45 protein-coding genes, 1 tRNA gene and 1 riboswitch are annotated in these 57,671 nt (G+C 66.9%); of the genes, 26 read left to right on the forward strand and 20 right to left on the reverse strand.

Annotated features, from left to right (window positions below):
* Nucleotides 1-87: 87 nt before the first annotated feature.
* Both ACP69V_RS11825 and ACP69V_RS11830 read right to left on the reverse strand, forming a co-directional pair.
* Nucleotides 88-513, reverse strand: a complete 426-nt coding sequence (locus ACP69V_RS11825; RefSeq protein ID WP_426024064.1) for a CBS domain-containing protein — start codon at nt 511-513, stop codon at nt 88-90.
* Between the two features lie 94 nt (nt 514-607).
* Nucleotides 608-1,291 carry a rhomboid family intramembrane serine protease gene (locus ACP69V_RS11830; protein WP_426024065.1) on the reverse strand — a complete coding sequence of 228 codons (684 nt, stop codon included), beginning with the start codon at nt 1,289-1,291 and terminating at the stop codon, nt 608-610.
* A 119-nt stretch (nt 1,292-1,410) separates the two neighbouring features.
* Between ACP69V_RS11830 and hfaA the strand changes: the two genes are divergently transcribed.
* From hfaA to ACP69V_RS11850, 4 genes are all read left to right on the forward strand, one after another.
* A complete protein-coding gene (gene hfaA, locus ACP69V_RS11835; RefSeq protein ID WP_346497359.1) occupies nt 1,411-1,851 on the forward strand; it encodes a holdfast anchoring protein HfaA in 441 nt (146 codons plus the stop codon).
* Entirely contained in the window at nt 1,848-2,864 is a 1,017-nt protein-coding gene (gene hfaB / locus ACP69V_RS11840) for a holdfast anchoring protein HfaB (RefSeq protein ID WP_346497357.1), read from the forward strand. Before hfaA ends, hfaB begins: the two co-directional genes overlap by 4 nt.
* Nucleotides 2,791-4,050 carry a holdfast anchor protein HfaD gene (hfaD, locus tag ACP69V_RS11845; RefSeq protein WP_426024066.1) on the forward strand — a complete coding sequence of 420 codons (1,260 nt, stop codon included), beginning with the start codon at nt 2,791-2,793 and terminating at the stop codon, nt 4,048-4,050. The genes hfaB and hfaD overlap by 74 nt, the downstream gene beginning before the upstream one ends.
* Nucleotides 4,051-4,160: 110 nt before the next feature.
* A complete protein-coding gene (locus tag ACP69V_RS11850) occupies nt 4,161-7,064 on the forward strand; it encodes a M16 family metallopeptidase (protein ID WP_426024067.1) in 2,904 nt (967 codons plus the stop codon).
* Between the two features lie 129 nt (nt 7,065-7,193).
* On the opposite strand, the gene ACP69V_RS11855 is transcribed toward ACP69V_RS11850, so the two are convergent.
* A complete protein-coding gene (locus ACP69V_RS11855; RefSeq protein ID WP_426024068.1) occupies nt 7,194-8,096 on the reverse strand; it encodes a hypothetical protein in 903 nt (300 codons plus the stop codon).
* A gap of 306 nt (nt 8,097-8,402) precedes the next feature.
* Here ACP69V_RS11855 and ileS point away from each other — a divergent pair, with 306 nt between their 5' ends.
* The 5 genes from ileS to ACP69V_RS11880 all read left to right on the forward strand — a co-directional run bounded on the left by ileS (nt 8,403) and on the right by ACP69V_RS11880 (nt 14,620).
* Nucleotides 8,403-11,312 carry an isoleucine--tRNA ligase gene (gene ileS, locus ACP69V_RS11860; RefSeq protein WP_426024069.1) on the forward strand — a complete coding sequence of 970 codons (2,910 nt, stop codon included), beginning with the start codon at nt 8,403-8,405 and terminating at the stop codon, nt 11,310-11,312.
* A 367-nt stretch (nt 11,313-11,679) separates the two neighbouring features.
* Nucleotides 11,680-12,948 (forward strand): cation:proton antiporter, encoded by a 1,269-nt coding sequence (locus tag ACP69V_RS11865; protein WP_426024070.1) that lies wholly within the window; start codon nt 11,680-11,682, stop codon nt 12,946-12,948.
* Between the two features lie 43 nt (nt 12,949-12,991).
* Nucleotides 12,992-13,192: a DUF2093 domain-containing protein gene (locus tag ACP69V_RS11870; RefSeq protein ID WP_426024071.1), complete on the forward strand. Its 201-nt coding sequence runs from the start codon at nt 12,992-12,994 to the stop codon at nt 13,190-13,192.
* On the forward strand, nt 13,189-14,046 hold the full coding sequence (locus ACP69V_RS11875) for a M23 family metallopeptidase (protein WP_426024072.1): 858 nt from the start codon (nt 13,189-13,191) through the stop codon (nt 14,044-14,046). Before ACP69V_RS11870 ends, ACP69V_RS11875 begins: the two co-directional genes overlap by 4 nt.
* 67 nt (nt 14,047-14,113) lie before the next feature.
* A complete protein-coding gene (locus ACP69V_RS11880) occupies nt 14,114-14,620 on the forward strand; it encodes a response regulator (RefSeq protein ID WP_426024073.1) in 507 nt (168 codons plus the stop codon).
* Here ACP69V_RS11880 and ACP69V_RS11885 read toward each other — a convergent pair.
* Together ACP69V_RS11885 and ACP69V_RS11890 are read right to left on the reverse strand one after the other, a co-directional pair.
* Nucleotides 14,566-15,492 carry a lysophospholipid acyltransferase family protein gene (locus ACP69V_RS11885; RefSeq protein ID WP_426024074.1) on the reverse strand — a complete coding sequence of 309 codons (927 nt, stop codon included), beginning with the start codon at nt 15,490-15,492 and terminating at the stop codon, nt 14,566-14,568. The two genes, ACP69V_RS11880 and ACP69V_RS11885, sit on opposite strands and share 55 nt — an antisense overlap.
* Before the next feature lie 43 nt (nt 15,493-15,535).
* The gene (locus ACP69V_RS11890; RefSeq protein WP_426024075.1) at nt 15,536-16,306 is read right to left on the reverse strand and encodes an SDR family NAD(P)-dependent oxidoreductase; all 771 of its coding nucleotides are present in this window, start codon (nt 16,304-16,306) and stop codon (nt 15,536-15,538) included.
* 110 nt (nt 16,307-16,416) lie between these two features.
* Between ACP69V_RS11890 and ACP69V_RS11895 the strand changes: the two genes are divergently transcribed.
* The 4 genes from ACP69V_RS11895 (at nt 16,417) to ACP69V_RS11910 (ending at nt 20,179) form a co-directional block, all read left to right on the forward strand.
* Nucleotides 16,417-17,691, forward strand: a complete 1,275-nt coding sequence (locus ACP69V_RS11895) for an EAL domain-containing protein (protein WP_425984875.1) — start codon at nt 16,417-16,419, stop codon at nt 17,689-17,691.
* Between the two features lie 188 nt (nt 17,692-17,879).
* Nucleotides 17,880-18,749 (forward strand): TIGR01459 family HAD-type hydrolase, encoded by an 870-nt coding sequence (locus ACP69V_RS11900; protein WP_426024076.1) that lies wholly within the window; start codon nt 17,880-17,882, stop codon nt 18,747-18,749.
* Nucleotides 18,750-18,788: 39 nt separating this feature from the next.
* The gene (locus ACP69V_RS11905) at nt 18,789-19,250 is read left to right on the forward strand and encodes a MaoC family dehydratase (protein WP_426024077.1); all 462 of its coding nucleotides are present in this window, start codon (nt 18,789-18,791) and stop codon (nt 19,248-19,250) included.
* Nucleotides 19,250-20,179 (forward strand): bifunctional riboflavin kinase/FAD synthetase, encoded by a 930-nt coding sequence (locus ACP69V_RS11910; protein ID WP_426024078.1) that lies wholly within the window; start codon nt 19,250-19,252, stop codon nt 20,177-20,179. The genes ACP69V_RS11905 and ACP69V_RS11910 overlap by 1 nt, the downstream gene beginning before the upstream one ends.
* A 130-nt stretch (nt 20,180-20,309) precedes the next feature.
* Here ACP69V_RS11910 and ACP69V_RS11915 read toward each other — a convergent pair whose 3' ends face one another.
* Nucleotides 20,310-20,837, reverse strand: coding sequence for a gamma carbonic anhydrase family protein (locus ACP69V_RS11915; RefSeq protein ID WP_426024079.1), 528 nt, complete (start codon nt 20,835-20,837; stop codon nt 20,310-20,312).
* A 311-nt stretch (nt 20,838-21,148) separates the two neighbouring features.
* On the opposite strand from ACP69V_RS11915, the gene ACP69V_RS11920 reads away from it, so the two are divergent.
* From ACP69V_RS11920 to ACP69V_RS11940, 5 genes are all read left to right on the forward strand, one after another.
* The gene (locus ACP69V_RS11920; protein WP_426024700.1) at nt 21,149-21,940 is read left to right on the forward strand and encodes a PhoH family protein; all 792 of its coding nucleotides are present in this window, start codon (nt 21,149-21,151) and stop codon (nt 21,938-21,940) included.
* Between the two features lie 126 nt (nt 21,941-22,066).
* Nucleotides 22,067-23,389: a UDP-glucose dehydrogenase family protein gene (locus tag ACP69V_RS11925; RefSeq protein WP_426024080.1), complete on the forward strand. Its 1,323-nt coding sequence runs from the start codon at nt 22,067-22,069 to the stop codon at nt 23,387-23,389.
* The gene (locus ACP69V_RS11930) at nt 23,389-24,363 is read left to right on the forward strand and encodes an SDR family NAD(P)-dependent oxidoreductase (RefSeq protein WP_426024081.1); all 975 of its coding nucleotides are present in this window, start codon (nt 23,389-23,391) and stop codon (nt 24,361-24,363) included. Before ACP69V_RS11925 ends, ACP69V_RS11930 begins: the two co-directional genes overlap by 1 nt.
* A gap of 18 nt (nt 24,364-24,381) precedes the next feature.
* The gene (locus ACP69V_RS11935; protein ID WP_426024082.1) at nt 24,382-25,665 is read left to right on the forward strand and encodes an outer membrane beta-barrel protein; all 1,284 of its coding nucleotides are present in this window, start codon (nt 24,382-24,384) and stop codon (nt 25,663-25,665) included.
* Between the two features lie 71 nt (nt 25,666-25,736).
* Complete coding sequence (locus ACP69V_RS11940; protein ID WP_426024083.1) at nt 25,737-27,923, forward strand: GumC family protein; 2,187 nt, start codon at nt 25,737-25,739, stop codon at nt 27,921-27,923.
* Between the two features lie 49 nt (nt 27,924-27,972).
* Here ACP69V_RS11940 and ACP69V_RS11945 read toward each other — a convergent pair whose 3' ends face one another.
* Nucleotides 27,973-28,722 (reverse strand): helix-turn-helix transcriptional regulator, encoded by a 750-nt coding sequence (locus tag ACP69V_RS11945; protein ID WP_426024701.1) that lies wholly within the window; start codon nt 28,720-28,722, stop codon nt 27,973-27,975.
* A gap of 681 nt (nt 28,723-29,403) precedes the next feature.
* Here ACP69V_RS11945 and ACP69V_RS11950 point away from each other — a divergent pair.
* The 5 genes from ACP69V_RS11950 (at nt 29,404) to ACP69V_RS11970 (ending at nt 35,233) form a co-directional block, all read left to right on the forward strand.
* On the forward strand, nt 29,404-29,994 hold the full coding sequence (locus ACP69V_RS11950; protein WP_426024084.1) for a hypothetical protein: 591 nt from the start codon (nt 29,404-29,406) through the stop codon (nt 29,992-29,994).
* 68 nt (nt 29,995-30,062) lie between these two features.
* Nucleotides 30,063-30,800 (forward strand): hypothetical protein, encoded by a 738-nt coding sequence (locus ACP69V_RS11955; protein ID WP_426024085.1) that lies wholly within the window; start codon nt 30,063-30,065, stop codon nt 30,798-30,800.
* Nucleotides 30,801-30,809: 9 nt separating this feature from the next.
* Nucleotides 30,810-33,419, forward strand: coding sequence for a hypothetical protein (locus tag ACP69V_RS11960; protein WP_426024086.1), 2,610 nt, complete (start codon nt 30,810-30,812; stop codon nt 33,417-33,419).
* A complete protein-coding gene (locus tag ACP69V_RS11965; RefSeq protein WP_426024087.1) occupies nt 33,391-34,338 on the forward strand; it encodes a hypothetical protein in 948 nt (315 codons plus the stop codon). The genes ACP69V_RS11960 and ACP69V_RS11965 overlap by 29 nt, the downstream gene beginning before the upstream one ends.
* Before the next feature lie 220 nt (nt 34,339-34,558).
* Complete coding sequence (locus ACP69V_RS11970) at nt 34,559-35,233, forward strand: helix-turn-helix transcriptional regulator (protein WP_426024088.1); 675 nt, start codon at nt 34,559-34,561, stop codon at nt 35,231-35,233.
* A gap of 69 nt (nt 35,234-35,302) precedes the next feature.
* On the opposite strand, the gene ACP69V_RS11975 is transcribed toward ACP69V_RS11970, so the two are convergent.
* Nucleotides 35,303-37,540, reverse strand: coding sequence for a TonB-dependent receptor (locus ACP69V_RS11975; RefSeq protein ID WP_426024089.1), 2,238 nt, complete (start codon nt 37,538-37,540; stop codon nt 35,303-35,305).
* Between the two features lie 329 nt (nt 37,541-37,869).
* On the opposite strand from ACP69V_RS11975, the gene ACP69V_RS11980 reads away from it, so the two are divergent.
* Nucleotides 37,870-39,147: a metallophosphoesterase gene (locus ACP69V_RS11980; RefSeq protein WP_426024090.1), complete on the forward strand. Its 1,278-nt coding sequence runs from the start codon at nt 37,870-37,872 to the stop codon at nt 39,145-39,147.
* Nucleotides 39,148-39,477: 330 nt separating this feature from the next.
* On the opposite strand, the gene ACP69V_RS11985 is transcribed toward ACP69V_RS11980, so the two are convergent.
* From ACP69V_RS11985 to ACP69V_RS12000, 4 genes are all read right to left on the reverse strand, one after another.
* Nucleotides 39,478-40,473, reverse strand: coding sequence for an amidohydrolase family protein (locus tag ACP69V_RS11985; RefSeq protein WP_426024091.1), 996 nt, complete (start codon nt 40,471-40,473; stop codon nt 39,478-39,480).
* A 30-nt stretch (nt 40,474-40,503) separates the two neighbouring features.
* On the reverse strand, nt 40,504-42,444 hold the full coding sequence (locus tag ACP69V_RS11990; protein ID WP_426024092.1) for a S9 family peptidase: 1,941 nt from the start codon (nt 42,442-42,444) through the stop codon (nt 40,504-40,506).
* Nucleotides 42,445-42,533: 89 nt separating this feature from the next.
* Nucleotides 42,534-45,233 carry a TonB-dependent receptor domain-containing protein gene (locus ACP69V_RS11995; RefSeq protein WP_426024093.1) on the reverse strand — a complete coding sequence of 900 codons (2,700 nt, stop codon included), beginning with the start codon at nt 45,231-45,233 and terminating at the stop codon, nt 42,534-42,536.
* A gap of 174 nt (nt 45,234-45,407) precedes the next feature.
* Nucleotides 45,408-45,495, reverse strand: a riboswitch (glycine riboswitch).
* 207 nt (nt 45,496-45,702) lie between these two features.
* Nucleotides 45,703-46,785: an ABC transporter substrate-binding protein gene (locus ACP69V_RS12000; protein ID WP_426024094.1), complete on the reverse strand. Its 1,083-nt coding sequence runs from the start codon at nt 46,783-46,785 to the stop codon at nt 45,703-45,705.
* A gap of 77 nt (nt 46,786-46,862) precedes the next feature.
* On the opposite strand from ACP69V_RS12000, the gene ACP69V_RS12005 reads away from it, so the two are divergent.
* Nucleotides 46,863-47,525 carry a response regulator transcription factor gene (locus ACP69V_RS12005; protein ID WP_426024095.1) on the forward strand — a complete coding sequence of 221 codons (663 nt, stop codon included), beginning with the start codon at nt 46,863-46,865 and terminating at the stop codon, nt 47,523-47,525.
* On the forward strand, nt 47,522-48,898 hold the full coding sequence (locus ACP69V_RS12010; RefSeq protein WP_426024096.1) for a sensor histidine kinase N-terminal domain-containing protein: 1,377 nt from the start codon (nt 47,522-47,524) through the stop codon (nt 48,896-48,898). Before ACP69V_RS12005 ends, ACP69V_RS12010 begins: the two co-directional genes overlap by 4 nt.
* Nucleotides 48,899-49,105: 207 nt before the next feature.
* Here ACP69V_RS12010 and ACP69V_RS12015 read toward each other — a convergent pair whose 3' ends face one another.
* The 8 genes from ACP69V_RS12015 to ACP69V_RS12050 form a co-directional block, all read right to left on the reverse strand.
* Nucleotides 49,106-51,376: an alpha-amylase family glycosyl hydrolase gene (locus ACP69V_RS12015; protein ID WP_426024097.1), complete on the reverse strand. Its 2,271-nt coding sequence runs from the start codon at nt 51,374-51,376 to the stop codon at nt 49,106-49,108.
* A gap of 742 nt (nt 51,377-52,118) precedes the next feature.
* Nucleotides 52,119-52,205: transfer RNA gene (locus tag ACP69V_RS12020), tRNA-Leu, on the reverse strand.
* A gap of 47 nt (nt 52,206-52,252) precedes the next feature.
* Nucleotides 52,253-53,689, reverse strand: a complete 1,437-nt coding sequence (locus tag ACP69V_RS12025; protein WP_426024098.1) for a M20/M25/M40 family metallo-hydrolase — start codon at nt 53,687-53,689, stop codon at nt 52,253-52,255.
* A 43-nt stretch (nt 53,690-53,732) separates the two neighbouring features.
* Complete coding sequence (locus ACP69V_RS12030) at nt 53,733-53,972, reverse strand: DUF3297 family protein (RefSeq protein ID WP_045810378.1); 240 nt, start codon at nt 53,970-53,972, stop codon at nt 53,733-53,735.
* Nucleotides 53,973-54,286: 314 nt separating this feature from the next.
* A complete protein-coding gene (locus ACP69V_RS12035; protein ID WP_426024099.1) occupies nt 54,287-55,198 on the reverse strand; it encodes a MotE family protein in 912 nt (303 codons plus the stop codon).
* A 17-nt stretch (nt 55,199-55,215) separates the two neighbouring features.
* On the reverse strand, nt 55,216-55,800 hold the full coding sequence (locus tag ACP69V_RS12040; RefSeq protein ID WP_426024100.1) for a DUF6468 domain-containing protein: 585 nt from the start codon (nt 55,798-55,800) through the stop codon (nt 55,216-55,218).
* The gene (gene fliM / locus ACP69V_RS12045; protein WP_426024101.1) at nt 55,800-56,840 is read right to left on the reverse strand and encodes a flagellar motor switch protein FliM; all 1,041 of its coding nucleotides are present in this window, start codon (nt 56,838-56,840) and stop codon (nt 55,800-55,802) included. The genes ACP69V_RS12040 and fliM overlap by 1 nt, the downstream gene beginning before the upstream one ends.
* 3 nt (nt 56,841-56,843) lie before the next feature.
* Entirely contained in the window at nt 56,844-57,503 is a 660-nt protein-coding gene (locus ACP69V_RS12050; protein ID WP_426024102.1) for a flagellar basal body-associated FliL family protein, read from the reverse strand.
* Between the last annotated feature and the right edge of the window lie 168 nt (nt 57,504-57,671).

The raw sequence follows: 57,671 nt of genomic DNA on the forward strand, positions 1-57,671 counted from the left end.
GACCACCCGTTTTGTCAGCAAGCGGATTCTGACTGTTGGGGGAAAGTTTCTCAAAGACTCATGATCAACGAGCAACGGCAGCAGCCGTCAGCCCGCTATGTAGGTCCGCAAGCTCGCCGCTTCCTCGGCATGCTCGGCGATCTGGCATTTCACCACGTCGCCGATGGAGATGACGCCGACCAAGCGCTGGGCCTGCATAACCGGCAGATGTCGGATGCGCCGATCGGTCATGCGGGTCATCAGGGCGGACATCTCCTCCCCCGGCTCGGCGAAGATCACCTTGGCGGTCATATAGTCGGCGACCGGACGATCCAACGCCCCGGCGCCATCGGCGGCCAACGCCTTGACCACGTCCCGTTCGGAAAAGACGCCGACGACATGGTCGCCGTCACAGACGACCAGCGCCCCGACCCCTTTCTGCTCCAGCTCCCCGCACGCCTGCGTCACCGTCAGGTCGGGCGTGATGGAGAAGACGGCGTTTCCCTTGGTCTTGAGGATTTCGGCGACAAACATCGCGGCTCCTTCTCTCTATAGAAGAGACGACCGCAGGGCCGGAATGGCGACAGGGCCGCTCGGGAACCGATGATTGCTCAGCACACGCCAGGAATCAAACGCCGCCGATGGATTTCGACGCGACGCCTCTGCCGAACAGCCGGCCCAACGGCCCGATCGCCAGGAAGCCGACGACGAAGCCGACCGCGTGGGCTTCCCACGCGATACGCGCACCTTCCGCGCCGGGCGCATAGCCGATCAGGCCGGTCAGCGCATTGATCCCCATCCAGGCGACGGCGGCGCTGATGACTCGGCGATCGGTCATCGGCAGCACCCTGCCCTGCCCTCCAAGCAGCCGGGTCGCCGCCCCGATCAGGCCGAACACCGCGCCCGACGCCCCGACCATAGGCTCGGCCGAGCCCCAATGGATCAGCCCATAGCCCAGCGCGGCCAGCACGCCGCAGCCTATATAGAAGAGCAGGAAGACCGTCGGCCCGATCTTGTCCCCGAACAGTCGCGCGACCGGCGTTCCGAACGCCAGCGCCGCGACCGCATTCATGATGGCGTGGGTCCAGCCGCCGTGCAGCAGCATGGCCGTCAGCAGTCCGCCCCAGCGTCCCTGCTCCAGATCGGCAGGCGCAAAGGCCATGCTCATGCCCATGTCGGGCAGATCGCGCTGGAAGAAGAACAGCGTCGGCATCGACAGCACGATCAGCAGCACGACCAGCGGCGCGTTGAACGCGGGTTCTCTGACGGGCTGGCTGTTCTGCGGATCGAATCGACCGGGTGCGTCTGACATGGCGTCACAAATGCTCAGTGACCTGCGTCACATCAAGCGCTTCTTAATAACCTTAATGCAGGTTGGGGTGCGGATCTCCCCTGGGGTCCGCCGTTCGTTTGCGCGCGAGGAACCCTGTAATGCCCGCCAAGAGGCTGTTTCTATCCACCGCCGTCGTGGCCGTCGCCGCTGCGGCGAGCCTGCCGGCTGCGGCCCAGTCCACCGGATCCGGCAGCGCATCGCGCTTCCAGCAGGGGTACGGCGGCGCGCGCTCGGCCGCCAGCACGGCGACCACCGGCTATACCCGCGACGCCAACGGCAATCGTCTGATCGTCAACGGCATCATCCAGCCGGGCGCCTCGTCCTATTCCAGCCAGTCGGGCGGCGTCGCCTCGGCCTATGCCGGCGCGGGCTCGTCCAGCAACGGCGGCACGACCATCGGCGGCTCGACCGCCATCGGCAACCAGCTGAACGTGGTGGTCCAGGGCAGCCGAAACACCGTCATCGTCAACTCGACCCAGACCAACACCGGCGCGATCAACGCCGGCACGGCCCTGAACGGGAACATCAACCTGCCATGAGCCGCCCCCATCTCATTAAAGGGGGAGCCGCCGTGTCGGCCGTCGCCCTGCTGCTCGCCGGTTGCGTCAGCCCGGTCGCGGGTCCGTCGGGTCAATATGCGACCCCGATCGGCAATGCGCCGGTGACCGCCAACCCGACCCCCTATTCCGCCGCTCTCTATTGCCTGGCCGACTACGCCCGTCGCTACAACCTGCCCTCGCCGCGCATGGCCGTGGGCCGGATCAGCGACTACACCGGCACGGTCTCGTCGGACGGCGGACGCCAGATCACCGGCGGCGCCTCCCTGATGGCCAACTCGGCGCTGGCCAAGGCCGGCGCCCGCATCGTCGAACGCTACGACACCTCGGTGTCCGAACTGGAACTGCGCTACGCCAACAACAAGCTGATCGGCGACCAGGCTCCCGAAGCCCAAGGCCCCGAGGACACCCAGTACCGCCGCATCCTGGCGGGCCAAGTGCCCGGTTCCGACTTCTATGTCGTCGGCGGCATCACCGAGGTGAACTACAACATCCGCTCCGGCGGCTTCGACATCGCCGGCGGCGAGGTCGACAGCAATCGCCCTGGTTCGGGCATCGTCAACCACCGCGTCTATGTGATGAACATCGCCATGGACCTGCGCCTGGTCCAGACCACCACGCTCGAAGTCGTCGATGTCGTCTCCTATCAGAAGCAGATCATCGGCCGCGAAATTTCGGCCGGCGTATTCGACTTCCTGAACGGCAATGTCTTCGACATCTCGGCCGGCACAGGCGGGATGGAGCCGACGCAGTTAGCCGTCCGCGCCCTGGTCGAACGGGCCACGGTCGAGTTCATGGCCAACCTCTACGGCGCGCCCGGCCCCGAAATCTGTCTCAACCCCGCCAATGATCCGCTCGGCGGTTCCACCGTCGGTCCGACCGGCGGCTATTATCCGGCCTATCCCACTCAGGACACCAACAATGGCCAGACACGCGCCGATCCGTCTCGCTGGCATGATGGCCGCGACGGCGACGTTCGCCGCACTCGCAACTGAAGCGAGCGCGCAAGCGACCCCGGTCTGCGATCCGCAAGCCGGCGAAGCCTGTTCCAGCACCCAGGACCAGTCCGGCGACGTCACCGGCCTGGTGGACATCGACCTGTCCGTCGATCAGGTGACCGTCAGCACCAGCGCCCAGGGCAATGCGCTCGCGGGCGGGGTGACGGCTGCCTCCGCTGGCCTGGTTTCGCGCCAAACGATGACCGGCGCGACCGTGGCCCGCAGCAATGTGATCGTGAACGGCGAGGCCGACGGTCAGCTCAGCGTCGAAACCACCGCGCGCGGCAACTATCTGGGCGTCACGACCAACGGCGCGACCTTCGCCGTCGATGCGACCCAGTCCGCGACCGGCGAGCGCGTCCAAGCCGGAACCTATGTCCAGGCGCCGGGCGGCCGCGTGCTCCAGGGCGGCTTCGCGACCAGCGCTGCCGTCGCCAATACCGTCGCCATGGGCGGCCCCTCTTCCTCGCTGACCGGCGTGATCGACCAGACGGCCCAGACCACCGTCTTCGCCGAGACCGTCGCAGACGTGCAGTACATTCCCGCGCCCGCGACCTTTTCGTCTCAGGCCGTCGCCAATGCGGTCCAGACCAATACGACCGGCGCCTCACACCAGGACCTGGCCATCCGTCAGTCCAACGGCGCCTCGACGACCGAGGCTCGCACCGACGTCTATGTCGACAACGCCTGGGACCTGACGGTCGGCGCCAACGCCGGGGCCAACCAGGCCATCACGGCCAACGCCGGCGGCTCGATGCTGATCGCGACAGACCAGACCAACGCCGGCCGCGTCCGCGCCGACGCCCGCGTCCAGACCAATCTCCAGGGCCAGACGGTGCTGGCCGCCCGCAGCGTCGCCAACGAGACCGTCGCCGGCAACAACGACATCTATCTGAAGCTGGACAACACCCAACTGAACTCCGGCGGGGTTGAGGCCAACGCGACATACGTCGGCGTCAACGGCTATGACGCCTATGTCGGCGCCGACGCGGTCGGCAATGCGGTGACGGGCTACGCCTGTTCCCAGTGCGGCGGCGACGTCAACATCACCAACAACCAGACCAACAGCGGCAATGTGACGGCGACCACCAGCGCCACGGTCGCCTCCGGCCGCACCGCCGTCGTCGGCGCCAACGCTGTCGGCAACACCGCCAGCTTCTACATCAGCCGCCCGGGCGGCTGACCCAAACATGACAAGTCGGTAAGGTTCGTCGGTCCAGCTTGCTGGAAAGGCAAGCTCACTTTACACGTCCGGGATCGCGCCATCGGGGGTTGCGGTTTCGGAGTGATACCATGCGTTCTGCACGCCATCTGCTGCTCGTCGCCGTCTCGGGACTAGCCCTTACCACCGGGGCGTTCGCCGCCCCTGCTCTCGCTCAGACCGCAGCGCCCGCCGCTGCCTCGGCCGGCCAAGTCGCGCCGTCCGCCCCCTGGGCCCAGGCCGCCAGCGACATTCCCGCCGATCCCGCCGTCCGTTACGGCCTGCTGCCCAACGGCATGCGCTATGCCCTCCTGCACAATGCGACGCCTCCAGGCCAGGCCTCGTTCCGCCTGCGCATCGACGCCGGTTCGTTGATGGAGCGCGACGACCAGAAGGGCCTGGCCCACTTCATGGAGCACATGGCCTTCAACGGCACCAAGGAGGTGCCCGAGAACGAGATGCTGCGCATCCTGGAGCGCCTGGGCCTGGCCTTCGGCGCCGACACCAACGCCTTCACCAGCTTCGACCAGACCGCCTATATGCTGGAGCTGCCGAACACCAAGGACGAGACGGTCGATCCCAGCCTGCACATCCTGCGCGAGATGATGTCGGCGGCCCTGATGGCACCGGACGCCATCGATTCCGAGCGCGGCGTCATCGTCGGCGAGGAACGCACCCGCGACACCCCGCAACTGCGAGTGCTGAAGACCCAGCTGGGTCTGCTGGCGCCCGGCCAGCGCCTGTCGGAACGCCTGCCCATCGGCGACCTCGACATCATCCGCAACGCCCCGCGCCAACGGTTCGTCGACTTCTACGACGCCTATTATCGCCCCTCGCGCGCTACCTTCATCGCTGTTGGCGACTTCGACGTGGACGCCATGGAGGCCAAGGTCCGCGCGGCCTTCGCCGACTGGAAACCCACCGCCGCCGACGGCCCGGAACCCGACCTGGGAACCGTCGCCGCGCGTGAACCCCAGACCAGCATCCTGGTCGAACCGGGCATCCAGTCCTCGATCCAGCTGAACTGGATCAAGAACCCCGACCTGGAACCCGACACGGTCGCCGAACGCGCCGCCGACATCCGTCGCGGCCTGGGTCTGGCCGTGCTGAACCGTCGCCTGGGCGAGATCGCCCGCGCCGACAACCCGCCCTTCATCGGCGCCGGCGCCGGCTATCAGTCGCTGTTCGACAGCCTGGACGCGGGCACTCTTGCCGTCGCCTTCAATCCCGGCGGCTGGCAGCGCGCGCTTGAGACCGTCGAACAGGAAAGCCGTCGCTTGGCTGAATACGGCGTGACCGACGCCGAGCTTCAGCGCGAGATCGTCAACACCCGCACCGCACTTCAGAACGCCGTGGCCTCCGCCGCGACCCGTTCGACCCCCGCCCTGGCCACCGGCCTGCTGGGCGCCGTCAACGACGATCAGGTGTTCAGCGCGCCCCAGACCAATCTCGACATCTTCGACAAGGCCGTCGAGGGTCTCACGGTCGATCAGGTCAACCAGGCGACCAAGGCCGTGTTCGAAGGCCAGGGCCCGCTGGTGCTGTTCAGCTCACCCGTCCCGGTCGAGGGCGGCGAAGCGGCCGTCACCGCCGCGCTGGAGGCCTCGCGCAACACCCCGATCCAGGCCCGCGCCGTCGAGGCCGAGCTGAAATGGCCCTATGCTGACTTCGGCGCCCCCGCCGTCCCGGCCTCGCGCACCGAGGTCGCCGACCTGGGCGCCACCCTGGTCCGCTTCCCGAACGGCACATTGCTGAACATCAAGAAGACCGACTTCCGCGCCGAACAGATTCTGGTCAGCGCCCGGACCGGCATCGGCGAACTCGGCCTGCCGGCCGATACGCTGTCGCCTATGTCGATGGCCAGCACGGTCCTGACGCCCGGCGGCCTGGGCAAGCTCAGCCTGGACGAGATCAACCGCGTCCTCAGCGGCCGCACCTACAGCGCCTCGGTCAACCAGGCTGGCGACGCCTATGTCTTCTCGGGCGCGACCAAGCCGACCGACCTTCAGCTGGAGCTTCAGGTTCTGGCCGCCTATCTGACCGATCCCGGCCTGCGCGCCGCGCCGTTCGAACAGACCAAGGCCATGTTCCCGCAGATCCTGGCCCAGCTGGGCGCCACGCCGCGCGGCGTGTTCCAGCGTGACGCCTCGGGTCTGCTGGCCGGCGGCGATGCGCGTGAGGTGACCCCGACGGCCGAACAGGTCGCGGCGATCCAGATCGACGACGTCCGCAACGGCGTCCGCTCGGCCTTGGCCCAGGGTCCGGTCGAGATCACCGTCGTCGGCGACGTGGACATCGACGCCGTCATCGCCGCCGTCGGCTCGACCTTCGGCGCCCTGCCCTCGCGCGGCGCCGAACCGACCCCGCCCGCCGGCTCGACGCAGCGCAAATTCCCCGCACCCGTCGCCACGCCGGTCCAGCTGTATCACACCGGTCCGGCCGAGCAGGCGCTGGGCTTTGTCGCCTGGCCGACCACCGACCAGATCGCCGATCGCAAGACCGCGCGCCAGCTGTCGATCCTGTCGGACGTGCTGCAACTGCGCCTGAACGACGAGATCCGCGAAAAGCAGGGCCTGGCCTATTCGCCCAGCGCCAGCTCCAGCGCCTCGGACGTCTACCCCGGCTACGGCTTCATCTCGGTGACGGCGGAAACCCCGCCGGCCGCCCTGCCCAAGCTGTTCGAGACGGTGGACGCCATCGCCGCCGACCTGCGCGACAACCCGGTCAGCGACGATGAGCTGAACCGCGCCCGCCGCCCGGCCGTCGAACGTCTGCGCCGCAGCATGGCCGACAACGGCTACTGGATGACCCAACTGGCCGAGGCTCAGTCCAACCCCACCACGCTGGATCAGACCCGCAACCAGGTCGCCACCCTGGAAGCCGTCACCGCCGCCGACCTTCAGACCCTGGCCCGCCAGTATCTGAAGCCCGACGCCGCCTGGCGCGCCACCGTCACGGCCCAGGCCGCTGCAGCTCAGGCCGCCGCGGCTCAATAGGCGCCCAAGAAAAAGGCCCCGGCTCTTGCGAGCCGGGGCCAGTCGTCAGGATCGTCGACGGAGAGCCGACGGTCTTTTTATCTCACGCGCCCCATGATCGGCGGCTGAACGGGCGTGTTCGGCTCCGGTTCAGAACACCCGGCCGCCGACGCCGCCGTCCAGGGTGATGACCCCGGTCAGCACGGTCGCGCTCTCGACCTGTTCCTCGCGATACTCGGTGTATTCCTCTTCGCGATACATCGTCAGGATCTTCACCCCCGCGCCGTAGCGACGCAGCAGCGACCGCTCGTTGCAGTCGCGCTCGGGCTTCTCGGGACGGCATTCCAGCTTGCCGCCGGGGCCGTACCACAGCGCCTCGTGCTTGCGGCAGGTCAGGGTCGTGCCGTGGTCGAAGCTGATGTCGCCGTTGTAATCCGCGATGGTCGCCTGCAGCCATGTGCCCGACAGGCAGCGATAAAGCTCGCCCTCGAACCCGTCCGCGATCTCGCGATCCGGCCGCACCTGAGATGCGGGATGCGGCACCTGGCGGGCGTCGATGCACACGGCCTGGATGACAACCCGCTTCATCATGTTGCGGAAGGCGGTGTAGGGGGTGCGCACGGTCTGGGCGATCATGCCCTCGACGGCCAGGCCCTGGATCGTGGTCGGATAGGGCTGGTCGACGCTGACATAGGCCGCGCCGCCGCCCCCGCCGAAGCTGCCCGAAAACCCGCCGGCCCGTGCATTCACGAACGACCGCGCGCCCGAGTTGGCGTTTGCGCCCGCGTTCGCATTGGCGTTCGCGCCCAGGTTCACGTTCACATTGACGTTGGTGTTGATGTTGCCGTTCCAGTTTCCACCGCCGCCGCCGCCGGGACCGCAGTTACCACCCCCGCCGCAGGGCGGCGGCTCGGGCGGCGGGGGTGGCTCGCACGATGTGCAGGGCGGCGGCTCGCAGCCTCCGTTGCACTGCGCCAAAGCCGCCCCGGCACCCGCCGAGACAGCGAGACCGGCCGCCAGGCCCAGCATCCATTTCGTGATCCGCAGCCGCATCGGCGGGAACTCCCAAACGTAGATTTCGTGTCGACTGGGCAAGACGCCGGCCGATCCTGCATTCACCAAAACGACAAAAGCCTTTCGTTTCCGTTGATGACGCCTGCGCTTCGGGATGGCGCAATGCCGCATCCGTCTGCTAGACCGCCCGCATAATGACCGTCCGCGTCTCCATTCGCCTGATTTCGATTAGCCGCCCGGCGTAGCGCCTCTGGGCCTTCTGGCCCCGTGCACGCCGGGAAGACCGCCCAAGAGAATGGGCGAACGAAGACAGCGACCTAACCTTCACGACGCCGAGACTGCTCAATGGCTGACGCCCCCGAATCCAACGCCCGCGACTATCGCGACACCGTCTTCCTGCCCGAGACGCCCTTCCCCATGCGGGGCGGTCTGCCGCAGAAGGAGCCGGTGATCCTGGAGCAGTGGGGCGACCTGTACGGGACCCTGCGCGCCGAGCGCCAGGCCCATAAGGCCCCCCTCTATGTGCTGCACGACGGCCCGCCCTACGCGAACGGCGACATCCACATCGGCCATGCGCTGAACAAGACGCTGAAGGATTTCGTGGTCCGCAGCCGGTTCCTGCTGGGCTATGACGTCGACTATGTCCCCGGCTGGGACTGCCACGGCCTGCCGATCGAGTGGAAGATCGAGGAACAGTTCCGCGCCAAGGGCCGCCGCAAGGACGAGGTCTCCAAGGACGAGTTCCGCGCCGCCTGCCGCGAATACGCGGGCAAATACATCGACCTGCAACGCGACCAGTTCAAACGCCTGGGCATCACCGGCGACTTCGCCAACCGCTACGCCACCATGGACTTCGCGTCCGAGGCGGCCATCGTCGCCGAGTTCCATAAGTTCAAGAACTCGGGCCAGCTGTATCGCGGCTCCAAGCCCGTCATGTGGTCGCCGGTCGAGCGCACCGCCCTGGCCGACGCCGAAATCGAATACCACGACCATGTGTCGCCCACGATCTGGGTCAAGTTCCCGGTCACGGGCGCATCGGACGACCATCCCGACGACCTGCTGGCCTTCCGCACCAGCACCCCGTCCATCGTCATCTGGACCACCACGCCCTGGACCATCCCGGCCAACCGGGCCATCAGCTACGGCCCCGAGATCGCCTATGGCCTGTATGAGGTCACGGCCATGGAAGAGGGTCTGGAGTTCGCGCCCTGGGCCAAGCCGGGCGACCGACTGATCGTCGCCGACAAGCTGGCCGAGGATGTGTTCAAGGCCGCCAAGATCGCCGCCTGGAGCCGCATCTACGACATCAATCCGTCGGGCTTGGAATGCGCCCACCCCCTGGCGGCCCTCGACAGCGGCTACGGCTTCTCGGTGCCCCTGCTGGCCGGCGACCATGTCACCGACGACGCCGGCACCGGCTTCGTCCACACCGCCCCGGGCCACGGCGCCGACGACTTCGAGGTGTGGAAGGCCCACGGTCATCACGAGGTGCCGGACACGGTCGATCCGGACGGCGCCTATTACCCCGGCGTTCCCCTGTTCGCCGGCCTGAAGGTGCTGGAGACCGAGGGCAAGAAGACCGGCAAGTTCGGGCCCGCCAACGGCGCGGTGATGGAGAAGCTGATCGAGGCCGGCAATCTGCTGGCGCGCGGCCGGCTGGAACACTCCTACCCCCACTCGTGGCGGTCCAAGGCCCCGATCATCTTCAGAAACACCCCCCAGTGGTTCATCCGCATGGATCAGCCCCTGAAGTCGGGCGACACCCTGCGCGAAACGGCCCTGACCGCCATCGACGACACCGAATTCCACCCTGCCGCCGGCCGCAACCGCATCCGCTCGATGGTCGAGGGCCGCCCCGACTGGCTGGTCAGCCGTCAGCGCGCCTGGGGCACGCCCCTGGCCATGTTCATGGACAAACAGACCGGCCAGCCCCTGCACGACCCCGAGGTCGACGCCCGGATCGTCAAGGCCGTGGCCGAACACGGCGCCGACATCTGGTTCACCGCGCCGGACAGCGACTTCCTGGGCGCTCACGACCCGGCCCGGTATGAGAAGGTCGAGGACATTCTGGACGTCTGGTTCGACAGCGGCTCGACCCACGCCTTCACCCTGGACCCGCGCCTGCCCGAGCAAGGATATACGGGCGACCGCCCGGCGCACTGGCCCGCCGACCTCTATCTGGAAGGGTCGGACCAGCACCGCGGCTGGTTCCAGTCGTCGCTGCTGGAAGGTTGCGGCACCCGTGGCCGTGCGCCGTTCAAGGCGGTCCTGACCCACGGCTTCACCCTCGACGAGAAGGGGGAGAAGATGTCCAAGTCCAAGGGCAATACGACCGATCCCCTGACCATCATCAAGGAAAGCGGCGCCGACATCCTGCGTCTGTGGGTGTCGCTGGTCGACTATTCCGAGGACCAGCGGATCGGCAAACAGATCCTGCAGACCACGGTCGACGCCTATCGCAAGCTGAGGAACACCGTCCGCTATCTGCTGGGCGCCCTGGCCGACTTCGACGAAGCCGAACGCCTGCCGCTGGACCAGATGCCGCCGCTCGAAAAGTTCATCCTGCATCGCCTGCATGAACTCGACGCCCATGTGCGCCAGGCGTATGCCGAATACCGGTTCCAGGACGTGGTGCGCCCGGTGCTGGAGTTCTGCTCCAACGACCTGTCGGCCCTGTATTTCGACATCCGCAAGGACGCCCTCTACTGCGACCGGCCCGACAGCCTGCGCCGTCGCGCCGCCCGCACGGTGATGGACGAGGTCTTCATGCGCCTGACCGCCTGGCTGGCCCCGCTGACGCCCTTCACGATGGAAGAGGCCTGGACCACGCGCTTCCCGGATGCGGGGACCAACTGCGCCCGGGTGATCCCGGAGACGCCGGCGGAGTGGAACAACCCGGCCGAGGCCGAGCGTTGGGCGGCGATCAACACCGTCCTCGAAGTCGTCAATGAATCGTTGGAGGCCGCCCGCCGCGAGAAACTGATCGGCGGCGCCCTGGACGCCTGGCCCACGGTCACCGCCCCGGCCTCGGCCTTCGCCCCGTTCGAGGGCCTCGACGCCGCCGAGATCTTCCGCACCTCGGGCGCCGACCTTGTTGAAGGCGAGACCATCTCCGTCACGGTCGCCACCGCCGACCACCCCAAATGCGCCCGCTCCTGGCGCCGCGTCCCCGACGTCGGCTCCGACCCGGTCTACCCCGACCTATCGGCCCGCGACGCCGATGCGGTTCGGTATTGGGACCAGACGCACGGCTGAGTCCTCCTCCCATCAGGGCAGAGAGAACGCGCGCCATCGTCTCCTCCCCACATGGTGGGGAGGAGAACCGCGCAGCGGTGGAGGGGCTTGAAGTAGGAGCCTCTCCCTCCCCTTCATGGGGAGGGACGATCGCGCAGCGATCCGGGTGGGGCCGTAAGAGCGCGCGCAGCGCTTCACACGCCCCCGAGCGTGCAGGGCAACCAACAAGGCCCGGCGCTCCCCAGCCCTCCATAAACTTCGCAGCGAAAGCGCGAAGACAGAGCCAATTTCCACAGATCGCGACACTGCGTCATCTTGCCAATCGGCTCTGCGGTCACCAACTGCGACGCCTACCCAAAGCGACCCCCTTCTCCCGACAGGAGCCTCGATGACGCATGCCGACAGCCTGATTCTCACCCTGGTCGGAGGCTTCGTCCTCGCCTTCGTGTTCGGCATGTTGGCCAACCGTCTGAAACTGTCTCCGCTGGTCGGCTATCTGGTCGCCGGCGTCGTCGTCGGCCCCTATACGGCGGGGTTCGTCGCCGACACCCAACTGGCGCCGCAGTTGGCCGAGATCGGCGTGATCCTGCTGATGTTCGGTGTCGGGCTCCATTTCTCGCCCAAGGACCTGATGCAGGTGCGCAAGGTCGCCATCCCGGGCGCCTTGGTCCAGATCGCGGCCGCTACCATCCTGGGCTGGGCCCTGGGCCGGTTCGTGCTGGGGCTTGGCGACGTCGAGGCCCTGCTGATGGGCTTTGCGTTGTCCGTCGCCTCCACTGTGGTCCTGCTGCGGGCGCTGGAAGAGCGCAAGCAAGTCAAGGGCGAGATCGGGCGGATCGCCGTCGGCTGGCTGATCGTCGAGGACCTGGTCATCGTCATCGCCCTGGTCATGCTGCCCATGATGGTTGTCCCGGCCGGGACCCAGACCGACCTGGGCGCCTTGGGCCTCAACGTCGGCTGGACCCTGCTGAAGGTCGTGCTGTTCGTCGCCGGCATGCTGGTGGTGGGGGGCAAGGTGGTTCCGTGGCTGCTGATTCGCATCGCCCACACCAAGTCGCGCGAACTGTTCACGCTGGGCGTGCTGGCCATTGCCCTGGGCATCGCCTGGCTGGCCTATTACCTGTTCCACTCGTTCGCCCTGGGCGCCTTCCTGGCCGGTCTGGTGATGAACGCCTCGCCCCTGGGTCACAATGCGGCGGAACGGTCCCTACCGCTGCGCGACGCCTTCGCTGTGCTGTTCTTTGTCTCTGTGGGCATGCTGTTCGATCCGATGATCCTGGTGCGCCAGCCCTGGGCCGTTCTGGGCGTGCTGGGCATCATCATCGTGGGCAAGTCGGTCGCCGCCCTCGTGATCGCCCGGAGCTTCAAACTGGATCGCCCCACCGGCTTCACCGTCGCAGCCGCCCTGGCCCAGATCGGCGAGTTCTCCTTCATTCTGGCGGCCCTGGGCGTCAGCTTGGGCGCCATGAGCCGCGAGACCCACGATCTGATCCTGGCCGCCGCCCTGCTGTCGATCTCGCTGAACCCGTTCGTCTTCCTGTTCACCGACCGGATGGGCGGCAAGCCCAAGCCGCCGGTGCCCGGTTCGCGCGACGCCAAACAGGCGGCGGTCGATCTGGCGGCCGAGGAGAACGCGCCCAATCCGGCGACGGCGTAAGACAGCGCTTGGCCTTGCCCTCTGATCGTCGTTAACTGCGGCAATGGACGCGACGAAAGCCGTACTGGCGACCCTTCATTATGGCGACGGCGAATTCGCGGTGCTGAAGCCCGGCCGCTTCGTGCGCTGCGCCGTGACGGACAAGCCGATCCCGCTGGAAATCCTCCGCTACTGGAGCCCAACGCGCCAGCAGCCCTATTTCGGACCGGCGGAGTTCATCGCGGCGATGCAAGAGCCGCAATGATCCCGTCGCGCCGCGTCCTGCTGATCGGCGCCGGGGCCAGCCTGGTCGCCGCGCCGCTGGCGGCTCAAGACCGCAACACCCTGCCGCTGGCCCTGAACGGCGCCTGGCGTCAGGGCGGCTACGCCTTTGGCCGCACTGCGCCGCGCGCCCTGATCTTCGTCGATGGCGAGGCCCTGACCACCGCCTCGGCCGCCGGCCTCTTTGTGATCGGCTTCGACCGCGACGCCGCCGCCAGCGTCCAGATCGAGGCTCGCGCGGACGGCCGTTCGGCTCGACGCACGCTCGACATCGCCCCCTACACCTTTCCCTCGACCCGCGTGAACGGCCTGCCGCCCTCGACCGTCGAGCCCAGCGACCCCGCCCTCCTGGCCCGCATCCAGCGCGAGATCGCCCTCAAGACCGAGGGCTTCGCCAGCCGCATCGACGCCGACGACTTCAAGTCCGGCTTCATCTGGCCGCTGGAGACCTACCGTGTCTCCAGCGCCTGGGGCGCCCAGCGCATCCTGAACGGCACGCCCGCCCGCCCCCACTACGGCATCGATCTCGCCGCGCCCCAGGGCAGCGTCATCCGCGCCCCCGCCGACGGCCGCATCGCCTTCGTGCGACCCGACATGCATTTCGAGGGCGGCCTCACCCTGATCGACCACGGTCAGGGCCTGATCACCTGCTATCTGCACCAGTCGCGGCTGGACGTGCAGCAGGGCCAGCGCGTGCGGCGCGGCGATCCGCTGGGCCGCGTCGGCATGACCGGCCGCGCCACCGGCCCGCATCTGTGCTGGCGCATGAAATGGCGCGACCGCAATCTGGATCCGTCGCTGATGGTCGGCGCCTTCGCGCCGCAAACCCTGGCCTGATCAATGGCTACGCTTGCGGGACTAGGTACATACCCCTAAGCGTCCAAACGCCATTCGTCGGGGACCGATGTTTTCTCTTAGATCGCTGAACGTCCTGCTCGTGGACGACAATCAGAACATGCGCGCCATCGCCGCCGCAGTGCTGCACTCGGCCGATATCCGCAACGTCCATGAGGCGGCCGAGGGCGCGACCGCATTCGACCTGCTGCGCCACCACGCTATCGATCTGGCTATCGTCGATTTCAACATGTTCCCGCTGGACGGCGTCGAGTTCACGCGCCTGGTGCGCACCAGCCCAGACAGCCCCAACACCTTCCTGCCGATCATCATGATGACCGGCCATTCCGAACGCAGCCGCGTCTATGAGGCCCGCGACGCCGGCGTGACCGAGTTCATCGTCAAACCCATCACCGCCAAGGCCGTGCTGGACCGGATCAACGCCGTCATCATGCGGCCCCGGGCCTTCATCAAGACCGACGACTATGTGGGCCCCTGCCGCCGGCGCCGGGAGACGCCGGACTATGCCGGGCCGTTCCGCCGCGCGTCCGACGCCTCGCGCTCCAACGCCGCATAGACCTTGTCGGGCCAGCGCCTGTGGACCCAGAACCAGTCCACGGGACGCTCCCTCACCCGGTCCTCGACGAAACGGTTGGCCGCCTGGATCCCCGCCAGGGTATCGGCCGCCTTGTCCTCGCTCTGGCTGACAACGATCGGCTCATGCGCCGTCACCCGGAACCGCACGCCCGGCAGCCGCACCACCGACAGCGGCAGCATGACGGTGTCGAACTTCAGCGCCAGCCGCGCCGCACCGGGCGAGGCATTCACCGGCTGACCGAAGAACTCGACCTCCGGCCCCTGATTGTATTTCTGATCGACCAGCAGGGCGATGGAATCGCCGCGCTTCATCCCCGCCATCAGCTCGCGCGTCCCGTCGCCCTTGGGCGCGAACAGGCGGATGCCGTACCGTTCGCGGCTCTGGCGGATCAGGGCGTCGACATACGGATTGTTGGCGGCGCGATAGGTCACCTGGCACGGTACGCCCGACGCCATGATCACCGCCGCCATCACCTCGAAATTGGCCAGATGTCCCGAGATCAGCACCGCCGGCCGGCCGCTGTCGCGCAGGGCGTGCAGCCGCTCCATCCCGACCACCTCGACCCGACCGCCCTCGGGCGTCAGCCGGTCCATGACCGCCAGTTCGGCGAAGGTCCGCCCCGTCTGATCCCACTGGGCCAGCGCCAGCGCCTGACGCTCGTCGTCGGCCATGTCAGGAAAGGCGATCCGCAGGTTTCGCATCACCGTCTTCTGCGTCCCGGTCAGCGGCCCCAGCGTACGCAGCAGCCAGCCGCCCAGTCCCGACGCCCCCTCGACGCCCAGCAGACGCAGGAAACCGAACAGCGCCTGAAAGCCCAAGGCCTCCAGGCGCCAGATCAGATCCTGTTTCACACTCGCGGCGCTACCGCCCGTTGGGCGGCTTGAGCGCGTCTCTTCACCAGGCAATCGTCAATCCACCGTCCACCACAAGGGTCTGCCCGGTCACATAGGCCGACGCAGGACTGCACAGATAGACCGCCGTGCCCGCGATTTCATCGGGCTGGCCGATCCTTTTCAGCGGCGCGGGCTCGGTGACTGTTTTCAGCAGCTCGGGATTCTCCCACAGGTATTTGGCGAAGTCGGTCTGGACCAGACCGGGGGCGATACAGTTGACCCGTACGTTCGACGGACCCCACTCCACCGCCAGGTTCCGCACCAGCTGCATGTCCGCCGCCTTCGAGATATTGTAGGCGCCGATCAGGGCGTTGCCGCGCAAGCCCCCGATAGACGAGATCACAAGGATCGCGCCGTCTTTCCGCTCCACCATCTGCGGCGCGACCATCTGGATCAGCCAATGGTTCGAGATGACGTTATTCTGCAGGATCTTCTCGAACTGATCGTCGGCGATGCCCGCCATAGGCCCGGCATAGGGATTGGTCGCGGCGTTGCAGACCAGGATGTCGATCTGACCGAAGGCGGCGTTGGTTTCGTCCACCAGCCGCTGCAGGTCTTCCTTCGACGCGATGTTGGCCGGAACCGCGATGGCGCGGCCCTCGCCGTACTTGCCGTTGATCTGGGCGGCGACCTCGTCGCACGGCCCGGCCTTGCGCGACGAGATGACGACCTTGGCCCCGTGTTCGGCCAGCCGTTCGGCGATCGCCTTGCCGATTCCGCGCGACGATCCGGTGATGATTGCGACCTTGCCGGTCAGATCGAACAGTTCCATTGCGTTTCCCGTAGGTTTTGGCGGGGATATTTGTTTTCCCGCTCTAGCCGAATGACATTGATAGCCTGATACTCGGGCGATTCCATCCGGGAGTGGCCGACCGCCAGCCGATGCGCAACGTAACAACGGGCTTTCTGTATTTCGCCTACCTGTTCCTCGGCATGACCGTGGGCGCCTTCCTGTGGCGCGCCGGCCTCGGGATCGGCGCAGGCGTGGCCGGAACGCTCGGCGCGCTGGGCCTGCTGGGCGCCTTTCACGGCATCGTCACCGGCATCGCCGAGCGCCGCGTCCTGAAGAAGGAAATCGGCCAAGTCCGCGAGGCCCACCGCCTGCTGGCCGATGCGATGGAGTCGACCCAAGGCGCCCTGACCGAACTGGCCCACGCCATCGAAAGCGGCGTCCTGTCCGACACCGACGCCCTGACCGGCGAGGTCCGCATGCTGGAATCCTTGGTCCAGCAGATGAGCGAGAGCATCGACGAACGCCTGTCGGCCGCACCCCACATCGGCGTCGAGACCTTCGAGGGCCGTCGCGTGGCCCAGTCCAACGTCCTGCTGCGCACCATCCACGAGGCGCTCAGCGAGGGCCGCGTCGATCTGTATCTCCAGCCGGTCGTCTCCCTGCCCCAGCGCCGGACCATCTTCTACGAAAGCTTCACCCGTCTGCGGGACTCGACCGACCGCGTCATGATGCCGGCCGAATACCTGTCCCTGGCCGAGGGCGAAGGCCTGGTGCCGGCCATCGACAATCTGCTGCTGTTCCGCTGCGCCCAGATCGTGCGCCGCCTGGCGCGCCAGGACCGCAAGGTCGGCGTCTTCTGCAACGTGGCCCTGACCTCGCTGGGCGACGAGACCTTCTTCCCGCAGTTCCTGGATTTCCTCAGCGAGAATCGCGACCTGAACCAGGCCCTGATCTTCGAGCTGGGCCAGGCCACATTCGACGCCCGCGGCGCCGTCGAGGCCCGCAACATGGCCAAGCTGGCCGACCTCGGCTTCCGCTTCTCGTTGGACAAGGTTCAGACGCTGGACCTCGACTTCGCCGACCTTCAGCGTTCGGACGTCAAGTTCATCAAGGTCTCGGCTGACCTGATGATCGAACAACTGCTGGACCTGGACGGCGGCGCGCCCTTGCGCTCCATGCCTGATATCCAGGCCGCCGACTTCGCCGCCCTGACCCGCCGCTACGGCGTCGAGGTCATCGCCGAAAAGGTCGAAAACGAACGCCAGGTGGTCGACATCCTGGAGCTCGATGTCGCGATGGGCCAGGGCCACCTGTTCGGCGAACCCCGCGCCATCAAGGACGAGGTCCTGGCCGAAACCGACCCCCCGGCCGAGTTCCTCCGCTCCACCCTGCGCAGCGCCGAACAGCGCAGGCGTTTCAGCTAAACCCTTCCTGTCTCCTCCCCGCTCGCGGGGAGGTGGCGCGGCGCACCTTCGCGCCGTAACGGCGGGGTTCTTTCCACATCACAGGCGCCGAGCCCGCTTCAAGACCCCCTCCACCGCTTCGCGGTCCCCCTCCCCATTTCATGGGGAGGAGACTTCCGTCAGAGCGTCAAAACCCCTACGTGCCCCCCATGACCCTCCCCCACGCCCTGCCTCACCTCGGCGCCGTCGCCGGCGACTACGACATTCTGCTCTGCGACGTTTGGGGCGTGATCCATAACGGCCGCGAGAGCTGGGCCGCGCCGTGCGAGGCCCTGACGCGGTTCAATCGCGAGGGCGGTCACGTCGTCCTGATCTCCAACTCGCCCCGTCCTGCTTCGGACGTAATCGCCCAGCTCGACGGCCTGGGCGTCCCGCGCGAGGCGTGGAAGGCCTTCGTCACCTCCGGCGACGCGACCCGCGCCGAACTGGCCAAGCGCGCGCCCGGCCCGGCATGGATCGTCGGCCCTGAGCGCGACGCTCCCCTATACGCTGGTCTGGACCTGGCGCGCGCCGACAGCGCCCAGGATGCCGCCTTCATCTCCGTCACCGGCCCCTTCGACGACACGGTCGATACGCCCGAGGACTATCGCGAGCGGTTCGCCGTCGGCGCGGCGCGCGATATCGAACTGATCTGCGCCAACCCCGACCGCGTCGTGCAGCGGGGCGACCAGTTGATCTACTGCGGCGGATCGCTGGCCGATCTCTACGAATCCTTGGGCGGCCGCGTGGTTATGGCCGGCAAGCCCTTCGCCCCCATCTACGACCTGGCCCTCCACGAGGCGCAAACCCTGCTAGGTCGCCCGGTCGATCGCTCGCGCGTCCTGTGCATCGGCGACGGCGTCGTCACCGACGTCATGGGCTCCAACGCGCAAGCCTTGGACTGCCTGTTCATCGCCCAGGGCATCCACGGCGATCAGGCCAAGGGCGAGGACGGGGCGCTGGATCCCGCCCGCGCCGGCGATCTGCTGAAGGCGGAAACGACCTATGCGCGATACGCCGCGCTCGAACTCGCTTGGTAAGGCTCGCCATTTTGTCGCACCGCCGCTAAAGCCTGCATCATGGTCGAATTGGTACAGCAGCATCCGTCCGGTGGTTACATCCTGGACGAACTTCACGTCGGCATGGCCGCCGAGAAAATCGTGGTCGCGACGGAGGACCGCATCCGGCTGTTCGCCGAGGCGTCCGACGACTTCAATCCCGTCCACCTGGACGAGGCCTTCGCGTCCAAGACCGCCTATCGCGGCCGGATCGCCCACGGCCTGCTCAGCGCCTCGTTCGGCTCTGCAGTGGTCGGCACCATGCTGCCGGGCGCGGGATCGATCTACATCTCCCAGACCCTGGCCTTCCATCAGCCGGTGCGCATCGACGACGTGGTTCGCATCGTGATCACCGTGATCGAGGTCGAGGCCGAGAGCGCGCGGGTCAAGCTCAGTTGCGAAGGCTTCGTCGGCGAGACCATGATCATGGACGGTGTCGCCGTTGTCCGCGTGCCCCGCCGGCGCAAACCCTCCCAGCGCTGATGCAGATCGTCCGCGACTGGCGCGGCCTGTCCGAGGCCCTGAAGGGCGCGGCGGTCGCCGTCGGCGCCTTCGATGGCGTGCACCGGGGACACCAAGCCGTCATCGCCGGCGCGCGTGACGCCGCCGAAAGGCTGGGCGCGCCTTTAGGCGTCGTCAGCTTCGATCCCCATCCGCGCCGCTGGTTCCAGCCCGAGGCCGCCCCTTTCCGCCTGATGACCGCCGACCAGATGGCCGAGGCCCTGGCGCCGCTGGGCGTGGACATCCTGTATCTGCTGCCCTTCGACGGCGAGATGGCCGGCATGACCGACGCCGCCTTCGCCGGGCGGGTGCTGTCGGAAGGCCTGGGCATCCGTCACGCCGCCGTCGGTTTCGACTTCACCTTCGGCAAGGGCCGCTCCGGCTCGCCCGAGGCTTTGCGCGCCTATGGCGAGCGGCTGGGCTTCACCGTCTCGGTGGCCGAACGCCTGGACGACGCCGACGGCTTGAAACTGTCGTCCAGCGCCGTGCGTGAAGCCTTGAAGGCCGGGGACATGGCCCGCGCCGCCGCCATCCTGGGCCGCCCCTTCGCCATACGAGGCGAGGTGATCCACGGCGACAAGCGCGGCCGCACCATCGGCGTGCCGACCGCCAACATCGCCCTGGGCGATTACATGCGCCCCGCCTACGGCGTCTATGCGACCCGCAGCCGACTGACGGACGGCCGCATCGTCGACGGCGTCTCCAGCCTGGGCTTGCGCCCCATGTATGCGCTGGAGACCCCGCTGCTGGAGGTCTGGCTGTTCGACTTCGATGGCGACCTGTACGGCCAGACGCTGGACACCGAACTGGTCGCCTGGCTGCGCGGCGAAGAATCCTTCGACGGGCTGGATGCGCTGAAGACCCAGATCGACGCCGACGCAGCGGCGGCGCGGGCGATATTGACCCCCTAACTTCCGCTCATCCCGGCGAAAGCCGGGACCCAGTACTTTGGGCGACGGATCGTGACGCGGTTCAAGATCGGCCGTCCAGCGCACTGCCTCGCGAAAGGACTGGGTCCCGGCTTTCGCCGGGATGAGCGGTTCAAAGGGAGCGCAACTCCGCCGCAAACCGCTTCCAGTTCTGCACATAGTGTTCGGCCGACATCTGCAGCACGGCGATGTGCGCAGGATCACGCTCGCGCACCACCTTGCCCGGCTGGCCCACGACCAGACTGTTGTCGGGAATGACCTTGCCCTCGGTCAGCAGCGCATTCGCCCCGATGATGCAGTTCTTGCCGATCTTCACCCCGTTCAGCACCACCGCCCCGATGCCTATCAGGCTGTAGTCCCCGACCTCGCAGCCGTGCAGCATGGCCTTGTGCCCCACCGTCACGCCGCGCCCCAAGGTCAGGGGCGATCCCATGTCGGTATGCAGGACGCTCCCGTCCTGAATGTTGCTGTCAGGACCCACTGCGATGGGATCGTTGTCCCCGCGCAGCACGGTGCCGAACCAGACGCTGGCGTTGGTGTGCAGAATCACATTCCCTATCACCGACGCACTCGGCGCCACCCAGTATTCGCCCAGCGGCGGAAGCTGCGGTTTGCTGTCGCCCAATGCGTAAATGGTCATCAGTGCACCGCCTAATCTTTGAAAAATGAGGGCTTTAACGGATCGCTAACCACGATAGCATCAAACTGTTGATGCGATTCGTGGGTCGCCATTTCGGCCCCGGATCCGAAACCGGATCAAGCCCGATCCGGTCATTGTCGGGGCTTTCGCGTGGCGCGTTGGGATCCTGGTTCGGTTGTTCGGCGGCGGGCGCATCCCGTTGCAGACGGCCCTGCTGTCGATCCGGGCGGTCGCTGCGATGCGGGCCGCGACCCTTTCCTCCCCAAGACCATCCAAGGCGGAACCCGTGTGGGTCCGCCTTTTTTCATGCCCTGGAGGCGTCCATGACCAAGCGTGCTGCAACCAAGCGTCAAACGCGTGAACACGGAATCCTGGATTCGCGTGACTTCATGGAGGAGTCGAAAGTTCGCCGGCTCCACGCCCCTCACAACGAACGATCAGGCTGGTCGCCCAACCCGTCCAACGACGACCGGGAACAGGGCTACCTCAAGACCCTGAAGCCCAAGTCCGAGGGCCAGATCGAAATGATGGAAGCCATCGACACCCACAACCTGGTCATGGCGCTCGGTCCCGCAGGCACCGGCAAGACCTATCTCGCCGTCGCCAAGGCCGTCGAGGCGCTGGAGGCCGGCAAGATCGGCCGCATCGTCCTCAGCCGCCCTGCCGTCGAGGCGGGCGAATCCATCGGCTTCCTGCCGGGCGACATGGAGGACAAGCTGGCCCCCTATCTGCGCCCGCTTTACGACGCCCTGTCGGATCGTCTGTCGATGAAGCGGGTCAAGGCCCTGATGGCCGAGGGTCTGATCGAGATCGCGCCCATCGGCTATATGCGCGGCCGCACCCTGAACAACGCCTTCATCGTCGTGGACGAGGCGCAGAACTGCACCTACGTCCAGCTCAAGATGCTGCTGACCCGCCTGGGCTGGCACTCGACGATGGTGGTCACGGGCGACCCGCAGCAGTCCGACCTGCTGCCCGGCATCTCGGGCCTGTCCGATGTGTCCGCTCGTCTTGAGGCCGTGCCGGACATCGCCGTGGTTCGCCTGGCCGAACGCGACATCGTCCGTCACCCGCTGGTCGCCTCGATGATCGGCGTCCTCTAGCCCCACGAAGTGCAGCCGGCGCCGCGAGGCGTCGGCTGCATCCTGGTTGCACCAAGAAACCAAAAGCCATTGTCCCCAAGCGCACCGCCCCGCTAAAGGTCGCGTCGCCGCTGATGAGGGATTTCGATGCGCGTAGCGATGATTGGGACGGGTTATGTGGGCCTGGTGTCCGGCGCCTGTTTCGCCGACTTCGGGCACGTCGTCACGTGCATCGACAAGGACCCATCCAAGATCGAGCGGCTGGAGCGGGGCGATATCCCGATCTTCGAGCCGGGGCTGGACGATCTGGTCGCGGCCAATGTGCGCGAAGGCCGGCTGTTCTTCACCCTGGACGGCGCCGAGGCGATCCGTAACGCCGACGCCGTCTTCATCGCCGTGGGCACGCCGACGCGTCGCGGCGACGGTCATGCCGACCTTTCCTACGTCCACGCCGCCGCCGAGGAGATCGCGGGCCTGATCGAGGGCTTCACCGTCATCGTCACCAAGTCCACCGTGCCGGTCGGCACGGGCGACGAGGTCGAGGCCATTATCCGCAAGACCAATCCCCAAGCCGACTTCGCCGTCGTCTCCAACCCCGAGTTCCTGCGCGAAGGCGCCGCCATCGGCGACTTCAAACGTCCCGACCGCGTCGTCATCGGGATCGACGACATCGACAGCGATACGGGGTCGCGCGCCCAGAAGGTGATGAGCGAACTCTACCGCCCGCTGAACCTCAACGAGAGCCCACTGCTGTTCGTCGGCCGACGCACGTCCGAGCTGATCAAATACGCCGCCAACGCCTTCCTGGCGATGAAGATCACCTTCATCAACGAGATGGCGGACCTGTGCGAAGCCGTCGGGGCTGACGTGCAGCAGGTCGCGCGCGGCATCGGTCTGGACAAGCGGATCGGCTCGAAATTCCTTCACGCCGGCCCCGGCTATGGCGGCTCGTGCTTTCCCAAGGACACCATCGCCCTAGTCCGCACCGCCCAGCAGTACGGCGCCCCGACCCGGCTGATCGAGGCCACGGTCGCGGTCAACGACGCCCGCAAGAAGGCCATGGCCGAACGCGTCGCCGCGACCCTGGGAACCAGCGTCCAGGGCAAGACCGTCGCCCTGCTGGGCCTGACGTTCAAGCCGAACACCGACGACATGCGCGACGCGCCAAGCCTGGACATCGCGCCCGCCCTGATCGCCGCCGGCGCCAAGGTCCAGGCCTTCGACCCCGAGGGCATGCACGAGGCCGCCAAACTGCTGCCCGACGTCGAGATGAAGGACAGCGCCTATGACGCCGTCGTCGGCGCCGACGCCGTCGTTCTGGTCACCGAATGGGACCAGTTCCGCGCCCTGGATCTAGACCGCATCAAGCTTTTGATGAGACAGCCGGTCCTGGTCGATCTGCGCAACATCTATCGGCCCGAGGACATGAAGAGCCGCGGCTTCCGCTATATGGGCATCGGGCGCGGCTGATGAGGTCGCCGATCCTCGTCACCGGCGCCGCCGGCTTCATCGGCATGCACGTCGCCGAGCGCCTGCTGGACCGTGGCGAACAGGTGATCGGCGTCGATGTCTTCAACGACTATTATGATCCGCGCCTGAAGGCGGCCCGCGCCGCCCGGCTGGAAGGCCGCGACGGCTTTCGCATGGTGCGCGCCGATATCGCCGATCATGAGCAGATGCGCGCCTTGGTCGCGGACGCCGGCGTCAAGTGTATCGTCCATCTCGCGGCCCAGGCGGGCGTGCGGTATTCGCTTGAAAACCCCTTCGCCTACGAGCGGTCCAACCTGGCTGGCCATCTGTCGATGCTGGAGGCCGCGCGCCACAATGGCGTGACCCATCTGGTCTATGCCTCGTCCAGCTCGGTCTATGGCGACCGGCCGCTGGAGGGTTCGGGTTTTCGCGAGGACGACCCGACGGTCCAGCCCGTCTCGCTCTACGCCGCGACCAAACGGTCTTGCGAACTGATGAGCCAGAGCTACGCTAAGCTCTATGGTTTCCCGCAATCGGGCCTGCGCTTCTTCACCGTCTATGGCCCCTGGGGCCGGCCGGACATGGCCTATTTCAGCTTCACCCAGAAGATCGTGCGCGGCGATCCGATCGAGGTCTATGGCGAGGGCAAGATGGCGCGCGACTTCACCTATATCGACGACATCGTCGACGGCGTGGTCGCCGTACTGGATCATCCCCCGGCTCAGGGCGTGCATGAGGTCTACAACATCGGCGACAGCCAGCCGGTCGGCCTGATGGAGATGATCTCGACGCTGGAAACCGCCTTGAGTGTCGAGGCGAAGAAGGTCATGCGGCCCATGCAGCCGGGCGACGTGACCGCCACCTATGCCGACATCTCCAAACTGAACGCCCTTTGCGGCTACCAGCCCAAGGTGCCGCTGAAGGCCGGGCTGGAGACGTTCGTCGCCTGGTGGCGGCAATACGAGAACGGCTGAAGCGAAAGGCGGGGGCCGATGCGACGCGACATCCTTCCGGCCGCCGCCGCACTGGCTCTGTTCGGCGGGTCAGAAGCCTCGGCCCAGTCCGTCAGGGTAGCCCAGGATCGTACGGCCGACCTGTTCGCCCGTGACCGCGCCGTCGCCGTTCGCGACCGTCCGCAACCCGCCTATGACGCCCTGGGCATCCGCACCGGCGGCTTCACCGTCTTTCCCCGGCTTCCGTTCGATATCGTCCATGACGACAATGTCTTCGCCGCCGACGACGACCGCCAAGCCGCCACGACCCTGCGCCTCCGGCCCGAGATCGTCGCCAGGTCCAACTGGTCCCGCCACGCGCTTCAGGCCCACGGCCGCGTCGCCATCGACCGCAATCTCGACTTCGACAGCGAGAACACCACCGACTGGAGCCTGGGCGCCGCCGCCCGCCTGGACGGGGTTCGCGGCGCGAACCTCGTCGCCGGGGCTGACTTTGCCAAGGCCCACGAGGCGCGCACCGCCGCCGGCGCCGATCCGATCACTCAGGAGCCTGTCGCCTTCGACCTGGCCTCCGCTTCTCTCGGCGCCGAACGGGCCAAAGGACGTCTGCGCGTCTCGGCGCGAGCCGCCGTTGACCGCTACGACTACCGCGACGGATTCGGCGAAACAGGCGCCGTGATCGAACAGGACGACCGCGACCGCACGGTCTTCACCCTGACCGGCCGCGCCGACTACGCCCTCTCCCCCGCCACGGCGATCTTCCTGCAGATGACCAGCGACGACCGCGACTACGATCGCATCGCCGGCCGCCCCCTGCGGACCTCGTCGGGCCGTCAGACCCTGGCAGGCGTGGATTTCGAACTGGGCGCCCTGGTCCGGGGCGAGATCGCCGCCGGCTATATCCGCCAGGACTTCGAGGACGCCGCCTTCGGCGACCTGGACGGTTTCGGCGGCCGGGCGAAGCTGTCCTGGTTCCCGACGCAACTGACCACCGTCACGGCGGCGGCGGCGCGAACCGTCGAGGATACGGGTGTCATCGACTCGGCCGGCGCCCTTCGCACCGACCTGTCACTCAGCGTCGATCACGAGCTGCTGCGCAATCTGATCCTGACGGCACAGGCGACCTATGCCGATGACGCCTACAACGGTCTGCCCCGAACCGACACGCGCTTCGGCGCCGGGGTCAGCGCGGTTTATCGGATCAATCGCCGCTACGGCTTCACCGCCGGCCTGACCTGGCTTGACCAGTCCTCGTCCGGCGCCGCTCAAGGTCCCAGCTATCGAAACGCGCGGCTCTACGTCGGCTCGACCGCCCAGTTCTAACTCGCGCGAAGATTGACAACCTGAAGGCGACGCCGCACCACTGACACGGACGATCACCGTTCGATGGCGCGATGACACAGACGAACGACCCTGCCTCAGGCACTCCGCCTTTCGACGACGACATCGACTTACAACGCTACGTCGCCGCCTTCCGCCGTCGGGCCGGTCTGTTCACAGCCGTTGCGACGGTCGTCTGCCTGATCGTCCTGGCCCTCATGCTGGGCCAGACGTCGGTCTATACCGCCACCGCCAATCTCCAGATCAAAACCCGCAAGGAACAGGTGATCGCCGGCCCGGCGGTCCTGTCCGCCCTCGATGCAGAAGCGGCCATCGTCGACACCGAGGTCGAGGTGCTGAAATCGCCCCAGCTCGCCGCCGGCGTCGTGGACGCGCTGGACCTGACCCAGGATCCCGAATTCAACGCCCGACTGCGCAGATCCCACTTCGCCGGTATTACGGACCGGATCGGCCGCGCACCGGTCCCCGACCGCGAGATTGAGCGCCAGCAGGTCATCGACGCCGTCAGCCGCCGCCTGACCGTGCGCCGCGTCGGCCTGACCTATTCTATGGCGGTCGGCTTCACCTCCGAAAACCCAACCAAGGCGGCCCGGATCGCCAACGCCTTCGCCGAACGCTACCTCCAGTCCCAGCTGACGGCCAAGTTCGACGCCAACAGCCAGGCCAACGCCTTCCTCGGCGCCCGGTTGGAAGACTTGCGCCGCCAGGTCGAGACCGCCGACGCCGCCGTCTCCCTCTACCGGATCGAAAACGGCCTGCTCAGCGCCCAGGGCGCGACCCTGACCGAGCAGGAGATCTCGGTCTATAACCAGCAACTGGCGTCCGCCCGCGCGCAACAGGCCGAGCAGGACGCGCGCCTTCGCACAGCCCGATCCCAGATGGCCGCCGGATCGAACGGCGACGATGTCGGCGAGGCCCTGACCTCCCCCGTAGTCCAGAACCTGCGCGCCCAGCGCGCGGCGATCAGCACCCGCGTCGCCGACCTTTCCGTCCGCTATGGTCCCCTGCACCCCGACATGATCCGCGCCCGACAGGAGCTGGCCGACATCGACGCCCAGATCCAGGCTGAGATCCGCCGCGTCGTCTCCAACCTGGACGCCCAGGCCCAGGTCGCCCAGCAGCGCGCCGCCTCGGTCCAAACCAGCCTGAACGCTGCGCGCAGCGTCCTGGCCGACAACAACGCCGCCTCGGTGCGCCTGCTCGAACTGGAGGGCGAGGCCGAGGCCGCCCGCGCCATCTACCGCGCCTTCCTGGATCGCTATCGCGAAACCAGCGCCCAGACCGGCGTCGAACAGCCCGACGCCCGCATCGTCTCGCACGCCACGCCGCCGACCTCGCAGAGCGCGCCCAACCTGATGCTCAGCATCACCTTGGCTCTGGTGCTGAGCGTCGCTGCTGGCGTGGTCGCCGTCATCCTCGCCGCACGACTACAGACCGGCCTGGCCACGGCCGAGGAGGTCGAGCGCAAACTGGGCCTGACCGCCATCGGCGCCATCCCGCTCGCCTCTTCCGTCACCGCGCCCGATGACCAGGACATCCACCCGATCGACCTCGTGCTACAAAGGCCCCTGTCGATGTTCACCGAGGCGTTTCGCGCGCTGCGCGCTTCGATCCACCCCACCAACATCCCGTCGCGCGGCGCCAAGGTTGTGGCCGTGACCTCCGCCCTGCCGGGCGAGGGCAAGACCACCGCAGCCGTCTGTCTGGCGCGCGTCTCCGCCAGGGCCGGCGGTCGCGTCCTGCTGGTGGACGGGGACCCTCGGCGACGCGCCGTCACCCGCATGCTGGGTCTGAACCCCGCCCAAGGCCTGACCGAAGTCCTGCGCGGCGCCGCGTCCTGGCGCGACGCCCTGGTGCTGGACCCTGCATCCGGCGCCCACGTCCTGCCGCTATCGGACGCCGAAGCCTCGGCCGAGGACCTCTTCGGCTCCCCCGCCATGGACGCCCTGTTGATCGAGCTGCGTCAGGCGTTCGACCTGATCCTGCTGGATACGCCCCCCGTCCTGGCCTTGGCGGACGCGCGCGTACTGGCGGCCCGAGCTGATACGGTCGTCCTGCTGGCCCGCTGGCGCAAGACGCCCGCGCGCGCCGTCGAAAGCGCCATTCGCATCCTGAACCATTCCGGCGTCGACATCCTGGGCGTCGCCCTGACGCAGGTGGACGTCAAACTCCAGGCCCGACACGGCTACGGCGACGCCGGCTACCATTATGAGGCTTACCGCCGATACTATGCCGCCTGAGTCTAGGATCGCCCTTGGCCGCCAACATCCCTTTGCCCAAGGTCGCCGCTCAAAGTCCTACGAAGTCGACGGCCTTGGCGAAGAGTTCGCCGCGGCTTTTGACGTCCAGTTTTCGGTAGGCGTGCTTGATGTGCGTACGCAGGGTCTCGATCGAGATGTCCTGTCTCTGCGCGATCCGGCCGGTCTCGACGCCCGCCAGCATCATGGTGACGATCTGGGTTTCGCAGGGCGTCAGGTGATGAAGCTGCAGCATGGCCTCGTAGGACACGGGATCGGCCATCCGATGGGCGGCGAAACCGATGCTCGCCTCGTCGTCGGGAATGAGCTGTTGCGCCCACAGCAGCCACTGTCGGCCCGACTCCGGCGGGGTGATCGCGAAAAGCGCGGCGTCCATCGGCGCGTTCGTCAGCAGGCGGCCCAGGATGCCCGACGTCTTGTCGTTGTCGGCGACCAGGACATCGTTGATCACGCGAAACCCGCCGCCGCCGTCCTTGAGCATGCGATAGGCGGCGTCATTGGCCCAATGGATCCGGCCGGAGCGCGAGAGCAGCATGCGCGCTCTTGGATCCGTATTGACCCAGGCCGCGATCGCGCGAGACCAGGCGGGCGCCTCGTCCCGATCGTCTTCGAACATCAGGACCGTCTGGTCCGAGTCGGGCTCCTGGATCGAATGACCTCCTGAAAGGAGCCCCGTCACGCCTACCATCATCGCAGCCTCCCCTTCATACCGTGACGCTTGATACGACTTCGGCTCGTCGAGACGATGACAAGCTTTCGCAAGTTCTCGTTCGATCTTCACAATAACCAATAATAATCAAATTGGCATACCCGAGTTAGGGGAGGACTCTTGTCTGGCGACCAGGAACGGCATGCATCATCTCTGGACCCGCCATGGAGGGGGCTCAGGCGCCTTTCTCGCCGGCCACCTCCCGAGAAAGGCATGGTTTCCATCAAATATAGGGTGGTGATATCCGCCGCCATCCCCGAACTAGGTGATCCGTCTGCGGGCGGCATACTATTCAGATATACTATATCTGAACGCGATTAGGTCAGTCCGTTAACCTTTTTCAAGTTCCGACGAATAATAGGCGAATGTCCAGAACATCGTCATCAGCAAGGCGGCCACCGATCATGTCTTGACGCGGAATTTCATTCCGCGACTGACTGTGCGCTCGCACCAATCCCTTGAGATGTCTCAGTTCTGACGATTCGTTCAGGCCGTCGGCGCATCGCCACGCCGCAATGCGAAGGCGCCCCATCATTCGCGCAAGCCTGGCGAGCCGCGACCGATGCGCGCCGCCCGATCCGACGATCGGCTCGCCAAACCTGGCGCCACAATTGACTAGGCGATCAGACGTAACCGCTTTGGCGATGCGGCCCCCTCCCCCTCCGACCTAGATGGCCCCGTTGCTTCTGGAGGTTGCAATGCCCGGATTCATAAATCCGTTCGGGGACATCTAACGAAGACTTGGAGGATATCATGCGTGCATATCTCGTTGCGGCGGCGACTGCTGCTGCCGCGCTGCTGGCCATGCCGGCGGCGTCGAACGCCCAAACCAATGTCACGGTCTCGACCAGCGTGACCAACTTCTGCGGCATCGGCCTGGCCAATGTCGCTGGAGGCAATGTCGCGGTGGCCAACGGCGCCCGCCAGAAGGTCACCACCCTGCGGATGTCGTGCAACGCCGCCACCGGCGCCAAGCTGACGTCCAGCGCCGCCAACGGCGACTTCAAGTCGCCCGCAGGCGTGCTGATCAACTACGATTGGGATCTGTCCGTGCCGGAAATCCCCAGCCTGGGCTTCGCGGCGGTCGACACCTATCCCGGCAGCCCGGCGATCATCACCAACTCGGGCGGTTACAGCCAGAAGCTGGCGGACGGCATCTTCGGCGATCTGTTCCTGAACCTCTGCTACAATGTTCCCGGCGGTTCGGGCGTCGGCGGCACCCAGGGCGATCCCTCCAACCCCGGCTCCTCGGGCTGCGCGGCCTCCCCCTCGGGCCCAGGCGCGGCGTCGGCGCCGGCGGGCACCTACACGGAAATCTTCACCTTCTCGCTTGATCCGGCCTGATCACAGCGAACAGGGCCGTCTTCGGACGGCCCTGTCTTCTTTCGTGTTTCTGCAAGATGGGGGCAGTCATGAGACATCGGAACCTTGCGACAGTGTTGGCCGTCGGCACCCTGCTGACCGGCTATGTCGCACCCAGCCAGGCCATGGACGTGTCGCCCATGGTGGCCAAGATCACGCCCGCCGGCTCCGGCTCCAGCTATCGGATGACCGTACGCAACACCAGTTCGACGCCGGCGACGGTCGAGATCGAAGTCTATCGCATGCAGGTGGACGACACCGGCGCGCGCAGCCTGGTTCCGGAAGAGAACGACATCGCCACCTTCCCGGTGCAGTCGGTCATTCCGCCCAATCGGGACCAGATCGTTCAGGTCCGCTATCTCGGCGATCCGGTCGAGGAAGGGCGGATGTATCTGGTCCGCGCCGCCCAGTTGCCGATCAACATGCAGACGACCAACGCCGAGGGCGAGGCGGGCGCCGATGTCCAGGTCGCCTTCAGCATCAACACCTATGTCTTCGTGGCCCCGGCGCGCGCCAAGGCCTCGGTCGAAATCAGCGCGGTGTCGCGCGCGCCCAACGGCGACATCCTGATCAGCGCCCGCAATCCCGGCGCCGGTTTCGCCCATCTGCGCGAAGCCCGCTATACGCTGACCACCGCCGACGGGCGCGCCCATGAGGTGGCCGCCGCCGATGTCGATGTCGGCGACGTCAGCGTCATTCCCGGCGGCGGCGCGCGGCAGATCCGGGTGCCCGCCGCCCTCGCCTCGTCCATCGCCGGAGACGTCACCGCCTCGATCGTCCTTCTGTGAGGATGGGCGATGGCCGCCACATCAAGCCGACGGTCCGCCGCCCGCAAGGTGCGGCGTTGGGGGGCGATCGCTTGTCTGGGCGGCAGCCTGGCCACAGCCGCCAACCCCAGCGTGGTGCAGGGCGCCGACGAGGTCATACGCACCGCGCCCGACTATGACGGCGGCGGCGCGACCGGGCCCTGGATGGCGACGGCGGCCATCGACCGAACGCCGGCGCCCATGGCGTCGCCTTCGGATTTGAACACGACAGCGTCGCCTGACGCCCAGGATCAGACCCCCTCGGCCCGGCCGATGCCGGTGCTCAGCCCGATCCAGGGGCCGCTGACGCTGGAAGGCAAGTATCTGGGCGACATCAGCGGCGAGGTGGGCGCTCAGGGCGAGGGCCTGGTGGACGCCGCCGGTCTGATGGATTTGCTGGGGGCCCAGCTGGCGCCGTCGGTGCGCGAGGCGCTGACCGGCCGGATCGCGGCCCAGTCGAAGGTCGATATGGCCGACCTGGACGTCGAGGGTTTCTCCCTGGTGTTCGATCCCCTGTCGCTGACCTTCGTGGCGACCCTCAGCCCCCAGGGTCGCGCCCAGCGCCGGATCGGCTTTTCGCAGGAGGAGAACGTCGATCCCGCCGCCTTCGACCAGCCCGCCGACTTCTCAGCCGCCGCCAATATCACCCTGGCCCAGCAGTATTCGCACAACGAGGACCGGTTTTCGCCGATGCAGGGCGGCATCGACATGTTCGCCAACTTCGGCGGGTTCGACGGCGTCACCCTGACGGCCGGCGTCGATTATGACGGCGGCGCGTCCGGGGACCGGTGGCAGCGACGCGAGATCCGCCTGACCAAGGACCTGTTCGGCTCCGCCGTGCGGCTGACGGCGGGCGAGTTCGCGCCACCGGTCGAGAGCTTTCAGGGGTCGCAGCGCTTTCTCGGCGTCTCGGCCGCGCGGGCCTATTCCACCATCCGGCCCTTCCAGAACGTCCGCCCCTCGGGCCGCCGCCAGTTCATCCTGGATCGCCCAGCCCTGGTGGTGGTCGAGGTCAACGGCGTCATCGTCGAACGCATCCGGCTGGACGCCGGCCCCTATTCGCTGGGCGACTTCCCGTTCGGCGAGGGGGCCAACACGGTCCGCCTGCTGGTCGAGGACGACAACGGACAGCGCGAGATCGCCGTCTTCGACCTGTTCGGCGGCGCGGGCCTGCTGGATCCGGGCGTGGTGGACTTCGGCGTCTCGGCCGGGGTTCTGGAAGAAGGCGGCCAGCTGGAATACGGCTCGACCCTCGCCACGACCGGTTTCTTCCGCAAGGGCCTCAGCGACGTGCTGACGGTTGGCGCCAACGCCCAGCTGGCGAACGGCCGCGGGCAGCTGGGCGGCCTGGCCACCTGGGGCTCGCCGTTCGGCCTGTTCCAGTTCAGCGGCGGCGGCAGCCACAACGGCGACACCGGCGCGACCGGCTATGTCGCCGCCCTCGACTATCTGCGCGAGGCCACGCTGGGCCGCGACGTCGATCTGCGTTTCGTCGCCTCGGCCCAGGCCACCAGCCGCTTCTTTCAGAGCGCCTTCGACGAGACCGCCTTCAACCGCGAAAAGTGGCGTGCGGCCGCCCGGGTGCTGCTGCGGATACGGGACTATTCGATGACCGCCGGCGCGGCCTTCGTGAAGGGCCGCAACCAACGCGATCGCACGGACCTCAGCCTGTCCCTGGGCCGCAGCTTCCGCAAGTTCGCGGTCAACCTGGCCTGGCAGCAGGGCACGACCGAGGACGGACGCAAGGAGGACCGCTTCGGCTTCACCCTGACCTCGCGCTTCGGCGGACGGTGGAGCGGCGCGGCGCGCTACGACAGCGACAATGACTTCCGCGAGGTCGGCTTGTCGCGCGCCTCTTCCGGCCGACTGAACGACGTCAGCGGCAATCTGCGCTTGTCCCAGGACAGCTCAAACCAGGCCGTGTCCGCCGACGTGCGCTACACCAACAACCGGTTCGATGCGGAGGTGGTGTCCAACCGACTGGTGTCGTCCGAACCCGGCGGCGTCACGCGTCAGGAATCGCTGTGGCGCGTCTCGACCATGATCGGTTACGCCGACGGCGCCTTCGGCGTGGGCCGCGCCTCGCGCGAAGGCTTCGTCATCGCCAGCCGCCACCCTACCCTGTCGGGCGCGCGCATCAGCCTGACGGACTCCAGCGGCTATGAGATCGCCCACAGCGGCTGGCTCGGCCCGGCCATGGCGGGCATCGATCGCGGCTATGGCGTGCGCCGGTTCGAGATCGCCGCCGATCCCCTGCCCCCCGGATACGACCTGGGATCGGGGGTCGTGACGGCCTTCCCCGGCTTCGGCAGCGGCTATCGCTTCACGGTCGGCAGCGACGCCTCGCGCACCGCTCGGGGCGTCCTGATGTCCCCCTCCGGCCCGGTCGGTCTGGCGGGCGGCGCGCTCCAGCGAGTCGATGGCCCCGCCGACGCCGAGGACAAGCCCTTCTTCACCAACCGTAATGGTCGCTTCATCGCCGATGGCCTGTCGCCCGGACGCTATCGGATCCTGATTCAGGGCGTCGCCGTCGGGGAGTTCGTCATCCCCGCCAATGTGGAAGGAATCGTCGATGTCGGTGAAATTCGCACCACCCCTTGAATCCCGGCTGTTCGCAAGGGCGCGCGGCTGGCTGCCGTCTCTGCTGGTGGCGGCCGTCGCCCTGTGCGCCGCCTTCGAGTGCAAGGCCCAGAGCTGCGACCTGGCCCTCGCCCAGGCGCCGGGCGCGGTGACGATCAACTACAATCCGTTCGGCGCCGGGGCGTCGGCCGCCGCTCTGGACGTCAAGCTGGAGAACCGCGCCGACAGCGCCTGCGATCTGCGACTGGCTTTCGAAGACGACGCCGGAGCGGAAATCGTCGGCCTGCCTCTGGGCGGTGTCGGGGTCCAGTTCCGTCCGCGCGAGACCTCAGGCTTCACGGTCTCGATGCTGGAACCCGGCGTCTTTCATTTCACCCTGGCCGGACACACGACCCAGGAGGTCCAATTCGATGTCGCCGTCGTCGTCGAGGCCGTTCCCGAGGCGGGCGAACACGCCGCCGATCTTCAGCTGATCGTGCGGGACACGGACCGCAACGAACTGCTGCCCTCCGTTCCCGTGCGTGTGGTGCTGGTGTCCACGCCGCGCGCCCAGCTGAACCTGGCGGGCGCTGCCGGCGCGTTCGGATCGGACAGCAGCGTGGAGGTGGTTGATTTCGGCGACGCCGTCACCGGCGCCACGCGACGCATCTTCGTGCAGGTGCGCGCCAACACCCCCTCCATACTGACCATCAAGTCCGAACATCGCGGGGCCATGCGACGGGTCACGGACGACAAGATCGCGACGGAGTCCAGCGTCCCCTATGCGGTCGATCTGGCCGGCGAGGCCGTCGATCTATCGGCCCTGTGGTCCAAGGACGTCGATCCGCCCCGCACCCTCGCCGGCATGTCGTTGCCGATGTCCTTCACCCTGGGCGCCGTTGGAAGCCAGATGGCCGGGCGCTACGAGGACATTTTGACGATCGACGTTTCGCCAAATTGAATACCGCTTACGGATCAATCGGATATACCCTATCAGGGTTAGCCAAAGCGGGCTATTACGTGCGTGCATTGGCTATGTTAACGATCTGATCACACTGACCAAATGCTGAACGTCAGCAGGTCTCGAACGTCAGGGTTTTCGGTCGTTTTTTCCGGCGCGAGGTCCAGCGCCGACGGACGCCGCCTGCCGTCCGGGGTTCTGCGGGGTGGAGGGACAGGGGATGATCGACCACGACTTCATGGAGGCGCCGGCGAGGAACGGCGGGCCGTCACCACGCTTTCAGGCGCAGACCACCGACACCGCTCGGCCCAGGGTTCACGTGCTCCGGGGCAACGGCGAAAGACTGGAGCCCCAGGACGGCGCGGTTTGGTTCGAGCATGACAGCGTCGCCCGGTTCGTCCTCAACCCGCGCGGCCGCATCCTGCGCTCAAACGCCCGCGCCCGCGCCCTGGCCGCCTCGGGCGTCATCGGTTCTGGCGAGATGTTCATCTGCCCCACGCACCGCCATCGGCCCGAGTTCGAGGTGCTGCTGAACCGCCTCGCCGAGGGCCGGCAGACCAGCGGCCGCATCCTGTTTCGCGCCGGCGACGACGCCTGGTGCCTGCTCGACCTCGCGGTTCTACCCGGCGTAGAAGACCGGGTCTTCGCCTCCGCCAGCCAGGCCCGCCCCCTCAGCGCCGAACGGATTGAACCCTTGCGCGCCGTCTTCGGCCTGACGCGCGCCGAGACGTCCGTGCTGTCCCACCTGACCAGCGGCGATGCGCCCAAGGACATCGGCCGCAAGATGGACATGTCCATCCACACCGTCCGCGCCCACCTGCGCGCCATCTGCATGCGAATGGGCGTCCGCGGCATCAACGGCGCGCTCCGCTTGAGCTTTCAGCTGACGACGTGAGCAAGGCGACGTCAGCCGAAGCACCGATCCAGAATCGACAATGACGGTCTACGAGACAAAAGGTGTCGATCAGAACCGCTTGGTCAGCTGCACGCCGTAGGTGCGCGGTTCGTTGACGAAGGCGGTCAGGTTGTTGAAGTCGATGGCGCCGATCACATTCTCTTCGTCGGTGACGTTGCGGACATAGGCGGCGGCCTCGATGCCGCGGTTCAGGTCGCGCCAGCCTGCACGCAGGCCGCCTTCGAACGCCGTGTCCTGCATGAACTCGACCGATTCATAGAGGAACAGGTTGAAGTCCTTCTGCATCACCCAGTCGGTCGACGCGAACAGCTCGGTGTCGTTACCCAGCGACCGGACATAGTTCAGCGTCAGGTTGGCGGTGTATTCCGGCGCCTGCGGGAAGGGGTTGCCGTCGATGTTGGCGCGACGGGTCGTGCCCACGGTGACGATCGGATCGGTGACGGTGCAGTTGGCGCCGCAGATGGCCACCAGCAGGTCGCTGTCCTTGATCTCGGTGTGGTTCCAGGCGGCGCCGGCCGACAGGCTGAAGCCCGCGCCCAGATCGATGTCGCCGTCCAGTTCCAGGCCGTAACCCTCGCCCTTGTCGGCGTTGATCAGGCGGTTGGAGTTGTCCGCGCCGCCGATGGCGGTGAACTGCAGGTCGCTGACTTCATAAACATAGGCCGTCGCGTTGAAACGCGCGCGGCCGTCCAGCAGGCGGGCCTTCAGACCGGTCTCGTAGGACATGACGGTCTCGGAGTCGGCCGTCGTCAGGACCGGCAGGTTGCGCCCCTGGATCGACGGACCGCGGTAACCCTTGGCCGCGCGGACGAACAGGTTGAGGCTGTCGTTGACCTCATACAGGGCGCTGACGTCCCAGCTGACCTGTTCGTCGCCGACGGAGACGGCGCCCGTTCCGCCGGCGCCCGTCCCCAACACGATGCGCCCGTTGTAGTCGCGGTTGTCGTCGGTGTAGCGGACGCCCGCCGTCACCTTCAGGGCCTCGGTCAGCTTGTAGCTGCCTTGACCAAACACCGACCACGAGTCCGACTTTTGCACGATGTCGGTCACCCGCGTCGGCTGAAGTCCGCCGACGCCGTTGAAAGTGCCCGAGACCAGGTTGATCCGCTCATCCCAATAGAAGGCCCCGACCTGCCAGCCGACCCGGCCGTCGCCGTTCGAGGCCAGGCGCAGCTCATAGGTGTTCTGCAGCAGGTCGCTGGAGAGGGTGCCTGTCTCGGAGTTGAACGGCGTCTTGTAAGGGGCGGTCGCTGGGGCCGAAGCCACGCCGCCGTCGATGTCGCCGTCGCCCTGGGACCAGCCCTGGTACGAGCCGACGATGCCGGTCAGGGTGGCGGGGCCGAAATCATACGCGACCTGCAGCGATTGCGAGGTCGTCTTCTGCTTCTGGAAGTTGTTGCGGCCGCCGTCGTAATAGACGGTGTCGCGGTCGAAATTGCCGTTCAGTTCGTTCGAGCCCTTGGTCAGGGCGTTGGCGCGGTTCATCGTGCCCGTGCCGTCATAGTCGCGGGCCTGCAGGGTCAGCAGGGTCGACAGACGATCGGTCGGGGTCCAGGCGACGTGGACGCGCGCGGCCAGATCGTTGAAGCCGCCCAGATCATCATCGTCCGCATTGGCGAAGGACGGGTTGAAGGCGTTGTTCACCCAGTCGTCGCGGTGGTTCCACAGGATGGCGCCGCGCACCTGAAGCGTGTCCGACGCCGGCAGGGTGACGGCGGCCTCGGCCCGGGTCGAACCCAGGTTGCCGTAGGTCAACGAGCCGAAGCCGGTGAAGTCATCCGACGGCTTGACGGTGTCGATCTTGACCACGCCGGCCGGGGTGTTGCGACCGAACAGCGTACCCTGCGGACCGCGCAGAACTTCCAGCTGCTGCACGTCGAACAGGGGGAAGCCCTTCAGATAGACGCTCTCCAGCACGACATTGTCCAGCACGACCGAAACCGGCTGCGAGGCGGTGAAGTCGAAGTCCACATTGCCCAGGCCGCGGATGTAGAAGCGCGGCGCGTAGCGGCCGTTCGAGCTCTCGACCTGAAGGCTGGGCACGCGCGCCGACAGCGACAGGATGTCGGCGCCGCCGGCCGAAACGTCCTGCAGAGTCTGGGCGTTCAGGGCGGTGACGGCGAACGGCACCTCGCGGATGTTCTCGCTGCGGCGCTGGGCGGTGACGACGATGTCGTCGACGCCGGCGACTTCGGCGGCGGTGTCCGTCGTCTGGGCGAGAACCGAGCCGGCGCTCAGCAGGGCGATGCCGCTGACGGTGGCGGCCAGAAGAGCTTGGCGAAGCATGGGCGAGATTTCCTTGGCGACAGGGAGGAGGACGTGTCGCGCGACGCCGTAAAGCTTCGCAGCGACGGCCGCCAGCGCAGAGCGGGCCTGTTTCTTGAACCTTTGAAGACGCAGCCACACCCGTGTGACAATCTATCCTTCGGCCGCTTGTGCAGCGCCGGCCGGCATTGTGCCGAGAGGGGCGAAATGCGATGCTGAAAGGGTGCGTGAGTCCGCTCCGCACGCACTCCCAGACATCGTTTGGATCGCGTATGCCCCTCGTCACGCCCTCCCGTCGCCGGCTCCTGCAACTCGCCGGGGCGACGGCGTTCGCGCCAGGGCTGACCGGCATGAAACGGGGGGATGTGATCGGCCGCGTTCTGGCCGTATCCGACATGCATTCGGCCTATGAGCGGACCGCCCAGTTGCTGGCCGCCTTCGAAACTGAAGTCCGCTCCAACCCTGTCCCCCATGTCATCGCCATCGACGGCGACATCTTCGAGCACGGCAATGTCGTCGCCGTGCGGTCGGGTGGCGCGGTGGACTGGGCCTTCCTGGCGGCCTTGCCGGCGATCGCCCCGACGGTGTTCAACCTGGGCAATCACGACAACGACCTGACGCCTGACCTGGCCCAGGTCGTCGCCCGGATGAAGAGCCTGGGCGTTCACGTCGTCAGCACCATCGGCGATACGCGCACGGGCGCCGGCTATGCAGACCCGTCCACGACCCTGCCGTTCGGTCGCCGTTCGCTGCGGGTCGTGGGCATGGCGACCAATTCGCTGACCACCTACTCCAAGGTCTCGCGCGAGCAGTTGTCGATCCCGGCCGCCGCCGATTGGGCCAGCGCCAATCTGGCCGACAACCTGGCCGGCGCCGATCTGGTCATGGTGATGAGCCACGCCGGGGTGACCGCCGACCGGGACATCCTGCCGCTATTGCCAGACGGCAGCCTGATGATCGGCGGACACAACCACCTGCTGTTCCAGCATCGCCAAGGCCGCAGCGCCTATGTCCACACCGGCGCCTGGACCGCCGCCTATACGGTGGCGGACTTCCTAGCGGACGGCTCGGTCACCGCCCGATCCCGCGCGGTCGCCCTGAACGATCCCGCCTCTCCCGCGCTGGCGGACCTGATCGCCGCGACCCTGGCCGCCGAGCTGACCGAGGAAGAGCGGACCGTCCTGGGGACCAGCCCTCGCGCCCTTTCGCTGGGCGACACCGGACGGCGCGTCGCAGCCGGTCTGGCCCAGGCGGCCGGCGCCGACGTCGGCTTCATCGGCCACACCACCCTGGGCACGGGCGTCCCCGCCGGGCCGATCAGCCGATACGTCTTCGATTCCATCGTCCGCTTTGACGGCAAGCTGATGGTCGCCACCGTCTCGCGGGCCCAGTTCGACGGCTTCATGGCCCGCGCCAACCAGGACCGCCCGATGCCCCTGGCCGACCGCAGCGGCGACTTCCTCTATGCCTCGGGCGTTTCGCTGAACGCCGATCCGGTCCGCATCGTCACCACCGACTGGTGCGCGACGAACCAGGCGGAGTATTTCGGAACGACCGACCTCAGTTTCGAACAGGCTTCAGACCTGATGCTGAAATTTCTGGCCGCCGAGGCTCTGCTGGAGCGGTGATAGCGTCTGAGCCTCCCTTTGTCGGCGCGTAATAAGCGCCTTGGCTATTCATTTGGCGGCACGAGGAACGATGGTGCACATGCATTTGCCGATCGTGATGAGCAACAGATCATTCACGTTTTTCATGTGCCTGTGGGATTCCACCGTGGCTGGTCTCGGATTCGACGAGACGGGCCGCAACAGAGAGCGCGCTGCTTAGCGCCGGTGTTCTGAATGCACAGACATTTTCCTGCGCCGGCAACTGACCACCCGCTGCGTGCCGTCTATTGACCTAGGGACTCACTGCTCATGAAGAGCCGCATCTGTTCATCTGACAATGCAACCGCGATATCATCTCACCGCAACGCGTCGTTCCCTCAGAGCTCCTGCTTCCTGTGACGACAGCGGCAACTGTCCCATTGCGGCGTTCAGATAGCCGTCCAGCGGCCCGGAGAACGGCCAGTCGGAACCTGGCACGAAACGCTCGACGCCGATGCTTCTCATGACCTCAACCAGTCGCGCCCGATTTTCCGCCGAGGTATCGGCGTCGAAGACCTGAGCCAGGTCGAAGAAGAGGTCGGGCGCGGTGTCAGGCCGGTCCGCCAGGACGTGTCGAAAGCCCTCCAGCGCGTCCCAGGTGTTCGCGTCCAGCCCGCCCCAGCCGCCGGAATGGGCGATCACGACGGGGATATCGCGGGCATGGGGCAGGATTTGTTCGACGAAGATGCGGACGTCGCGCGCGCCATAGTCCTCTGCCCGGGTGCGCATGTGGATCATGATGGTCAGCCGGGCGTTCGATGCGGCCTTGAAAACGGCCGCCAGGCGACGGACGTGGTCGGGATTTCGTAGATCGACACCCGAGTTGGTCAGGTGCAGCTTGAGCCCCTTGGCGTAGGGGTTGGCTTTCCACGCCTCGATTTCCGCCAAAGCATCGAGCGTCAGCGGGTTGACCGACACGAAGGCGACCAGTCGCCCCGGATGCGCCGCCGCAGTCGCCACGGTGAAGGCGTTGGCGTCGTGAACCCGTGTCGCGGCGTCGGCCAGCTCAGGAACCATCATCGGGCTTTCGGCCAGATAGGCGGTGGACATCATCCACGCCGTCTGGACGTCCGCCTCGTCCATGTCCGCCAGCAGATCAGCCGCCATCAGCGGTTCGACGAAGACCGGATCACAGGCGCCGATCCGCCCCGGACTGCTGCAATAGGCCGGCAGGATCTCCAGAATGGCGGGCGAATGGACGTGGACGTGATGGTCGGTGTGAACCGGCGTGCGGGTCTGCGCCATCGCGGGCGCCGCAAGCAGCGCGGCCGAAACCGCGCTCGCCGCGACGAGGCTTCTGAAGGTCATGGGTAGATTTCTGAAACGCGCCGGTCGGGCTCAGCGCGCGGCGTCGCCCAGCAGCGTTTGTTTCCAGAACAGAAGACTGGTCCAGAAATAGTAGTCCTCGTTTTCCTTCTTGTGGAAACCATGTCCCTCGTTCTGCGCCAGCAGATGCCAGGCCGTGCCGCTGTTGCCGCGCACGGCGCTGATGATCTGGTCGGCTTCGGACGCCGGGACGCGGGGGTCGTTGCCGCCTGTGGCGACCAGCAGCGGAATGGTGATCTTGTCCACGCTGGTCAGGGGCGAGATGGCCTGTAGTTGCGCGCGCTGGGCCGGATCACGCTCGTCGCCGTATTCCACGCGCCGCAGGTCGCGGCGATACGACTGGGTGTTTTCCAGGAAGGTGACGAAGTTGGAGATGGCGACGTAGCAGTTCGCCCCCTTCAGCCGGTCGCTGTAATGGACCGCCGTGGCGTAGCACATATAGCCGCCGTAAGAGACGCCGGTGACCGCGAACCGCGAGGCGTCCAGGGTCGGATCGACCTCAAGCGCGTCGAGGAAGGCGCCGATGTCCTTGACCGAATTCTCCCGCTGGAACGGGCCGTTGTCGAGATTGACGAACCGGGTGCCGTAGCCGGACGACCCGCGCACATTCGGGAAGAAGATCGCCACGCCCAGTTCGTTCAGCAGATAGTTCTGCGAGCCCAGGAAGTCGGGACGGGTCTGGCCTTCCGGTCCGCCGTGGATGTCGACGATCAGCGGGCGCTTGCCGGGGAATTTGGTCGGGTCAGGCTGATAGAGGAAGCCGGACACGGTCTCGCCGTCGAAGCTCTTCACCTCCACCAGCTTGGGTTCGATGTTGATCGCGGGATCCAAGCCGCCGGTCTCGCTGTCGGTCCACTGTGTGACCGCCAGGTTCGTAGGATCGATGGAGAAGGCGTCGCCCGACACGCGGGCGGACGACAGGCTCAGCCCGATCGCGCCCCAAGGCGCAATGTCGATGGCCGGGCCGATGCTGTAGGGGATGACGCCGTCCGGCAGGCCGGTGACGACGCGCACCGCGCCCGTGGCGACATCCATGACCTTGAGCCGCGAAACGCCCGCCTCGTTCAAGGCATAGGCGATGAAGCTGCCGTCCGGCGCCAGGGCGTAGTCGCTGACGTCCCACCGGGTCTCGGTGCTGACGGGGACGAAACCGCCCTGGCCGATCCGCCCCAGGCGCAGGAAGTCGCTGTCATTGTTGGATGTCGCCCAGACCGTGCCGTCGGCCGCATATTTGGGGTCGACATACGACACCTGCGCCGCCGGATCGGTCAGCGGGGTCATGCGACCGGACGCCAGGTCCAGTTCATAGACCACGGCGTTGTTGATCGACATCCGGTTCAGGACCAGGGCCTTGGTCCCGTCCCTGGAGAAATCGGCGATGTTCCACCCGCCGCCGGAAACCTGCGCCACCAGACGGTCGGTCGAGGGATTTTCAGGATCGACGACATACAGGTCCATGTCCGCGCCGTTGCGCCGCGACGAGGCATAGCCGACCCGTTTGCCGTCCGGGCTCCAGGCGCCGAACCAGTTGCGGCTCTTGCCGTCGGTGATGCGAGCCAGCCGACCGCCGGAAAGGGTGTAGAGCTGATAGAATTCATCCCCGCCATTGTCCTTCTGGACCAGCAGGGTCTGGCCGGACGGCGACAGGGCGCCGCCCACGATCGGCTCCGCCTCGAAACTGATCTGGGTGCGGGCTCCGTCGGGACCGGCGACAACGTGAAGCTGGTCGGTGGCGCCGAACCGGGTCTTGACCAGCATGGATCGGTCGGCGGCGTTCCACCCCATGAAGGCGGCGCGACGCGCCTGAAGATAGGGCTGGGTCGCGGCCACCAGATCGTCCGGCACCGCCGGCAGTCCATCGGCCACGATGGCGGCCGGCTTGGGCGCTTCGGCGAAGGCGGCGGGCGCTACGGACAAGGCGAGCGCGAGGGCCAGCGGGAGACGAGACATCATCATTCGGACCGTGAACTGGGGGGAAAAGAAGGGGTCGCCGGCTCCTGATCGGGAGACCGAAGCCGGCGACCGGCGGCGCGCTGCCAGAACTAGAAGCGGTAACGCGCGCCGACCGTGACGTACCGACCGACGACGTCGTAGTACGGAGAGAAGAGCGAACCATCCGGAGGCGACTTGTCGAACAGGTTGGTCGCATTGGCGTAGAGCTCGACGCCCTCGGCGCCGTAGTGGGCCAGATCGGCCGTCAGCCCCAGATCGACGTAGGTGAAGGCGTCGATGTCGTTGTTCACGATCTTGACGGTGCTGTTGTAGACGCCTTCCGAGATGTAGCGGGCGCGCAGGTTGGCGCCGAACACCTCGCCCTGCCAGCCCAGGCTGGCGTTGACCCGCAGTTCCGGCACGCCCAGGCCGAAGGCGTAGCCCTGTGACTTGACGTACTCGATCTCCGAAATGCCGTCGTCCGTCGTCAGGCTGTTCACCCAGGTTCCGACCAGGCGCATCTGCACCCGCCCGGTCGCGCCCGGAACCCACAGGTCCGCCGGCGACGAATAGGAGACTTCGGCGTCGATGCCGTCGGTTTGATACTCCGCCAGGTTCACATAGGTGGACCGCGTGCGGATCAGATTGCCCGAGGCGTCGCGGTCGACATTGGCGCACAGGGCGGTGTTGCCGTTGAAGCAGCGGCTGACCAGGTCCTGAGGCGCGATCGTCGTGATCACGTCGTCGATCTTGATGTTGTAGTAGTCGACCGACATGTTCAGGCCGGGGATCGACGGCGGTGAATAGGTCAGTCCCAGCGTCAGGGTGTCCGCCGTTTCCGGCGCCAGGTTCGGATTACCGCCGCCGTTGTTCAGCGTGTAGACGGTCTGGCCCTTCAGCGGGTCGTTGATGTTGTTATAGCCGGTCGTGGTGGTGGTGTAGAGTTCGGCCAGGTTCGCCGACCGGATGTCGCGCGACTGGGTGATGCGCCCGCGGAAACCGGGGAAGAACTCGTTGGTCGCGCCGACCTTCCACGACCAGATCGAGCCCGTGGTGTCGTAGTCCGAGATACGGGCCGCAGCGTTGAATTCCAGATTGTTCAGCACCGGCAAGTCCCGAACGATCGGCACCAGGATTTCGCCGAAGGCTTCCTTGACGGTGAACTCGCCCGACATGGCCGAAAAGCTGAAGGTCTGGAACGCCTTGACGGCGTCCAGCTCACCCACGCGCTGATCGGTCTGCTCCTTGCGGGCCTCCAGACCGACGGCGATCGAGACGTCCCCCGCCGGCAGGCTGAAGGGCTCGCCGCGCAGGCTGACGCCGGCGACATCCAGCTTGGTGGTCGTGCGTTGTTGGGGTGTGCCGGTGACATAGTCGATGGCTTCCTGAGACGGCGCGCCCAGGCCGAACAGGTTGATCGGCACGCAGCCGGAGTTGGCGTTGGTCAGGGTCACGCGGCAGACGGGCTGATTGGTGACGGGGCTGATGACCGAGTCGACCGCCTGGGCGTAGTTGGTGGTCAGCAGGAAGCCTGGCGTGTCGATATTGTTCTCGTATTCGCCGTGGCTGTAATAGGCGCCCCAGCGCCAGTTGTCGCCGAACTCGCCGTCCAGGGCGATGGTCGCCTGGGTCGTGACCCGCTCGAAATCGATGGTCGAATAGGACAGGTCGGAGTTGAAGCGGCCCATGGTGAACGAGGTCTGTCCCGCCGCCGCCATCTGCTGCTTGATCGCCGTAGACAGGAAGGCGTTGTCGTTCTTGATCGTCAGATTGCCGCGGTTGTGGTCGCCGAACCAGATGTAGTTGTTCCACATCCGCGAGTGACGAACGTCAGCCGTCAGCCGCAGCTTGTCGGACAGCTCGTAGGTGGCGCTGGCTAGGCCGGCGTAACGACGCTGGGGCGTGACCAGGGGGCTGAGGTCATCGTTCGACGGCCCCTCGCCCCCGACCGTGTTCGCACCCACCACCGTGCCGTAGTTGAAGGCGCGCAACGTGCCGTCGGGATTGAACACCTGTCCGGCGTTGACACCGGACATGATCAAGCCGCCGTAGGCCGCGTTGGAGAAGCCGACGTTGGGAACGGTGACGAAACCCCCCGCGCCGTTCGAGACCTGGGCCCAGCGACCGATCGCCGGACGCGAGGTCTTGGGAACGACGCCGTCGTTGTCCAGATATTCGCCGCCGATCACGAAATGACCGCGACCGTTGGCGAACGGCGTGCCCCATGCCGCTTCGAACCGCTGCTGTTCAGCGTCATCGAAGGACGAGATGCCGTACTCGGCGCCCAGCTTGCCGCCGGTTAAGAAGCGGTCGATGCCGATGTTCACCACGCCGGCGACGGCGCCGGAACCCCAGGCCGCAGATGCGCCGCCGGTGACGACGTCCACGCTCTTGACCAGAACGGACGGAATGCTGTTGAGGTCGTTTTCGCTCGACACCCGACGCCCGTCGATCAGGACCAGCGTGCGGTTGATCCCCAGGCCGCGCAGATCGACCGGCGCATTGCCCGCGCCGGTGTTGGTGCCGGTCGTCTGGGGCGAGCTGCTGGCCTTGAACTGAGGCATGTCGTTCAGCGCGGCGGCGATGTTCTGGCGCGCGCCGACCGAAAGATCCTCGGCCGTCAGATGGATGGTTGGCGTGGGCGCCTGGAAGCCGGCCCGGTCGATCCGGGACGCGGTGACGACGATGTCGTCCACCGAGGCGGCGGCCTCTGGAGCGGTTTGGGCGTCCTGCGCGTGAGCGATCCCGGCGCACGAAAGCAGGGCGATGGCGCTGCAGCAGGTGGTCAGATGGCGGTTGAGACGAGACAAGGCGATGGTCCTCATAAAGATGACGCCCCTCCCCAGGGGTGTCTGACGCGAGCGACGCTCTGCGGCGTCGTTTCGCCCCCGCTGTCATCAGGCCTGAGAGCTTCGGGGCCTTGCGACCCGTTTCTCCTTCGGCGAGGCCGGATCCCCCGGACCCGTCCTTCTCTCCAGCGTTCCTTCAGCAAGACGGTCCGTTTGCCTGAGCGTTTCCGGGGCGGTTGCGCCTTCGGCGTCGGCCGGAGCCGATCTCTCCCGCCTTGCTGAACCTGAGTAAGATCGACCCCGAGCCTGGTGTCAAATACGTGAAAACGGCAATTTTATTGCTACAATAAGGGCGACCTTCGCATTTCATTGCTCTTCAAGATCAAGCAACGTCACTTATAGCCGCGCCCCACGTCCGGCTTACACGGCCGTGACGGCATCGTGACAGAAAGGCGGGTTTCGGACTTTGTGGACTTATCCACAGGAACGCTCAGGGTGCGGCGGGATCCGAGGGGGCCCTGACGCCAGGACGCATCGCGGCGTGCCAGCGCTTCAGCAGGGTCGCACGGCGCGCCTGATCCAGATTGGCCAGCAGGGCCGGCCCCACCCGAATAGGTCGAACCCCGGGCGACGCAGGTCGCAGGGGCGCATCGACATCGTCGCGCACCGGCCGAACCCCCAATGCGCCGATCACGCGCTGGCCTTCGCGCGACAGCAGAAAGTCCAGAAACAGACGCGCCGCATTCGGGTGCGCGGCATTGCGGGGAATAAAGGCCACCCGCGACACGGACAGATGATAGTCGTCAGGCGTGATCAACCCGATCTGGGGAACACGCTCGGCCCAGGACTCACCATAGGATCGGTTCATATTATAGGCGAACACCATCCGGCCATCGGCGATCTGGCCCATCATCCTCTGCCCCGAGGTGTCCAGTCGCGGGCGCTGGGCGCCCAGCGCCTCCATCAAGGGCCAGGCGTCGGGATAGATTTGCACGTCCGCCGACAACTGCATCAGGGCCACGCCGCTGCGTTCGGCGTCATAGAGGGTGACGCGGCCGCCAAAGACGTCAGGCCGTGTCCTCAGCAACCGAAGCAAATCCGCGTGGCTGCGCGGTACGATATCGCCCGCGAGCTGACCCTTGTTATAGGCGAACACGATCGGCTCGGCCGTCAGCCCATATCCCTGATCGCGCCACACCGACCCGTCTGGCATCGCCGCCCGATGCGGGGACTTGTAGGCCTGGGCATAGCCGTCGTTGATCAGCTTGACCTGCACGTCCATCGCCGTGCTCCAGACCAGATCCGGCCCGTCCTGCCCCGTATCCGCCAGCGCGCGAACCTGTTCGGCGATCCGCGTGGAGTTGATGTCTTCCAGATGCACCCTGATCCCGGGCCAGCGACGACGAAAGGCCTCCAGCACCGGCCCCATCAGGCTGGTGTTGGTCAGGATGTGCAGCGCCCCTTCGCGACGCGCCAGCCAGCGCACCCGCTGCGCCGTGCCTGCCCCCTCCGGCTCCGACGAACAGCCGGCGGCGCCCAATCCGGCCACGCCTCCCGCCAGACCCATCAGCATATGTCGTCGATCCGTCTTCACCGCTCCGGCTTTCTGGTTATGGTGTCGCGCATGATCCGTCGCCCCGTTCCGTCGCCATGAGAATACTCGTCGTCGAAGATGACAAGGCGCTGCGGCATTCGCTCGAAGCCAGTCTTCACGAGGCGGGGTTCGAGGCAAGCTGTATCGACAGCGGCGAACAGGCCTTGCAGCTCGAAAACGCCGAGGTCTTCGACGCCGCCATTCTGGACATCGGCCTGCCCGACATCGACGGCTTCGAAGTGCTCAGAACCCTGAGGCGGCGGGGATCCTCGACGCCCGTCTTGATGTTGACGGCGCGCGACGCCCTCGGCGACCGCGTCGCGGGCCTGGACCTCGGGGCCGACGACTATCTGGTCAAGCCGTTCGCCCCGTCTGAACTGGTCGCACGCCTGCGCGCCATCGTGCGTCGGCGCCAGGGACAGGCCGCCGGCGCGGTCGTGGTCGGAACCCTCTTCTGCGACTGGCGCACCGGGCGCGCCCTGGTCAACGACCGCGACCTCGCCTTACGTCCCCGTGAATGGGCCGCCTTACGCGTCCTGGCGTCCCGGCCGGGACAGGTGGTGGACCGCGACCTGCTGGCCGCCGAGGTCTTCCCGCAAGACGAGGCGCCGTCCCTCAACGCGCTGGAAATCCACGTCGGTCGGCTGCGTCGAAAGCTTCAGCCCGACGGCCCAGCCGTGACCAATATTCGCGGCCGTGGGTATCGTCTCGATCCATGAGCCGCGCCCGGCCTGCCCGTTCCCACAGCCTGGTCATACGCCTGCTGATCGCACAGGTGATTCCGCTGGCGATCTTCGCCGTCGTCGTCCTGGCGGTCGGCGCCTGGACGGCCCAGCGGGTGGTGGCGAGCAATGCGGACCGGTTGCTGGCGGGCGCGCTGCAAACGATCCGCGAGACCGTGTCGGTTACCGATGGCCGCGTCACCGTGGACGTAGAACCCTGGGCCCTGGCCTTGCTGGACGGGCCAGAGCGTGACGCCGTCTTCTACAGCGTCCGCGAAGGCGAGCGGCTCGTGACCGGCTATGAAGAACTGCCCAACCTCCCCCAGGCGCAAGCGGACCGGCCGGCGTTCGCGGACCTGTCCGTCAGGGGCGTTGCGGTGCGGATGGCGCAACAGACTTTGATCATTCCCGGCCGCGACGCCCCTGTCCGCGTCTCGGTCGCCCAGAGCCTGGACTCCCGCCGCGCCAGCCTGCGGGAGCTTTACCGCAGCATGCTGCTTCTGCCCGGCCTGCTGGTCGTGCTCGCCGCCCTTCTGATCTGGCCGGCCCTGCAATGGGGTCTGAACTCGCTGAAACGCCTGATCGACGACCTGACGCGCCGCCCCAGCCCCTCGGCGAACTTCGCCCCGACCAATGTCGATCTGGCGCCGCGCGAGTTCTGGCCGGTCCTGAACGCCTTCAACCATCTGCTCGCGCGGCTGGAGACCTCGACCTCCGGCATTCAGCGGTTCGCGGCCGACGCCTCGCACCAACTGCGCACACCGCTGTCGGTCGTGTCCGCCAATCTCGAACTTCTCGCAGGCTCTTCCCGTCCTTGGACGGATCAGGAGAGACGGCTGATCGCAGATTCTCGCGACGCCGTCAGCGGCATGACGCACCTCGTCGGGCAACTGCTGTCCACGGCCCGCGCCGACGGCGCCCGAATCTCATCCTCCGCCGACCTCGGCCGCGCGGCCCGCCGCGCCTGCCAGGCCGCCCGTGAGCGCCGCAGCTTTCCTGACGGCGCCCTGCGTCTTCGTCTTCCGGCCGAACCGGTCACCGTCCTCGGCGCCGAGGACCTCATCACCGAACAGATCCTCAACCTTATCGACAACGCCTTCCACCACGGCGCGCCGCCTGTAATCGTGCATGTGCAAACGACCGGTGCGGTCTGCGTCTGGGATCACGGCCCAGGCGTCGACGAAGCCACGCTCCCCCACCTTACCGACCGCTTTTTCCGCGCCGCCTCATCCCAGGCATCGGGCTCCGGCCTCGGCCTGGCGATCGTTCATACTCTGTCCGACGCCCAAGGCGCGCAGTTCACAATATTCAATCGCGGCGTAGAGCGAACTGGCCTGATCGGAACGATTGCTTTTCAACTTGAAGCGTAGAGGATGCTTGGGGCGGCTCTGGTTCCTCCTCATGACTGACGTGGTTGAGCAGGACTTGAAATGTCTTTGCGCATACGCACCCGTAAGCAGTCGCTTTTTCAGCGGCCGACTTCGGCGAGACAGTCTGAAAACGCCTCCCGACCAAGCTAATTAACACTGCCCCTTGGCTCAGGCAGGTGGCCAGCACCCACCCTGCTCCGTACCGCCTCAAGCCCCGTCCGACACCAAGACCGCGCCGAACAAGGGAGGCAGTCTCAACTGAATGGTCGGTCCGGCCTCAAGCCGTTGGCCGGTTAGGGCGTCTGTATAAGAACGACCGCGCAACGTCGGCGGCAGGTCGATCTGAACCGTACGTTCCGCATCCGAGTTGTTCACTGCGACGAGGGCGACCCGATCCTGCAGCGTCCGGGGCGCGACCACGACATGGGCGTCCGTGTAGAGCGGCGCGCCCAGTTCGCCCAGGGCCAGAATCGGATGCTGGCGGCGAAGCGCGATCAGTTTGCGCATCTCGGCGTAGGTTGTCATGTCAGGATCGCCGCCGGTGTCCGCCCAGGGGAAGGTGCGGCGGTTGTCGGGATCCTCGCCGCCCGTCACCCCGACTTCGTCGCCATAGAAGACGGTCGGGGCGCCCGGCCAGGCGACCTGCATCAGCACAGCCAGGCGATACCGGCGGCGCGCCAGCGCCGTCGCCGCAGGATCGTCGCCATGATCGCCCAGCAGCCACAGACTGCGCGCGGTGTCGTGGGTGGACAGCAGGTTCATCGACGCGCGCCAAGCCTGGGCGGGATAGAGCTCGCGCATCAACTCGATGTTGCGATAGGCGCCGGCGACGTCGCTGCCTGAGGCGATATTCAGCGCCGTGTCGCGGAAGATGTAGTTCATCGTCCCATCGAAAGTGTCGCCCAGGAAGTATTTGGACGAATCGAACCAGGTTTCAGCGATGGTCACCGCCTCGGGGTCCTTGGCCTTCACCGCCTGGCGCCATCCCCGCCAGAAGTCGTCGGGCACCCAGGGCGCCACGTCCATCCGCCAGCCGGAGGCCCCGCGATCCAGCCACAGGGCCGTCACCGAATCCGGCGCACCATAGGCGAACGACCGGAAAGACGGCGACCCCTCGTTCAGTTCCGGCAAGTCGCGCGCCCCGGTCCAGCCGGTGTAACGGTCGTCGGGGTCGGCCTGCGAGGCGTCCAGACGATACCAGTCGGCGTAGGGACTGTCGGTGCGCACCTCGCCCCCCTCCAGCGCCCCGACGCCCGGATGTTTGGCGAAGCGATCGAAATACAGGCTGTCACGGCCGGTGTGGTTGAACGAGACGTCCACCACCACGCGGATCCCGCGCCGAGCGGCCTCGCGCGTCAGCCGCTCGAAGTCGGCGTTCGTGCCGAAGGCGGGATCGACGTTGCGATAGTCGCCGGTGTCGTATTTGTGGTTGCTGGCGGCCGTGAAGATCGGCGTCATGTACAGCGCCGTGGTTCCCAGTGCGGCGATGTGATCCAGCTTTTCGGTGATCCCGGCCAAGTCGCCGCCGAAGAAGTCGTTGCCGCCGCGATTGTCCGAGCCGTCGCCCGAACCGGGGCGGAACGGCCGGGCGTTCCAGTCGGCATGCGTCTCGACCGACCCGTTCTGGAAGGTATTCGGCCCCGGCTTCGGATCGTTGGAAGCGTCGCCGTTCCGGAAGCGATCGGGGAAGACGTAGTACCAGACCGCCTGCTGCGCCCAGGCCGGCACCGCATAGTCTCGCGACGTCACGGTCATGCGAAACCGCCGCACCGTCCCCGTATCCTGGGGCGCGTCCGACGCGACGCCAAGGCCGTTGCCGCCCCGTTCGCGGGTCCAATAGATCGGCGCGCTGTTGTTCTGATAGACGAAGTGTCGTCCGCCGATCTCGACGTCGAACCAGTAGCCGTAAACGCCCGTCGTCGCGAACACATGCCGGCCCGCCCAGCGCCCGTCCGCGCCACGCACCAGCGGGACGCGTTCCAGTTCGTCATAGGCCAGAACCTCTTGATTGCCCTCCAGGCGGCGTCGGTCGATTACCAGGGTCGCCCGCTCTGCGTCGGGCGCATCGAGGCCGAACGTCACCTGCCCGCCATCGACGACCGGGCCGAAGGGGGCCTTGTAGGCCACGTCGCGGCTGTCGTGGCGCAGGGATCGGGCGCGCGGATCCGACAGCGTCTCGACCTGGGGCGCGGCCTTCGCCACCGTCAGCACGGGACGGCCGTCCTCGAACTGAAGCCGGAGCGTGCTCCAGCCGTCGAACCGATAGCGCAGATTGTCCGAACCGCCCTGGTCCGGGCGCGCCGTGGGGATGACCGCCCCTTGCGGCTCCGACCCTCTCGGCCCCGCAAAGGTGGAGGCGCCGCTCCAGTCGGCGTCGGCGATCTTGAAGTCCTGAGCGCCCTGCAGTTCGGTGGTGACGACATAGGCGTCGCAGTCCCAGCGCATCGCGTATTCATCGACGGCGGTCCAGCCGCTCATGGCCCCGCGAAGATACAGCCGTGTGTCGCCGAACGGGGGAGCGCTGCAACGATCGACTGCGACATCCGCGACATCTGCGACGCTGGCGCACCCGGCGAGAATGCCGCCGGTGATCGCCAGCGCGGCGACCCCCGCGCTTCGTCCGCGACTCGACGCCGAACGGTCGGTTCGGTGCGCAGATTTCGTACGCTTCCCTGCCATGCCCAAGCCCAGCCCGCCATTCGCCATGATCGTTTCCCAAGTGCTTTTGTGTTTTCTGCAAGTTTTCACAAAAGTAACCCGTGCGCCACCGCCAACCTGCCCTAAGGCGTCAAATTGCCTCGAAAGCGAGGGCTAAGCGCCGATGACGCAATGATGCAAAATACTGCAAACAAGCACCTCATAGTGCCACAACGCGCGCTTAAGAGATCTTCTACGGGAGACCAATGCAAGCGCGCCATCGGCGCAGACCGACAACCTGAAGCAGAGACTTCTATGGCTTAGCGGTTGCGCACTACCCCAGCGTGGGATGGGCGTCGGCTGGGTCAGTATCGTGTGGAGCGGCTGATGCGCCGCGCGCCGGCCTGCAACGGCTGGCGGTCCTGTCGCGCCATGTCCGGGCGACAAACGGTCGCCTCCCGAGCCCCGAGCTTGGGCTGACCCAAAGTTCGGATTGCGGGATCAAGTATGGAGCAGAGGCTCATCGCCTGGCTCTCGCCCGATCTGGCATGCGCTCCTAGTCACACCACGTCATTGAAAACTATGGTGCGGGCGGCCGGGCTTGAACCGGCAAGGACTTTCGTCCGGCAGATTTTAAGTCTGCTGCGTCTACCAGTTTCGCCACGCCCGCGACCGGACCGGCTGTATAGCCAGCCTGTCCGTCGGGGCCAAGCGGGCTTAGCGAGCGGCGGGCGCCGCCGGCTTCATCGCCCGGAAATCCACGTCGGAATCGGCGATCAGCCACAACAGGCCGGCCCAGGCGGCGACGTTCTGGTTCAGTTGCGCCGGGTCGATCTTGTCCAGGGTGTCGTTGGCGGTGTGGTGCAGGTCGAAATAGCGCGTGCCGTCCTGGGCCAGACCGAAGAAGGGCACGCCAAGCGGTCCCATCGGGCCGACATCGACGCCGCCATCGGTCTCGACCTCGTTCGAGGCCAGGACTCCGATGGGATAGAGGACACGCGTGGCGGCCTTCTGGAAGTCCGAGCCTTGCGCGCCTGCGGGCAGGCGCAGGGCGTAGACGCGGTCGGCGCCGAAATCGCTCTCGCCGGCAATGATGTGCTTGTCCAGGGCCTCACCCTGGCCGCGCGCATAGACGGCGCCGCCGTTGCCGGTCTGGGGCGTCGGCTGGGAGACCTCTTCCGACCCGTAGAAGATCACGCGCAGGGTGCGGGCCGGGCGGCGGCCGCTGTCGGCGATGGCCTTGGCCGCCGCCACGGTGATGGCGCCCCCTGCCCCGTCGTCGATGGCCCCTGTGCCCAGGTCCCAGCTGTCCATGTGCGAGCCCAGCACGATGATCTCGTCCGGTCGCGTGGCGCCCGGCAGATCGCCGATCACATTCTGGCTGGCGGTCCGATAGGTGCGGGCGGTCGAGGTCAGGCGCATCCGCACCGGCTGGCCCAGGGCGACCAGGCGGCTGACCTGATCGGCGTCGGGCGCGGCTAAAGCGAAGGCGGGGATGGTCGGCTTGCCGTCCACATAGCGGGTGGTGCCGGTGTGGGGCATCCGGTCCTCGTCCGAACCGACCGACCGCATGACGAAGGCCGATGCACCCTTGGCCGCCGCCACGCCGGGGCCGGCGCCGCGCACGCGGGTCTGGGGACCATAGCCGGAGCCGTCCTGCATGGGGTGCATCTGGCCCAGGTCGACATAGACGATCTTGCCCCGCACGGCGGCGTCGGGCGCGGCCTGCAAATCCTCGAAGGTGGAGAAGCGGACGATCTCGGCCTCGACGCCATTGCGCGGCGTGGCCGGCGAATGACCCAGGGCGGCGGCGACCAGGGCCTGGGCGTTATCGCCGACGATGGCGGCCGAGCTTTCGCCCCGCTCCCATCCGACCAGCGGGAACTCTTCGATCCGCACGTTCTGGAAGCCGTTGGCGCGCAGATAGTCGGCGGCCCACGCGGCGGCCTGCTGTTCCGAGCGCGAGCCGGCCGGGCGCGCGCCGAACCGCGTCGTCAGCTGGGTGACATAGTCCATGGCGATGTTGGAGCGCATCGCGGCGTCGCGCACGACGATGGCCTGATCCACCGTCGCGGCGTCCTGGGCGTTCGCGACAGGGGCGAAGGCGACAAGACCCAGCGCAGCGGCGCTGGCGGTCAGCAGGCGGATGGACATGGGCAGGCTCCGGACTCAGGCAAGAGCCGGAACCTAGGTAGGTTCAGTCGTTCTGGAAATAGGGTTCGACCGGACCCTGCAGTTTCACGGTCAGGGCCTTGCCCTTGCGGTCCACGCGATTGCCCAGGGCCAGACGCACCCAGCCCTCGGAGACGCAATATTCTTCGACATTGGTCTTTTCCTCGCCCTTGAAGCGGATGCCGACGCCGCGTTGCAGCACCTCGGCGTCGTGATGGGGGCTGGACGGATCGACCGAGAGGCGGTCGGGAGGCGTGTCGGACATGGTCTTCGAGCGAGCTCAGGTTTTCGGCAAGGCGCGGTGATAGACGCGCGCGCGTCTCATGCCAATCCGAAACCGGGCGGCGGCGTGCTTATGGCAGCAGATGATAGTGCTGGGCCACGGCGACGATCATCACGGCTCCCACCGTCGGAACGGCGACAATGATGGCGCGACGCAGACGATGCGCGACGTATAGCAGTTCCCCGACCACGACGTTTTCCTCGATGCAGTCGCTCTCTGACGGAGCGTTCGAAGATCATTGGTCGAACTGATCATCCTGTCGAGACGAAACGTCTGATCAGGCGCCACAAATATCGTTACTGCACAGTTTGGCGCGGCTGAGCGTTGGGGGCGGCCGACGGCTGATAGGCCTGGGGACCGGCGGGCGGCGTAGCGGCGGGCGTCGCCGGGCGACGTGCCGGCGTTGCGGCCGGGCGCCTAGCGGGCGTGGCGGCAGGACGAGAGGCCGCTGGCCGTGGCGTCGGACGGGACGCAGGCGTGGCGGTGGCGGCGGCTGGCTGAGCGACCGGGGTGGGCGCAGGCGTTGCGGCGGCGGGCGTCGCAGCCGGCGGCGGCGTGGCGGCTTCGGCGGCGGCGGCGCGGGCGGCCATCTGCTGGGCCTGGAAGCGGGCGGCCAGCTTCTCGGTCAGTTCCTTGGCCTGGGCCGGCGTCATCTGCGCCATGATGGCGGCCAGGGTGCGCGGACGCATGGCGGCGGCGACGGGCAGGCGCACGCGGTCCTCCAGCGTCGCCATGACGGGTGCGGCCTCCTTGGGTCGCATGGCGGAATAGACCTGGACCAGGCGGTCGATCTCGGCCTTCTCGCGCTCGTCCACCTGACCGAGCATCTGCTTCATCTCGGCCTTAAGCGCCGCCAGTGCCTGGATCTTGGCCTCCAGCTTCTGTTCGGCGGCAACCATCAGCGGCAAGGTGGTGGCGAAATCCTGATCGCGCGCGTCCAGCGCCTCTCGGCGTTGCGACAGCGACTGGATGATTCTGAGTTCGGCGGGCGAAATCCCGGCCTGCTGGGCCAGTTGTTCGGGCGACAAGGCGGAGCAGGTGCCCGGCAGGACAGGCTTGACCGGCGCGCCGGCTGCGGCAGGCGCGGCCTCCTCGGCCCAGGCCTTGGCGCCGTCGAACAGGCCGGGCGCCACGCCGATGGCGCGCACGGCGACCACCCCGCCGATGGCGATGGCGATGAGGGGCAGAAGGCGGGGTAGACGGGCCATGAAATGGGGTTCCGAACTCAGGCGGCGAACAGGTCGTCGTCGAGATTACGACGCGCGGCGTTGAGGCTTTGTTTGGCGGAATGGTTAGCGGAACGTCCTGCCGTCAGGGCCTGAACGATGGCGGCGACATTGTCGCGACCGGCCGGGGCGGTGCTCGCGGTGGCGCGACGGCTGGTCGAGGGGCTGGCCAGACCCTGGATACGCTCGGCCAGAGCGGCCATGCGCTCGGCGCGTTCTTCATCTTCGGTCGCGGTCACGGCAGGGGCGGTGACGGCGACGGGCGCGCGGCGGGCCGGCTCGTCCTCGACGATGCGAACGGGTGCGGCGGCCGGCGCGCGGGCGATCAGGGTTTCGAGCTGCGCCTTGACCTCACGCGCCTTGATGATGCGGTCGTGCAGCAGGTCCGTTTCCTGGCCCGAGGCGCGCAGGGTCGCCAGGGCGTTCTCGGCGCGACCGGCGGCGGCGTTCAGCTCGGTCACCGCCTGGGCGAAGGCCAGTTGACCGGCGCGCAGGGCGGCCAGCTTGCGTTCCAGCTTCACCCCATAGCCGATCGCTGCGACCAGCAGCAGCATCAGCACCCCGTCCATGATCATTCCGGCCATCAGACTTTGACTCCCAGGCGGGCGGCGGCTTCGGGATTGACCGGCCCTTCGACGCGTATGGCGATGTGCTGACCCTTCCGACCCATGCGGCCGGTGGTCAGGGGGATCGAGCCGGCGCGGATCGACACCTCCGAATCCGGCGTGGCGTTCAGCATCAGGGTGTCGCCGACCTTCAGGTTCAGCACGCTGGACAGGGGCATCATCTGCTCGTCCAGCACGGCGCGGACCTCGGTCTCTGTGGTCCACAGCTCGGTGGCCAAGTGGCCTTCCCAGATGTTGTCGCGGCCGAACTTCTCGCCCATGAACTGCTGCAGCAGCATCTTGCGGATCGGCTCCAGCGTCGCATAGGGCAGCAGCAGCTCGATCCGGCCGCCGCGATCTTCCATGTCGATGCGCAGCTTGATCAGGATGGCGGCGTTCGCGGGTCTTGCGATGGCGGCGAAGCGAGGGTTGGTCTCCAGCCGATCCAGGTTGAAATGGACGGGCGTCAGCGGCTCGAAGGCCTGGCGGGCGTCGTTCAGCACGACCTCGACCATCCGCTGCACCAGCACCCGTTCGATGGTGGTGTAGGGCCGGCCTTCGATCCGCAGCGCCGCCGTGCCGCGACGACCGCCCAGCAGCACGTCCACGATCGAATAGATCAGGTTGGAATCGACCGTCAGCAGGCCGTAGTTGTCCAGCTCCTCGGCCCGGAACACCGCCAGAATGGCCGGCAGCGGGATGGAGTTCAGATAGTCGCCGAACCGAATCGACGAGATGTTGTCCAGGCTAACTTCGACGTTGTCGGAGGTGAAGTTGCGAAGGCTGGTAGTCATCAACCGCACCAGGCGGTCGAACACGATCTCCAGCATCGGCAGGCGCTCGTAGCTGACGAGCGCGGAGTTGATGATGGCGCGGATGCCGGACTTTTCGGAACCGTCGTCATCGCCCAGATCGAAGCCCAGCAGGCTGTCGATCTCGTCCTGGTTCAGGACGCGCTCGGACAGGGCGTCTCCCGCGTCGCCTAAGCCGCCGAACGGATCGAGCTGGGCATCGGTCATGGCCTAGTTCACCAGCATTTCTTCGATCAGCACGGCGTCGATCTTGCCCGGCGCGGCGATCAGATTGACGCGGCGCAGGATCTCGGCCCGCAGCTGATAGGTGCCGGCCGAACCGCTCAGATCCTCGGGACGCAGCTCGCGCACGAAGCCGGTGAACATGTCCTGAAGGCGCGGCATTTCTTCCTGCAGATGGGTCGCCACCTCGGCGTCCTGCATCTCCAGCGTCAGCTTCAGCTTCAGGAAGGTCGGACGACCGTCGGGCGACTGAATGTTCATCACCATGTCCGGCAGAGTGTAGAAGGTGACGCCGTCCGGTCCCTCGGAGATGACGCCCAGCGATGGATCGGCGGCCTCACCCTCGCCGCCGCCGTGACCGCCGCCTTCCTTCTTCTCTTCCTTGCCGTGACCGCCCTTCGCCTCGGCCTTTTCCTCGCCGTGGCCGGCCTCTGCTTCGGCGCCGTGCGCCTCGGCGGGCTTGGGTTTCAGCATGAAGAAGGCGGCCGCTCCGCCGCCGCCCAGCACGAGCAAGGCGACCGGCGCGATGATGAACAGCAGCGGGAGCTTCTTTTTCTTGGGCGCGCCGTCGCCACCTTCGCCGTCCTGAACGGCAGGCAGAGCGGCGTCGGCGTTCGCCTCGCCCTTCTTCTTGCCAAACTTCAACATGCGCGCGCCCCGGAGAATCCCTCACAAGAAGGATCGACCGGGTTTGGTTAACGTGACGTTTACAAACGGCAGATTTTGCCGGGCTCTCCCCTGTCCAGAGGCCTTCAAACCCGCATTCCAGCTGAATTAACCCTGTTGGCACGGTCGTTGCGAGGCGGTTGGGCGAAG

It is taken from the genome of Brevundimonas sp. PWP3-1b1 (assembly GCF_049896065.1).
GTDB classification, from domain to species: Bacteria; Pseudomonadota; Alphaproteobacteria; order Caulobacterales; family Caulobacteraceae; genus Brevundimonas; species Brevundimonas intermedia_B.

Bases quoted from the DNA above. Each gene is read 5' to 3' on its own strand.
- ACP69V_RS11825 (WP_426024064.1), bottom strand. From the start codon at position 513: ATGTTTGTCGCCGAAATCCTCAAGACCAAGGGAAACGCCGTCTTCTCC.
- ACP69V_RS11830 (WP_426024065.1), bottom strand. From the start codon at position 1,291: ATGTCAGACGCACCCGGTCGATTCGATCCGCAGAACAGCCAGCCCGTC.
- hfaA (WP_346497359.1), top strand. From the start codon at position 1,411: ATGCCCGCCAAGAGGCTGTTTCTATCCACCGCCGTCGTGGCCGTCGCC.
- hfaB (WP_346497357.1), top strand. From the start codon at position 1,848: ATGAGCCGCCCCCATCTCATTAAAGGGGGAGCCGCCGTGTCGGCCGTC.
- hfaD (WP_426024066.1), top strand. From the start codon at position 2,791: ATGGCCAGACACGCGCCGATCCGTCTCGCTGGCATGATGGCCGCGACG.
- ACP69V_RS11850 (WP_426024067.1), top strand. From the start codon at position 4,161: ATGCGTTCTGCACGCCATCTGCTGCTCGTCGCCGTCTCGGGACTAGCC.
- ACP69V_RS11855 (WP_426024068.1), bottom strand. From the start codon at position 8,096: ATGCGGCTGCGGATCACGAAATGGATGCTGGGCCTGGCGGCCGGTCTC.
- ileS (WP_426024069.1), top strand. From the start codon at position 8,403: ATGGCTGACGCCCCCGAATCCAACGCCCGCGACTATCGCGACACCGTC.
- ACP69V_RS11865 (WP_426024070.1), top strand. From the start codon at position 11,680: ATGACGCATGCCGACAGCCTGATTCTCACCCTGGTCGGAGGCTTCGTC.
- ACP69V_RS11870 (WP_426024071.1), top strand. From the start codon at position 12,992: ATGGACGCGACGAAAGCCGTACTGGCGACCCTTCATTATGGCGACGGC.
- ACP69V_RS11875 (WP_426024072.1), top strand. From the start codon at position 13,189: ATGATCCCGTCGCGCCGCGTCCTGCTGATCGGCGCCGGGGCCAGCCTG.
- ACP69V_RS11880 (WP_426024073.1), top strand. From the start codon at position 14,114: ATGTTTTCTCTTAGATCGCTGAACGTCCTGCTCGTGGACGACAATCAG.
- ACP69V_RS11890 (WP_426024075.1), bottom strand. From the start codon at position 16,306: ATGGAACTGTTCGATCTGACCGGCAAGGTCGCAATCATCACCGGATCG.
- ACP69V_RS11895 (WP_425984875.1), top strand. From the start codon at position 16,417: ATGCGCAACGTAACAACGGGCTTTCTGTATTTCGCCTACCTGTTCCTC.
- ACP69V_RS11900 (WP_426024076.1), top strand. From the start codon at position 17,880: ATGACCCTCCCCCACGCCCTGCCTCACCTCGGCGCCGTCGCCGGCGAC.
- ACP69V_RS11905 (WP_426024077.1), top strand. From the start codon at position 18,789: ATGGTCGAATTGGTACAGCAGCATCCGTCCGGTGGTTACATCCTGGAC.
- ACP69V_RS11910 (WP_426024078.1), top strand. From the start codon at position 19,250: ATGCAGATCGTCCGCGACTGGCGCGGCCTGTCCGAGGCCCTGAAGGGC.
- ACP69V_RS11915 (WP_426024079.1), bottom strand. From the start codon at position 20,837: ATGACCATTTACGCATTGGGCGACAGCAAACCGCAGCTTCCGCCGCTG.
- ACP69V_RS11925 (WP_426024080.1), top strand. From the start codon at position 22,067: ATGCGCGTAGCGATGATTGGGACGGGTTATGTGGGCCTGGTGTCCGGC.
- ACP69V_RS11930 (WP_426024081.1), top strand. From the start codon at position 23,389: ATGAGGTCGCCGATCCTCGTCACCGGCGCCGCCGGCTTCATCGGCATG.
- ACP69V_RS11935 (WP_426024082.1), top strand. From the start codon at position 24,382: ATGCGACGCGACATCCTTCCGGCCGCCGCCGCACTGGCTCTGTTCGGC.
- ACP69V_RS11940 (WP_426024083.1), top strand. From the start codon at position 25,737: ATGACACAGACGAACGACCCTGCCTCAGGCACTCCGCCTTTCGACGAC.
- ACP69V_RS11950 (WP_426024084.1), top strand. From the start codon at position 29,404: ATGCGTGCATATCTCGTTGCGGCGGCGACTGCTGCTGCCGCGCTGCTG.
- ACP69V_RS11955 (WP_426024085.1), top strand. From the start codon at position 30,063: ATGAGACATCGGAACCTTGCGACAGTGTTGGCCGTCGGCACCCTGCTG.
- ACP69V_RS11960 (WP_426024086.1), top strand. From the start codon at position 30,810: ATGGCCGCCACATCAAGCCGACGGTCCGCCGCCCGCAAGGTGCGGCGT.
- ACP69V_RS11965 (WP_426024087.1), top strand. From the start codon at position 33,391: ATGTCGGTGAAATTCGCACCACCCCTTGAATCCCGGCTGTTCGCAAGG.
- ACP69V_RS11970 (WP_426024088.1), top strand. From the start codon at position 34,559: ATGATCGACCACGACTTCATGGAGGCGCCGGCGAGGAACGGCGGGCCG.
- ACP69V_RS11975 (WP_426024089.1), bottom strand. From the start codon at position 37,540: ATGCTTCGCCAAGCTCTTCTGGCCGCCACCGTCAGCGGCATCGCCCTG.
- ACP69V_RS11980 (WP_426024090.1), top strand. From the start codon at position 37,870: ATGAAACGGGGGGATGTGATCGGCCGCGTTCTGGCCGTATCCGACATG.
- ACP69V_RS11985 (WP_426024091.1), bottom strand. From the start codon at position 40,473: ATGACCTTCAGAAGCCTCGTCGCGGCGAGCGCGGTTTCGGCCGCGCTG.
- ACP69V_RS11990 (WP_426024092.1), bottom strand. From the start codon at position 42,444: ATGATGTCTCGTCTCCCGCTGGCCCTCGCGCTCGCCTTGTCCGTAGCG.
- ACP69V_RS12000 (WP_426024094.1), bottom strand. From the start codon at position 46,785: ATGCTGATGGGTCTGGCGGGAGGCGTGGCCGGATTGGGCGCCGCCGGC.
- ACP69V_RS12005 (WP_426024095.1), top strand. From the start codon at position 46,863: ATGAGAATACTCGTCGTCGAAGATGACAAGGCGCTGCGGCATTCGCTC.
- ACP69V_RS12010 (WP_426024096.1), top strand. From the start codon at position 47,522: ATGAGCCGCGCCCGGCCTGCCCGTTCCCACAGCCTGGTCATACGCCTG.
- ACP69V_RS12015 (WP_426024097.1), bottom strand. From the start codon at position 51,376: ATGAGCGGCTGGACCGCCGTCGATGAATACGCGATGCGCTGGGACTGC.
- ACP69V_RS12025 (WP_426024098.1), bottom strand. From the start codon at position 53,689: ATGTCCATCCGCCTGCTGACCGCCAGCGCCGCTGCGCTGGGTCTTGTC.
- ACP69V_RS12030 (WP_045810378.1), bottom strand. From the start codon at position 53,972: ATGTCCGACACGCCTCCCGACCGCCTCTCGGTCGATCCGTCCAGCCCC.
- ACP69V_RS12035 (WP_426024099.1), bottom strand. From the start codon at position 55,198: ATGGCCCGTCTACCCCGCCTTCTGCCCCTCATCGCCATCGCCATCGGC.
- ACP69V_RS12040 (WP_426024100.1), bottom strand. From the start codon at position 55,800: ATGGCCGGAATGATCATGGACGGGGTGCTGATGCTGCTGCTGGTCGCA.
- fliM (WP_426024101.1), bottom strand. From the start codon at position 56,840: ATGACCGATGCCCAGCTCGATCCGTTCGGCGGCTTAGGCGACGCGGGA.
- ACP69V_RS12050 (WP_426024102.1), bottom strand. From the start codon at position 57,503: ATGTTGAAGTTTGGCAAGAAGAAGGGCGAGGCGAACGCCGACGCCGCT.